At 73.2% G+C, this 57,671-nt stretch carries 43 protein-coding genes and 1 other RNA gene (1 of these 44 running past the window's edge); 25 read left to right on the forward strand and 19 right to left on the reverse strand.

All coding sequences use genetic code 11. The features are described from left to right. Window positions 1–243: 243 nt before the first annotated feature. The 5 genes from IF89_RS0123675 to IF89_RS0123695 form a co-directional block, all read right to left on the reverse strand. The gene (locus IF89_RS0123675) at window positions 244–1,554 is read right to left on the reverse strand and encodes a DUF58 domain-containing protein (RefSeq protein WP_030771565.1); all 1,311 of its coding nucleotides are present in this window, start codon (window positions 1,552–1,554) and stop codon (window positions 244–246) included. Beyond that, window positions 1,554–2,540, reverse strand: a complete 987-nt coding sequence (locus tag IF89_RS0123680; protein ID WP_030771568.1) for an AAA family ATPase — start codon at window positions 2,538–2,540, stop codon at window positions 1,554–1,556. The genes IF89_RS0123675 and IF89_RS0123680 overlap by 1 nt, the downstream gene beginning before the upstream one ends. Next, window positions 2,537–3,907, reverse strand: coding sequence for a DUF4350 domain-containing protein (locus IF89_RS0123685; protein WP_420706958.1), 1,371 nt, complete (start codon window positions 3,905–3,907; stop codon window positions 2,537–2,539). Before IF89_RS0123685 ends, IF89_RS0123680 begins: the two co-directional genes overlap by 4 nt. 224 nt (window positions 3,908–4,131) lie before the next feature. Continuing rightward, window positions 4,132–4,812, reverse strand: coding sequence for a DUF4129 domain-containing protein (locus IF89_RS0123690; protein WP_030771573.1), 681 nt, complete (start codon window positions 4,810–4,812; stop codon window positions 4,132–4,134). A 7-nt stretch (window positions 4,813–4,819) separates the two neighbouring features. After that, window positions 4,820–6,079, reverse strand: coding sequence for a glycerophosphoryl diester phosphodiesterase membrane domain-containing protein (locus tag IF89_RS0123695; RefSeq protein ID WP_030771576.1), 1,260 nt, complete (start codon window positions 6,077–6,079; stop codon window positions 4,820–4,822). A gap of 234 nt (window positions 6,080–6,313) precedes the next feature. On the opposite strand from IF89_RS0123695, the gene mtrA reads away from it, so the two are divergent. The 6 genes from mtrA (at window position 6,314) to IF89_RS0123725 (ending at window position 13,676) form a co-directional block, all read left to right on the forward strand. Next, a complete protein-coding gene (mtrA, locus tag IF89_RS0123700; RefSeq protein ID WP_199820549.1) occupies window positions 6,314–7,003 on the forward strand; it encodes a two-component system response regulator MtrA in 690 nt (229 codons plus the stop codon). 88 nt (window positions 7,004–7,091) lie between these two features. After that, entirely contained in the window at window positions 7,092–8,954 is a 1,863-nt protein-coding gene (mtrB, locus tag IF89_RS0123705; RefSeq protein WP_043194325.1) for an MtrAB system histidine kinase MtrB, read from the forward strand. Next, window positions 8,944–10,821, forward strand: a complete 1,878-nt coding sequence (locus IF89_RS0123710) for an LpqB family beta-propeller domain-containing protein (protein ID WP_051807491.1) — start codon at window positions 8,944–8,946, stop codon at window positions 10,819–10,821. Before mtrB ends, IF89_RS0123710 begins: the two co-directional genes overlap by 11 nt. Window positions 10,822–10,929: 108 nt before the next feature. Further along, window positions 10,930–11,706 carry a ComF family protein gene (locus IF89_RS0123715; RefSeq protein WP_030771587.1) on the forward strand — a complete coding sequence of 259 codons (777 nt, stop codon included), beginning with the start codon at window positions 10,930–10,932 and terminating at the stop codon, window positions 11,704–11,706. A 330-nt stretch (window positions 11,707–12,036) separates the two neighbouring features. Beyond that, window positions 12,037–12,732 carry a ribosome hibernation-promoting factor, HPF/YfiA family gene (gene hpf, locus IF89_RS0123720; RefSeq protein WP_030771590.1) on the forward strand — a complete coding sequence of 232 codons (696 nt, stop codon included), beginning with the start codon at window positions 12,037–12,039 and terminating at the stop codon, window positions 12,730–12,732. 191 nt (window positions 12,733–12,923) lie between these two features. Then, window positions 12,924–13,676 carry a response regulator gene (locus tag IF89_RS0123725; RefSeq protein WP_030771593.1) on the forward strand — a complete coding sequence of 251 codons (753 nt, stop codon included), beginning with the start codon at window positions 12,924–12,926 and terminating at the stop codon, window positions 13,674–13,676. Window positions 13,677–13,705: 29 nt separating this feature from the next. Here the strand turns inward: IF89_RS0123725 and IF89_RS0123730 are convergent, their stop codons facing one another. Together IF89_RS0123730 and IF89_RS0123735 are read right to left on the reverse strand one after the other, a co-directional pair. Next, window positions 13,706–14,887 carry a winged helix-turn-helix domain-containing protein gene (locus tag IF89_RS0123730; RefSeq protein WP_030771595.1) on the reverse strand — a complete coding sequence of 394 codons (1,182 nt, stop codon included), beginning with the start codon at window positions 14,885–14,887 and terminating at the stop codon, window positions 13,706–13,708. A 9-nt stretch (window positions 14,888–14,896) separates the two neighbouring features. Next, window positions 14,897–15,499 carry a GNAT family N-acetyltransferase gene (locus IF89_RS0123735; RefSeq protein ID WP_030771597.1) on the reverse strand — a complete coding sequence of 201 codons (603 nt, stop codon included), beginning with the start codon at window positions 15,497–15,499 and terminating at the stop codon, window positions 14,897–14,899. Between the two features lie 239 nt (window positions 15,500–15,738). On the opposite strand from IF89_RS0123735, the gene secA reads away from it, so the two are divergent. Then, the gene (gene secA, locus IF89_RS0123740; protein WP_030771599.1) at window positions 15,739–18,531 is read left to right on the forward strand and encodes a preprotein translocase subunit SecA; all 2,793 of its coding nucleotides are present in this window, start codon (window positions 15,739–15,741) and stop codon (window positions 18,529–18,531) included. A 219-nt stretch (window positions 18,532–18,750) separates the two neighbouring features. Here the strand turns inward: secA and IF89_RS0123745 are convergent, their stop codons facing one another. Then, a complete protein-coding gene (locus IF89_RS0123745) occupies window positions 18,751–19,227 on the reverse strand; it encodes an Rv3235 family protein (protein WP_234327850.1) in 477 nt (158 codons plus the stop codon). A 313-nt stretch (window positions 19,228–19,540) separates the two neighbouring features. On the opposite strand from IF89_RS0123745, the gene IF89_RS0123750 reads away from it, so the two are divergent. The 3 genes from IF89_RS0123750 to IF89_RS0123760 all read left to right on the forward strand — a co-directional run bounded on the left by IF89_RS0123750 (window position 19,541) and on the right by IF89_RS0123760 (window position 26,020). Then, window positions 19,541–20,041 (forward strand): DUF6912 family protein, encoded by a 501-nt coding sequence (locus tag IF89_RS0123750; protein WP_030771606.1) that lies wholly within the window; start codon window positions 19,541–19,543, stop codon window positions 20,039–20,041. Further along, on the forward strand, window positions 20,038–20,703 hold the full coding sequence (locus IF89_RS0123755; RefSeq protein WP_030771609.1) for an HAD family hydrolase: 666 nt from the start codon (window positions 20,038–20,040) through the stop codon (window positions 20,701–20,703). Before IF89_RS0123750 ends, IF89_RS0123755 begins: the two co-directional genes overlap by 4 nt. Before the next feature lie 367 nt (window positions 20,704–21,070). Further along, window positions 21,071–26,020 (forward strand): NAD-glutamate dehydrogenase, encoded by a 4,950-nt coding sequence (locus IF89_RS0123760; protein WP_030771612.1) that lies wholly within the window; start codon window positions 21,071–21,073, stop codon window positions 26,018–26,020. 152 nt (window positions 26,021–26,172) lie between these two features. Here IF89_RS0123760 and IF89_RS0123765 read toward each other — a convergent pair whose 3' ends face one another. After that, complete coding sequence (locus IF89_RS0123765) at window positions 26,173–26,988, reverse strand: ABC transporter ATP-binding protein (RefSeq protein ID WP_030771615.1); 816 nt, start codon at window positions 26,986–26,988, stop codon at window positions 26,173–26,175. Continuing rightward, complete coding sequence (locus IF89_RS0123770; protein ID WP_030771619.1) at window positions 26,981–27,901, reverse strand: ABC transporter permease; 921 nt, start codon at window positions 27,899–27,901, stop codon at window positions 26,981–26,983. The genes IF89_RS0123765 and IF89_RS0123770 overlap by 8 nt, the downstream gene beginning before the upstream one ends. Before the next feature lie 121 nt (window positions 27,902–28,022). Here IF89_RS0123770 and IF89_RS0123775 point away from each other — a divergent pair, with 121 nt between their 5' ends. Further along, a complete protein-coding gene (locus IF89_RS0123775; RefSeq protein ID WP_030771622.1) occupies window positions 28,023–28,658 on the forward strand; it encodes a TetR/AcrR family transcriptional regulator in 636 nt (211 codons plus the stop codon). Between the two features lie 16 nt (window positions 28,659–28,674). Here IF89_RS0123775 and IF89_RS0123780 read toward each other — a convergent pair whose 3' ends face one another. The 5 genes from IF89_RS0123780 to IF89_RS0123800 form a co-directional block, all read right to left on the reverse strand. Further along, entirely contained in the window at window positions 28,675–30,936 is a 2,262-nt protein-coding gene (locus IF89_RS0123780; protein ID WP_030771625.1) for a bifunctional glycosyltransferase/CDP-glycerol:glycerophosphate glycerophosphotransferase, read from the reverse strand. 127 nt (window positions 30,937–31,063) lie between these two features. Beyond that, the gene (locus IF89_RS0123785) at window positions 31,064–31,930 is read right to left on the reverse strand and encodes a carbohydrate ABC transporter permease (RefSeq protein WP_030771627.1); all 867 of its coding nucleotides are present in this window, start codon (window positions 31,928–31,930) and stop codon (window positions 31,064–31,066) included. Continuing rightward, window positions 31,927–33,291 (reverse strand): carbohydrate ABC transporter permease, encoded by a 1,365-nt coding sequence (locus IF89_RS0123790; protein WP_107047343.1) that lies wholly within the window; start codon window positions 33,289–33,291, stop codon window positions 31,927–31,929. The genes IF89_RS0123785 and IF89_RS0123790 overlap by 4 nt, the downstream gene beginning before the upstream one ends. Before the next feature lie 4 nt (window positions 33,292–33,295). Beyond that, window positions 33,296–34,654: an ABC transporter substrate-binding protein gene (locus IF89_RS0123795; protein WP_051807495.1), complete on the reverse strand. Its 1,359-nt coding sequence runs from the start codon at window positions 34,652–34,654 to the stop codon at window positions 33,296–33,298. A 96-nt stretch (window positions 34,655–34,750) separates the two neighbouring features. Continuing rightward, entirely contained in the window at window positions 34,751–37,858 is a 3,108-nt protein-coding gene (locus IF89_RS0123800) for an FHA domain-containing protein (protein WP_030771634.1), read from the reverse strand. A 435-nt stretch (window positions 37,859–38,293) separates the two neighbouring features. On the opposite strand from IF89_RS0123800, the gene IF89_RS0123810 reads away from it, so the two are divergent. Next, complete coding sequence (locus IF89_RS0123810; protein ID WP_030771637.1) at window positions 38,294–40,078, forward strand: serine/threonine-protein kinase; 1,785 nt, start codon at window positions 38,294–38,296, stop codon at window positions 40,076–40,078. Window positions 40,079–40,238: 160 nt separating this feature from the next. After that, the gene (locus IF89_RS0123815) at window positions 40,239–41,489 is read left to right on the forward strand and encodes a serine/threonine-protein kinase (protein ID WP_030771638.1); all 1,251 of its coding nucleotides are present in this window, start codon (window positions 40,239–40,241) and stop codon (window positions 41,487–41,489) included. 139 nt (window positions 41,490–41,628) lie between these two features. On the opposite strand, the gene IF89_RS0123820 is transcribed toward IF89_RS0123815, so the two are convergent. Next, a complete protein-coding gene (locus tag IF89_RS0123820; protein WP_030771641.1) occupies window positions 41,629–42,630 on the reverse strand; it encodes an isopenicillin N synthase family dioxygenase in 1,002 nt (333 codons plus the stop codon). A 315-nt stretch (window positions 42,631–42,945) separates the two neighbouring features. Here IF89_RS0123820 and prfB point away from each other — a divergent pair, with 315 nt between their 5' ends. Then, a complete protein-coding gene (gene prfB / locus IF89_RS0123830) occupies window positions 42,946–44,055 on the forward strand; it encodes a peptide chain release factor 2 (protein WP_030771644.1) in 1,110 nt (369 codons plus the stop codon). 132 nt (window positions 44,056–44,187) lie between these two features. Here the strand turns inward: prfB and IF89_RS0123835 are convergent, their stop codons facing one another. Further along, window positions 44,188–44,379 (reverse strand): hypothetical protein, encoded by a 192-nt coding sequence (locus tag IF89_RS0123835; RefSeq protein ID WP_030771646.1) that lies wholly within the window; start codon window positions 44,377–44,379, stop codon window positions 44,188–44,190. A 247-nt stretch (window positions 44,380–44,626) separates the two neighbouring features. Here IF89_RS0123835 and ftsE point away from each other — a divergent pair, with 247 nt between their 5' ends. The 5 genes from ftsE to ssrA all read left to right on the forward strand — a co-directional run bounded on the left by ftsE (window position 44,627) and on the right by ssrA (window position 48,515). Continuing rightward, window positions 44,627–45,316 carry a cell division ATP-binding protein FtsE gene (gene ftsE, locus IF89_RS0123840; RefSeq protein ID WP_030771648.1) on the forward strand — a complete coding sequence of 230 codons (690 nt, stop codon included), beginning with the start codon at window positions 44,627–44,629 and terminating at the stop codon, window positions 45,314–45,316. Between the two features lie 16 nt (window positions 45,317–45,332). Beyond that, on the forward strand, window positions 45,333–46,292 hold the full coding sequence (gene ftsX, locus IF89_RS0123845; RefSeq protein ID WP_030771651.1) for a permease-like cell division protein FtsX: 960 nt from the start codon (window positions 45,333–45,335) through the stop codon (window positions 46,290–46,292). A 67-nt stretch (window positions 46,293–46,359) separates the two neighbouring features. Further along, on the forward strand, window positions 46,360–47,538 hold the full coding sequence (locus tag IF89_RS0123850) for a S41 family peptidase (RefSeq protein ID WP_030771654.1): 1,179 nt from the start codon (window positions 46,360–46,362) through the stop codon (window positions 47,536–47,538). Window positions 47,539–47,556: 18 nt separating this feature from the next. Continuing rightward, complete coding sequence (gene smpB, locus IF89_RS0123855; protein ID WP_030771657.1) at window positions 47,557–48,042, forward strand: SsrA-binding protein SmpB; 486 nt, start codon at window positions 47,557–47,559, stop codon at window positions 48,040–48,042. 84 nt (window positions 48,043–48,126) lie between these two features. Continuing rightward, window positions 48,127–48,515: a transfer-messenger RNA gene (gene ssrA, locus IF89_RS41520) on the forward strand. 178 nt (window positions 48,516–48,693) lie between these two features. Here ssrA and IF89_RS49090 read toward each other — a convergent pair. Beyond that, complete coding sequence (locus IF89_RS49090; protein WP_158717910.1) at window positions 48,694–50,022, reverse strand: SH3 domain-containing protein; 1,329 nt, start codon at window positions 50,020–50,022, stop codon at window positions 48,694–48,696. A gap of 48 nt (window positions 50,023–50,070) precedes the next feature. Beyond that, the gene (locus tag IF89_RS0123865) at window positions 50,071–51,378 is read right to left on the reverse strand and encodes an MFS transporter (protein ID WP_051807508.1); all 1,308 of its coding nucleotides are present in this window, start codon (window positions 51,376–51,378) and stop codon (window positions 50,071–50,073) included. Between the two features lie 94 nt (window positions 51,379–51,472). Between IF89_RS0123865 and IF89_RS0123870 the strand changes: the two genes are divergently transcribed. The 6 genes from IF89_RS0123870 to IF89_RS0123895 form a co-directional block, all read left to right on the forward strand. Continuing rightward, window positions 51,473–52,459, forward strand: a complete 987-nt coding sequence (locus tag IF89_RS0123870; protein ID WP_030771669.1) for a LysR family transcriptional regulator — start codon at window positions 51,473–51,475, stop codon at window positions 52,457–52,459. 97 nt (window positions 52,460–52,556) lie between these two features. After that, the gene (locus IF89_RS0123875; protein ID WP_030771672.1) at window positions 52,557–53,927 is read left to right on the forward strand and encodes a nitrate/nitrite transporter; all 1,371 of its coding nucleotides are present in this window, start codon (window positions 52,557–52,559) and stop codon (window positions 53,925–53,927) included. 94 nt (window positions 53,928–54,021) lie between these two features. Next, window positions 54,022–55,200, forward strand: a complete 1,179-nt coding sequence (locus IF89_RS0123880) for a uroporphyrinogen-III synthase (RefSeq protein WP_043194318.1) — start codon at window positions 54,022–54,024, stop codon at window positions 55,198–55,200. 12 nt (window positions 55,201–55,212) lie between these two features. Beyond that, on the forward strand, window positions 55,213–55,761 hold the full coding sequence (locus IF89_RS0123885; protein WP_030771679.1) for a GNAT family N-acetyltransferase: 549 nt from the start codon (window positions 55,213–55,215) through the stop codon (window positions 55,759–55,761). A gap of 130 nt (window positions 55,762–55,891) precedes the next feature. Further along, window positions 55,892–56,452: a CGNR zinc finger domain-containing protein gene (locus IF89_RS0123890; protein WP_030771681.1), complete on the forward strand. Its 561-nt coding sequence runs from the start codon at window positions 55,892–55,894 to the stop codon at window positions 56,450–56,452. 102 nt (window positions 56,453–56,554) lie between these two features. Further along, on the forward strand, window positions 56,555–57,671 hold the beginning of the coding sequence (locus IF89_RS0123895) for a HelD family protein (RefSeq protein ID WP_030771684.1). 1,202 nt of this gene lie beyond the right edge of the window; only the first 1,117 of its 2,319 coding nucleotides appear in the window; the start codon lies at window positions 56,555–56,557; the stop codon falls past the right edge of the window.

A 57,671-nucleotide genomic window follows, 5' to 3' on the forward strand; every position in this document is an offset into this window, starting at 1 on the left:
CGATGGTACTGCAGGGGGGACCCTGTGGGAGAGTAGGACGCCGCCGAACAATCATTGTGGGAAAGCCCCGCACCTTCTGGTGCGGGGCTTTTCTGCGTTTCGGGGGCGGTTCCGCGCACGCTGATCGCTGCGGTCCTGGGCGTCATCAATCGGCGGGGTAACTCCTGAGGCTGCTCGTGTCGAATGTCCAGCGGCCGGCGCTCACGGTGTCCCCGAAGGAGTACCCGTCGGTCGTCTGCAACTTCAGAGGCGGCCCGCGGCTTTCAGGGACAGGTATGCGTCGGCCAGGGCGGGGGCCAGGGTGTCGGGGGTGGCGTCCACGACATGGACGCCGTGGCGGCTGAGCTGGTCGGCGGTGCGGCGGCGCTGGGCCTGGGTCTGGGTGGCGGCCGCAGCCTCGTAGACCGCGTCCGCATCGCCGCGGGCGGCGGCCATCGCCGCCACCCGGGGGTCGGCGACCGAGGCGAGCAGGACCGTGTGGCGCTGGGTGAGGCGCGGCAGGAGCGGGAGCAGGCCCTCTTCGACGGGGGCGGCGTCCAGGCTGGTCAGGAGGACGACCAAGGAGCTGCGCGGGGCGTTGCGGAGGACGGTCGAGACCAGGGTGCGGGAGTCCGTCTCGACCAGTTCCGGTTCGAGGGTGGCCATCGCGTTCACGAAGGACGGGAGGACGTCTGCCGCCGCTCGGCCCTGGACCTGGGCGCGTGGGCGGCGGTCGTGGGCCAGGAGGTCCACGCGGTCGCCGGCGCGGGTGGCCAGCGCTGCCAGAAGCAGGGCCGCGTCCATGGCGGAGTCCAGGCGCGGGGCGTCGCCGACCCGGCCGGCCGAGGTGCGGCCGGTGTCGAGGCAGATCAGGATGTGCCGGTCGCGTTCGGGACGCCACGTGCGGACGGCGACCCTGTGCTGGCGGGCCGTGGCGCGCCAGTCGATGGAACGGGTGTCGTCGCCGGGGACGTAGTCGCGCAGGCTGTCGAACTCGGTGCCCTCACCGCGCGTCAGCAGGCTGGTGCGGCCGTCCAGTTCGCGGAGGCGGGCCAACCGGGACGGCAGGTGCTTGCGGCTGGTGAACGGCGGCAGGACCCGTACCGTCCACGGCGCGAGGTGGGTGCCCTGACGGGCCCACAGGCCCAGTGGGCCGTACGAGCGGATCGTGACGCGGTCCGCGCGGCGGTCGCCGCGGCGGGTGGGACGCAGACGGGTGGTCAGGCGGCGGCGCTCGCCGGCCGGGACGGTCACCTCGTGGCGCGAGGCGGCCGCCTCCGTGCCCGGGGTCCAACTGCTCGGCGGCCAGGCGTCGCGGACGCGGGCACGCAGGGCGCGGCGGCCCGGGTTGGTGACGGCGAGGTGCACGTCGGCCGGCTCGCCGAGGCGGATGGAGGTGTCCCCGGAGCGGGCGAGTACGAGACTGCGTACCGGAGCAGCCAGGGCGTAGTCGACCGCGCAGGCCAGCGCGATCGGGCCGTTGACCGCGAGCATGCCCGCCCAGCTCGGCTCCAGGACCCCGACCGGGATGCTGCCGAGGGCCGCCAGCAGGGCGGCGCGTCCGGTGAGGGCCATCAGCGCGGCACGGGGACGTGGGAGAGGATCGCCGTGATGACGGCGTCGGCGGTGACGCCCTCCATCTCCGCCTCCGGACGCAGTTGCACGCGGTGGCGCAGCGTCGGCAGGGAGAGGGCCTTGACGTCGTCGGGGGTGACGTAGTCGCGGCCGGTGAGCCAGGCCCAGGCGCGGGCGGTCGCCAGGAGGGCGGTGGCGCCGCGCGGGGAGACGCCGAGGACCAGCGAGGGGGATTCGCGGGTGGCGCGGCAGATGTCGACGACGTAGCCGGCGATCTCGGGGGAGACCGAGACGCGGGCGACGGCCTCGCGGGCCGCGTCGAGCTGGGCCGGGCCGGCGACCGGGCGGATGCCGGCGGCCTTCAGGTCACGGGGGTCGAATCCGGCGGCGTGGCGGCTCAGGACGCCGATCTCGTCCTCGCGGGAGGGGAGGGGGACGGTCAGCTTGAGGAGGAAGCGGTCCAACTGCGCTTCGGGGAGCGGATAGGTGCCCTCGTACTCGACCGGGTTCATCGTGGCGGCGACCAGGAACGGCTCGGGCAGCTTGCGGGGCGTGCCGTCGACGGTGACCTGGCGCTCCTCCATCGCTTCGAGGAGCGAGGACTGCGTCTTGGGAGGCGTGCGGTTGATCTCGTCCGCGAGGAGGAGGTTGGTGAAGACCGGGCCGTCCTGGAAGGAGAACTCGGCGGTGCGGGCGTCGTAGACGAGCGAACCGGTGACGTCGCTGGGCATCAGGTCCGGGGTGAACTGGACGCGCTTGGTGTCGAGTTCGAGGGACGCGGCGAGGGCGCGCACGAGGAGGGTCTTGGCGACGCCGGGGACGCCTTCGAGAAGGACGTGGCCGCGGCACAGCAGCGCGACGACGAGACCGGTGACGGCGGAGTCCTGGCCCACCACGGCCTTGCCGATCTCGGTGCGGAGCGCTTCGAGGGAAGCGCGGGCGCTGTCCGCGGTCGCGGCCGTGGACTCGGTGGCCGGGTACGTCATGACGTGCGGACCTCTCTTTCGAGGGCGTCGAGGTGGTCGGCGAGCGCGACGAGGGCCGCGTCGTCGGAGGGGGCGGTGCCGAAGAGGAGGGCGGTCACGTCCGTGGGCCCGCCGGTCAGGCGGGCCGAGACGGCCGGGACCAGGGAAGCCGGTTCGTGGGCCCGGGTGGGCGGTACGCCGACCAGTGCGGCCAGGCGTTCGCGGGTGGCGGCGCGCAGTACGGTCGCTGCGCGGTCGCGGGCCCCGGCCTTGCGGTAGAGGCGGGCGCGGCCTTCCGTGGCCTCGGAGGCGCGGACGGCGACGGGGAGTCTCTCGGTGACGAGGGGGCCGAGCCGGCGGGCGCGCCAGAGGGCGGCGAGGACGGCCGCGACGCAGAGCTGGAGCAGGGCCCAGGACCAGCCGGCGGGGACGAGTTCGAGGAGGCTCTTGTCCGCGTCGCCGGTGCCGGTGTCGGGGTCGGAGTCCGCAAGGGACGGCAGGTACCAGACGAGGTCCGGGCGGGAGCCGAGGAGGTGCAGGGCGAGGGAGGCGTTTCCCTGCTCGGCGAGGCTCTCGTTGAGCAGGATCGTCTCGGAGCCGAGGAGGACGGTGTCGCCGCCGGTGGTGCCGGTCGGGAGGACGAGGAGGGTGGGGCGGCCGTCGCTGGGGTAGCAGGCGGTGGCTCCGGGGAGGGTGGTGGTGTAGCGGAGGTTGCCCCCCGTGCCGGCGCGGCCGGCGGAGGTGGCGGCGGGCAGGGTGCAGCGGGGGTCGAGGTCGTCGCGGCGGGAGTCGCCCTCGGTGCGGACTCCGGGGGACAAGTCGGGGAGGCTGACCTCGCCGGGGGCGAGGAGGACCGTGCGGCCGCCGGAGAGGTCGATGGCCGATCGGATGGCGCTGCGCTGGGTGGCTCCGAGCCGGTCGGGGTCGGTGACGAGGAGGGTGGTGCGGGGGCCCGTCGCGGCGGCGGCCTCGCGGGCGGTGGTGACCACGCGGGTCGTGACGCCGCGTTCCTTGAGCAGCTCGGCGACGGCGCGGCTGCCGGCGGGGTCGGCGGAGCGGGGGTCGAGGTGGCCGTGGCGGGTGCCCGAGTTCAGGGCGGCGAGGATGACGGCGCCTGCGGCGAGCACGGCGAGGAGGGCGGCGGCTCGGCGGACGGCGGGGCGGCGGCCCCTGGCGGGGGCAGGGCCGGGGGCTCCGCCGGCTCCGGGGACGGTTCCCTGGCCGGGGCCCGCGGCGGGGGTGTGCGGCGCGGGGGCTTCGGCCGGGGCCGGGGTGGTTCCGGTGGGGGCGGGCGCGCGCCGGGGCGTCTCCTCGGGCGCCGAACGGTGCTGGGGGTCGGGAGGCTCGGCGGCGGTGCGTTCGGCGCCCTGCGGGGAGCGCCCCGACACCCACCCGCCCCCACCGGAAGCGGCGGTGGCGGACGGTGCCTCGGCGGGCTGGGCGGAGTGTCCCGGCACCTGCCCGGCCCCGTCGGGGCCCTCGGCGGCCTGTGGGGGGTGGTACGGCTTCCACTCGTGCCCGTCGGAACCGGCGGTGGACCGTGCGTCCGGGGACTGCGAGGCGCGGTCCGGCTCGCCGGGGGTGGGAGCGGTGGGCTCGTGGGGGCCGGGGGTCATGCGGGGGGTCCCGTCAGGAGCGGCTTCGTGCGGTCCAGGGAGAGGTCGAGGGTGCGCAGGCGGGCGTAGGTGTCGGGGTCCGCGGTGCGGCCGCCGTACGTGACGTCGTCGAAGGTACGGGCGGCGGCGCGGAGGGCGGCGGCGTGGTCGGGCAGGGAGACCGCGGCCTCGGCGGCCGCCTCGTCGGCGGTGCGGCCCGGGCGGGGGTCCAGCAGGGTGCGTTCCTCCAGCGAGCGGAACACGGCGCGCATGCGTTCCTGGACGGCTTCCGTCCAGCGGCCGGCGGCGGCGTGGGCCTCGGCGGTGCTGCGGTGGTCGGCCGCGCTGCGGACGCCGTCGTCGAAGAGGACGGCCGCGGACGTGGCGGCACGCCGGGGGGAGCCCAGGCGCCACCACAGGGCGGCGACCGCGAGGACGACCAGGAGGAGGACGGCGACCAGGCCCACGGCGCCTCCGGGGGTCGCCCCGGAGGCGGCGTCGAACAGGTCGTCGAGCCACTCGAAGAACGCGCGCAGGGCGCGGTCCACCAGGCTCGGGTCGTTCTCGTGGTACATCGGCTTGGACAGTTCGCGTTCCGCCGCCTCCTGGGCGGGTGCGCGCGGTGTCGTCACCGGCGGTGTCTCCGCGCTCGGCAGGAGAGCCGCGGTGCGGGTGATGAGGCCCCCCGTGCTCATCATCGCTGGGTCAGCCTCCGGTCGTGCCGTAGTTCTCGATGCCGGCCGCCCGGGCGAGCTCCAGGTCGAGGCCCTCGCGGCGGATGCGCTGGTCGACGTAGAGGAGGACGGTGACGCCGGACTGGATGGGCATGATGATGGTCTGGGCGATGATCAGGCCGATTCCGGAGAAGATCAGCGGTCCCCAGGCGGTCTGGGCGCTGCCGTCCTCCAGGGAGTCCAGGCCGCCGCCGAAGGCGAACAGGCCGATCATCTGGAACGGCGCCACGACCATCAGCGCGACCATGAAGGCGATCAGGCTGGTGAGGACGGTGATGCCGAAGATGCGCCACCAGGAGCCGCCGACGAGCTTCGAGGAGCGCGCGAAGGCCTTGAGGACGGTGCTCTTCTCCAGCATCAGGGCGGGGGAGGCCAGGGTGAACTTGATCCCGAGCCAGATGACCAGCGGCAGCCAGGCGACCACGCCGACGACGGCGAGGCCCGCGTTGCCCGCGAGGGCTCCGGGCAGGACCAGGACGGCGCCGAGCAGGATGATGCCGAGGGCCAGCAGCAGGGTCAGGCCGAGGAGGCGCAGCAGCTGCGGGCGGGCGTCGCGCCAGGCGGCGGAGACCGAGGAGTGCTGTCCCAGGATGGCCTTGCTGAAGATCATCGTGAGCATGGCGGTGACGATGATGGTGCCGAGTACCTGGATGAACTGGTTGACCACCGATACGGCGAGGGTGCTGCCGAGGCTGTCGATGGCCTCCTCGGCGGTCATGTCCTCGGCCGAGCTGAGGGGCAGGTCGCTCAGCATGAACTTCTGCACGAGGACGCTGATGACCTGGATGACCGTGGCCACGACCAGGGTGATCGGGACGACGGAGCGCCAGTGCGTGCGCATGGTGGCGACCGAGCCGTCGAGGATCTCGCCGAGGCCCAGGGGGCGCAGCGGGATCACGCCGGGCTTGGCGGCGGGCGGGGGGCCGCCCCACTGGCCCGGGCCGCCCGGGTAGGAGTACTGGCCGCCGTACGGGGTGCCGGGCTGGTGTCCCCAGCCGGAGCCGGACGGCGCCGGGGGCTGCGGAGTCTGCGGGGGGTCGGCGGGCGGGGTCGCGCCGGGGCTCGACCACTGGCCGGGAGGGGGCTGCTCGGCGGACCACTTGGGGTCGCCGGCGGGCTGTGCGGGCTGCTGCGCGCCGCCGTCGCCTGCGGGTCGGCCGGCGTCGGTTCCCTGCCGGTCGCCGTCGGACGGGGAGGATCCGGGCGTAGCCCAGCCCGGAGAGTCGTTCATCGTCGCTCCTTCACATCCACCTGCTGCGGCGGGGGCGCTGGTCGCTGCCATCGTGCCACGTGAGGACCACGAACGGACCAGCCGTCCCCCCGGATGCCCGGCAGCCCGTACCTTCAATTGTCGCCCGGATCCGGGACAGACCGGTCGAGCCGATCGCCACGCAGGTCCGAGGGGCGATTTCCAGCCTTTCTGGCTGTGGGGCAGCTCACCGCCGGGTAACGATTGGCTAATGGGATGATGTCAAACATGAAGGGACGCGTCCTCGTCGTCGACGACGACACCGCGCTGGCCGAGATGCTCGGCATTGTGCTGCGGGGAGAAGGTTTTGAGCCGTCGTTCGTAGCGGACGGTGACAAGGCACTCGCTGCCTTCCGGGAGGCGAAGCCCGACCTTGTGCTGCTCGACCTCATGCTGCCCGGACGGGACGGCATAGAGGTGTGCAGGCTGATCCGGGCCGAGTCCGGCGTGCCGATCGTCATGCTCACCGCCAAGAGCGACACGGTGGACGTGGTCGTGGGCCTGGAGTCCGGGGCCGACGACTACATCGTCAAGCCGTTCAAGCCGAAGGAGCTGGTGGCCCGCATCCGGGCCCGTCTGCGCCGGTCGGAGGAGCCAGCGCCCGAGCAGCTGACCATCGGTGACCTGGTCATCGACGTGGCCGGACACTCGGTGAAGCGGGACGGCGTGTCCATCGCCCTGACGCCGCTGGAGTTCGACCTGCTGGTCGCGCTCGCCCGCAAGCCCTGGCAGGTGTTCACCCGCGAGGTGCTGCTGGAGCAGGTCTGGGGCTACCGGCACGCGGCGGACACCCGCCTGGTCAACGTGCACGTGCAGCGTCTGCGCTCGAAGGTCGAGAAGGACCCCGAGCGCCCCGAGATCGTCGTGACGGTACGCGGTGTCGGCTACAAGGCCGGACCCAGCTGACGTGCAGTCCGGCACCTCGGGCAGGGTCCGGGGCGGTTCCCGCCCGTGGGCCGGCAGACTGCTCCGGGACGGGGCGCCCGCGGGCCGCATGCTGCGGTTGTTCGTACGTCTCGTGCGCCGACCGCTGCTTCCGGCTGTCCGCCTGTGGCGGCGCAACATCCAGCTCCGGGTGGTCGCGGCCACCCTGCTGATCTCGCTGTCCGTGGTGCTCGCCCTGGGCTTCGTCGTCATCGCGCAGGTCAGCAAGGGCCTCCTCGACGCCAAGGAGGAGGCGGCGCAGAGCCAGGCCGCGGGCGGGTTCGCGGTGGCCCAGGAGAAGGCCAACACCCCCGCGACGGTCGACGGTCCCGACGCGACCGACAACAAGGTCGGGCGGGACGCCAGTACCTGGATGAACTCGCTGGTCAAGCAGCTGGCCAGTGGCGGGCAGACCGCCTTCGAGGTGGTCGCGCTCGGGGCAGGCACCGGGGAGCAGCAGCAGCCCGGCGCCCAGGGCGTGCGCGGAGCGCGCGCCTCGGGGAACGTCGATCCGACGGCCAGTGTGCCGCTCGGCCTGCGCCGGGCCGTCAACCACGCCACCGGCACCTTCCAGACCTTCTCCGAGATCCGCTACACCAGCGGGGCGGAGCAGAAGGAGCCCGAGCCGGCCCTGGTCGTCGGCAAGCGGCTGACGGACGTCAACGGCGACCCGTACGACCTGTACTACCTCTTCCCGCTGACGCAGGAGGAGGAGTCCCTCAACCTGGTCAAGAGCACCATCGCCACCGCCGGGCTGTTCGTCGTGGTCCTGCTCAGCGGTATCGCCTGGCTCGTGGTGCGCCAGGTCGTCAGCCCCGTACGCATGGCCGCCGGGATCGCCGAGCGGCTCTCGGCGGGCCGACTCCAGGAGCGGATGAAGGTCACCGGGGAGGACGACATCGCCCGCCTCGGTGAAGCCTTCAACAAGATGGCGCAGAACCTCCAGAACAAGATCCAGCAGCTGGAGGAGCTGTCCCGCATGCAGCGCCGGTTCGTCTCGGACGTCAGCCACGAGCTGCGGACCCCGCTGACGACGGTACGGATGGCCGCCGACGTCATCCACGACGCGCGCGTCGACTTCGATCCCGTGACGGCCCGCTCCGCCGAGCTGCTCGCCGGGCAGCTCGACCGCTTCGAGTCGCTCCTCGCCGACCTGCTGGAGATCAGCCGCTTCGACGCCGGGGCGGCGGCGCTGGAGGCCGAGCCCATCGACCTGCGCGAGGTGGTGCGCCGCGTCATCGACGGGGCGGAGCCGCTGGCCGAGCACAAGGGCACCCGGATACGGGTGCTCGGCGACTCCCAGCCGGTGATCGCCGAGGCCGACTCCCGGCGCGTGGAGCGGGTGCTGCGCAACCTCGTCGTCAACGCCGTCGAGCACGGCGAGGGCCGCGACGTGGTGGTGCGGCTGGCGTCCGCGGGCGGCGCCGTCGCCGTCGCCGTACGGGACTACGGTGTCGGGCTCAAGCCCGGCGAGGCCACCCGCGTCTTCAACCGCTTCTGGCGGGCCGACCCGGCGCGGGCGCGGACGACCGGCGGAACCGGCCTCGGTCTGTCGATCGCCGTCGAGGACGCCCGGCTGCACGGCGGCTGGCTGCAGGCGTGGGGCGAGCCGGGTGGTGGTTCGCAGTTCCGGCTGACGCTGCCGCGCACCGCCGACGAGCCGCTGCGGGGCTCGCCGATCCCGCTGGAGCCCGAGGACTCCCGGGCGAACCGGGCCAGGGCCGCGGCGGACGCCGCAGCCGCGGCCTCCGGCGGCCCGGCGGAGCGGCAGACGCCCGACGCGGGGGACCGGTCGCCGATACCGCCGCGGCCGCCGGTCGCGGGCGGGCTGTCGGTGCCCGCCGACCCGACGGCGCTGCCGGGCAACGGGGCGCGGGTGGTGGCCCGCCCGGCCGAGCAGGCACAACAGGAGGATCGAGCCGATGGACGATGAGCCCGTGGACGCGCGGAGGGGGAGCGCACGGGTGAGGGGCCGGCGCCGGCGCACGGTGCGGGCGTACGCCTTCGGGACGGCCGGGCTGCTCCTGGCCGGCTGTGCGTCGATGCCCGACAGCGGGGAGATCCGCGCGGTCCAGGCCTCGCAGGGCGTGGACTCGCAGGTGCGGGTCTTCGGGGTGCCGCCTGCGGACAAGGCCACTCCGGCGGAGATCGTCGACGGCTTCCTGGAGGCGATGACCAGCGATGATCCGCAGCTGGAGACCGCCCGCAAGTACCTGACGCCGGCCGCCGCGAAGTCCTGGAAGCCGAGCTCCGCCGTCACCGTGCTGTCCTCCGGCCTGACCCGGGTCGCGGTCCGCGGTGAGAAGGACCCGGAGGGGCCTCGCTGGAAGGTGACCGGCAAGAAGCTCGCGACCGTCGACGAGCACAGCGCGTACCAGCCGCAGACCGGGGACAGGCCCTACGAGGAGCAGCTGCAGCTCGTCCAGGACGAGGACAAGCAGTGGCGGATCTCGACCCCGCCGAGCGGCCTCGTGCTCAGCGAGTCGGACTTCCAGCGCATCTACATGCCGGTGAACAAGTACTACTTCGCGGGCGGCACGCTCGTCGCCGACCCGGTCTACGTGCGCCAGCGCACCGACCCCGACTCGCGGATGGACCCGACCACGCAGACCGTGCAGTCGCTGCTCGCCGGGCCGTCCCGGTGGCTCGCGCCGGTCGTGGAGTCCAGCTTCCCCACCGGTACGGAGCTGCGCACGGGCACCAAGTCCCTCTCCTACGACGGCCAGAACACGCTGCGCGTACCGCTCAACGACAAGGTGGGCAACGTCGCGCAGCCGCAGTGCAAGAAGATGGCCACGCAACTCCTCTACACGGTCAAGGACCTGACGGGGTCCCGGCTGGACCAGGTCGAACTGCTGCGCTCCTCCGACGACAAGACGTCCTCGCTGTGCTCCGTGACCTCGGTGAGCGCGGACGCCATCGCCAACCGGCCCAAGCTGCCCGAGTTCCAGTACTTCGTCGACAACGACAAGCGGCTGGTCCGGATGAAGCTCGACGTCAGCAGCGATGACCAGCAGACCCGCACCGAGCCGGTGCCGGGGCCGCTGACGACCCTCCCGCTGTTCAAGGTCAGCGCGGCGGCGGTCTCCCACGACGAGCGGCGTGCGGCGGTGGTCTCCGAGGACGGTCACGGGCTGTACGTGGTGTCCATGTCGGGGGGCGGGCCGATGCCGGCGCAGGTGCCGATCGGCAGGGGCGGCAAGGCGGAGACCCTGACGGCCCCGAGCTGGGACGCGTCGGGGGACCTGTGGGTCGCTGACAGGGACCCGCAGCAGCCGGGGCTGTGGCGGGTGCCGGGCGGCACCGGCACCCCGGAGCGGGTGCAGGTCGCGGGGCTCGACGGCCGGCGGATCGCGTCGCTGAAGGCGTCCGCCGACGGGGCGCGGATCGCACTGCTGCTGGAGGAGGGCGCCAAGAAGATGCTCTACATCGGTCGGATCGAGCGGCCCGACGCGAAGGGGGACGTCTCGGCGGTGTCGGTGCGCGAGCTGCGCCAGGCGGCCCCGCAGATGGCGGACGTGACGGCGATGAGCTGGGCGCCGCGGGGCCGGCTGCTGGTGGTGGGCCGGGAGCGGGGCGGGGTGCAGCAGGCCCGCTACATGCTGGCGGACGGCTCGATGGTCGCGGCGAGCCTGCCGGGTGCCACGGGGCTTTCCGAGGTCGCGGTCGCGGCGGCGGAGGACGAGTCGAAGCCGAAGCCGGTGGTGGCGTACTCGGAGGACGGGATCGTCTGGCTGCCGCCGGGGGCGCAGTGGCGCACGGTCGTCGCGGGCGGCCGCTCCCCGGTCTACCCGGGCTGAGGGAGCCCCCCGGGGGCGGGCGGCGTCCGCGCCCCGGGTCGCGGCGCCGTGGGCGCGGCGGCGTCCACAGGGGTGGCGGGCCCGGCGCCGGGGCATCAGGGTGGGGCCATGCGGGGGTGGTGGCGGGAGCTGGCCGGGCTGGTCCTGCCGGTCGACTGCGCCGGGTGCGGCGCTGCCCGCGTGCTGGTGTGCGCCGACTGTGCGGGCGGGCTCAGTGGGGCCGCGGCGGGGCTGGTGAGCCCGTACCCGCGTCCGCAGGGGCTGCCGGTGGTACGGGCCGCGGCCGCCTACGAGGGGGCCGTACGGGCCGTCCTGCTGGCCCACAAGGAGCGCGGGGTGCTCCCGCTGGCCGGGGTGCTGGGCGGTGCGCTGGCGGCGGCCGTCCTGGCGGGCGGGCCGGAGCGGGGGCGGGGCGAGGTGGCCCTGGTGCCGGTCCCTTCGGCGCGGCGGCAGGTCCGGGCGCGCGGGCACGACCCGGCGCGCAGGATCGCGCTGGCCGCGGCGGGGCGGCTGCGGCGGGCCGGGGTCGCCGCGCGCGTGGCGCCCGTACTGGAACTGCGGCGGGCGGTGGCCGACCAGGCGGGTCTGGGGGCCCGGCAGCGCCGGGAGAACCTGGCCGGGGCGCTGGCGGTGCGCCGCGACGGGGTGCGGCTGACGGCGGGGGCGCGGATCGTGCTCGTCGACGACGTGGTCACCACCGGGGCGACGCTGGCCGAGGCGGCCCGGGCGGTGCGGGAGGCGGCGGGCCCGGCGGGATACGGGGCCGGATCCTGGGCAGGAGTGGGGCACAGTCCCGGGGCGGGCCCGGAGGAGGTGCTGCGGGCAGCGGTGGTGGCCGCGCCGCCGGACTCCTTCGTGCGGGCTCCCGGGGCGGTGGCGCGCTGACCTGCAACGTCTCCGGGAGGAAAATCCCGTGAATAGATCTGGAACTGGAGGGGAAGGCCCATCGTTGCAGGTAGTACGAGGGAACGGCCACTGGACTGGAAGTACGTGCCAGTAGCGGGTGCCGTCAACCGTCATACAGGGATATGTTCGGTTGTAAGGAACTCAGGGGGCTGTTCTCTCGACTCCTAAGTCGGTGGGGTGCGCACCTCGCCGATGGCGGAGGAGGAGGTGAAAGTCGCCAAGTCCGAGGCTCCGGCCTTCACCGGAGTCTGGTGCAAAAGGGAGACGCTTCGCCCCGTCGGGCGGAGCTATCCGGGAACGGAGTTCTGCGTGGACATCGTCGTCAAGGGCCGCAAGACCGAAGTGCCCGAGCGGTTCCGCAAGCACGTGGCCGAGAAGCTGAATCCGGAGCGGATCCAGAAGCTCGACGCCAAGGTGATCAGCTTGGACGTCGAGGTGTCCAAGGAGCACAACCCGCGCCAGGCCGACCGTTCCGACCGCGTGGAGATCACCCTGCGTTCGCGGGGTCCGGTGATCCGGGCCGAGGCGGCCGCCGCCGACCCGTACGCGGCGCTGGACCTGGCTCAGGACAAGCTCGAGGCCCGGCTGCGCAAGCAGCACGACAAGCGCTTCACCCGCCGCGGCACCGGCCGGATCCCGGCGGCGGAGGTCGCCGACGTGGTGCCGGGTGTCGCGTCGCTGAACGGCAGTGGCCAGGTGGTCACCGAGGAGAAGGCGGACGGAGTCCCGGTCACCCGGATCGGCCCCATCGAAGTGCAGGGCGAAGGCCCGCTCATCGTCCGCGAGAAGACCCACTCGGCCTCGCCCATGTCGCTCGACCAGGCTCTGTACGAGATGGAGCTGGTCGGCCACGACTTCTACCTGTTCGTCGACTCCGAGACGAAGTTGCCCAGTGTCGTCTACCGGCGGCACGCCTATGACTACGGCGTCATCCACGTGAACCCCGACGGGGCCTCCAGCACGGAGGAGCCGCGGGGCGGCGCGGGAGGCGCGCTCGGCGGCTGAGCAGACCGTTCGCTGCCCCCGCGAGGCGCTCCGGCGTCCTTCGCGGGGGCACCTGCATGACGGGTATGCGCCAGAAGGTCCGCCGGCTTCCCCCGCGCCGTGGTGCCGGCATGGAATCATGGCGGGCAGTCAACCGGCTGCGGGACGTGTCCGGTTGGCCCGGCAACTCAGCACATGCAGGGGGAGGGACGATGGCGGACAGCTTCGGTCCGGCAGGCGCGGACGACGGCGAGGCCTGCCGCGGGGCGGACCCCTCGGGAGAGACCGCAGGCCCGCCGGCCGGGGAGCCCATCCGGGTGCTCGTGGTCGACGACCACGCGCTCTTCCGCCGGGGACTGGAGATCGTCCTCGCCCAGGAGGAGGACATCCAGGTCGTCGGCGAGGCCGGGGACGGCGCGGAAGCGGTGGACAAGGCGGCCGACCTGCTGCCGGACATCGTGCTCATGGACGTGCGGATGCCCCGGCGCGGCGGCATCGAGGCGTGCACCTCGATCAAGGAGGTGGCCCCCTCCGCGAAGATCATCATGTTGACGATCAGCGACGAGGAGGCCGACCTCTACGACGCGATCAAGGCGGGCGCGACCGGCTACCTCCTGAAGGAGATCTCCACGGACGAGGTGGCCACCGCCATCCGGGCGGTGGCCGACGGCCAGTCGCAGATCAGCCCGTCGATGGCGTCGAAGCTCCTCACCGAGTTCAAGTCGATGATCCAGCGGACCGACGAGCGGCGGCTGGTGCCGGCGCCGAGGCTGACCGACCGGGAGCTGGAAGTCCTCAAGCTGGTGGCCACCGGCATGAACAACCGCGACATCGCCAAGGAGTTGTTCATCTCCGAGAACACCGTGAAGAACCACGTCCGCAACATCCTGGAGAAGCTCCAGCTCCACTCCCGGATGGAGGCCGTGGTCTACGCGATGCGCGAGAAGATCCTGGAGATCCGCTAGCGCCGACCCGGACGGGCCCGGACCCGGCGTCAGGTGCCCAGTGCCGTCAGCTCGGCCGTCACCGCCGCCGCCTCGGCGGCGTTCTGCGCGCGCTCCACGCGGACCGCGTCGCAGCCCACCCACTCCGCCGCCTCCCGCAGGGCCCGGGCCATCGCCCCCGCGGCCGCGGGCGAGGTCAGCGAGAGCTGCCGGGCGACCAGCGTGCGGCCCTCGCGGGCCGGGTCGACGCGGCCCTGGAGCCGGCCGCCCGCCAGCAGCGGCATCGCGAAGTAGCCGTGTATCCGCTTCGCCTTGGGCACGTACGCCTCCAGGCGGTGCGTGAAGCCGAAGATCCGCTCCGTGCGGGGGCGGTCCCAGACCAGGGAGTCGAAGGGCGACAGCAGCGTCGTGCGGTGGCGGCCCCGGGGAGCCGTCGCCAGGGCCTGCGGATCCGCCCAGGCGGGTTTGGCCCAGCCCTCCACCTCGACCGGCACCAGCCCGGAGTCCGCGACCACCGCGTCGAACTGCTCGCCCTTGAGCCGGTGGTAGTCGGCGATGTCGGCGCGGGTGCCGACGCCGAGGGACCTGCCCGCCAGGGCCACCAGTCGGCGCAGGCACTCGCGGTCGTCCAGGTCGTCGTGGAGCAGTGCGTCGGGCACCGCCCGCTCGGGGAGGTCGTAGACCCGCTTCCAGCCGCGGCGCTCACTGCACACCACCTCGCCGGTGTCGAGGAGCCACTCCACCGCGATCTTCGTCTCGGACCATTCGAACCACTCGCCGCCGTTCTTGGCGCCGCCCAGCTCGGTGGAGGTCAGCGGGCCGTCCGCCCTCAGCCGGTCCAGGACCGCCCGCGTCGAGTGCTGCTTGTCCTGGAGGATGTGCCAGCGGTGGCCGCGCGCCCGGTTGGCCCGGCGGCGGAAGGCGAAATGCGGCCATTCCTCGATGGGCAGGATGCAGGCCGCGTGCGACCAGTACTCGAAGGCGTGCCGCTCGGTCCAGTAGGCCTTCTCCACGGTGTCCCGGCCGACCGCGCCCAGCCGGGCGTACGGGATCAGCTCGTGCGAGCGGGCCAGGACCGAGATGGTGTCGAGCTGGACCGCGCCCAGGTGGCGCAGGACCCCGCGGACCCCGCCGCGCCGGTCGGGGGCGCCGAGGAAGCCCTGTGCGCGCAGGGCGATCCGGCGGGCCTCGTCGGCGGACAGGGACACGGTCGGCGGCGGCAGGCTGATCATGCGCCGAGCCTAGGGGGTGCCACTGACAGCGGGCCCTGCGTCGGGCCTCGCCGGCAGGTAGGGCAGGTGCGGGGGCAGGTCCAGGTCCGAGGGGAGCAGGGCGCCGACCCGGCAGTCGCGCAGGGTGCCGCGGTGGCGGATGCCGGCGCGCAGGATCCCCTCCATCCGGAAGCCCGCCTTCTCCGCGACGGCCCGGGAGGCCGCGTTGTCCGGCTCGGCCCGCCACTCCAGCCGGCCCGCACCCAGCTCGGTGAAGGCCCAGCGGGCGGCGGCGCCCAGCGCCTCGGCGACGTACCCCCGGCCCCGGTGCTCCGCGACCGCCCAGAACCCGACCTCGAAGACGGACTCGCCGCGGGGGTGCACGCCGAGGGCGGCCACCAGCGGACCCTGCGGCCCGAGCCGGACCGCGAAGCTGTACGCGGTGTCCCCGCGCCAGCCGGCCGGCACGGTCTCGTGCACCCAGGTGTCCGCGTGGGCGCGTGTGTAGGGGGAGGGCACCTCGTTCCAGCGCTGGATCTCCGGGTCCTGGCAGGCGGCGTACACCTCGGCGGCGTCCTCGGGGACGAAGGGTCTGAGCACGAGGCGCTCGGTGGTCAGGGTGGTGGGCTCCATGCGCGGATTGTGCTGCGCCGGCGGCGCCGGGGCGAACACTTTTCGGGAAACCCGCCGGCCGGTGCGGCACCTTCGGCGTGCCCCGTACGTTCTCCATACGGGCACCCGTGCCCTCATGGGAACGGCGGACCTCCCGACGCGGCCGCGTCCTCGCTTACGATGGCCGTTGCGGTGGGGCCCACCTGCCGTGCCCGTGTACGTACAGTGCCCAGGCCCGACCGGCAAGGAGACAAACCTCGGTGTCCGTCTTCAACAAGCTCATGCGTGCAGGCGAAGGCAAGATCCTGCGCAAACTGCACCGCATCGCGGACCAGGTCAACTCCATCGAAGAGGACTTCGTCAACCTCTCCGACGCCGAGTTGCGGGCGCTCACGGACGAGTACAAGCAGCGCTACCAGGACGGTGAGAGCCTGGACGACCTGCTGCCCGAGGCCTTCGCGACCGTCCGCGAGGCGGCCAAGCGCGTCCTCGGCCAGCGGCACTACGACGTCCAGATCATGGGCGGCGCCGCCCTGCACCTCGGCTATGTCGCCGAGATGAAGACCGGTGAGGGCAAGACCCTCGTCGGCACGCTGCCCGCCTACCTGAACGCGCTGTCCGGCAAGGGCGTGCACCTGATCACGGTGAACGACTACCTGGCCGAGCGCGACTCGGAGATGATGGGCCGGGTCCACAAGTTCCTGGGCCTGAGCGTCGGCTGCATCCTGGCGAACATGTCGCCGGCGCAGCGGCGCGAGCAGTACAACTGCGACATCACCTACGGCACGAACAACGAGTTCGGCTTCGACTACCTGCGCGACAACATGGCGTGGTCGCAGGACGAGCTCGTCCAGCGCGGCCACAACTTCGCCGTGGTCGACGAGGTCGACTCGATCCTCGTCGACGAGGCCCGCACCCCGCTGATCATCTCCGGTCCGGCGGACCAGGCCACGAAGTGGTACGCCGACTTCGCCAAGCTCGTCACCCGCCTGACCAAGGGCGAGGCCGGCCAGCCGCTCAAGGGCATCGAGGAGACCGGCGACTACGAGGTCGACGAGAAGAAGCGCACCGTCGGCATCCACGAGGCCGGCGTCGCCAAGGTCGAGGACTGGCTCGGCATCGAGAACCTCTACGAGTCGGTGAACACCCCGCTCGTCGGCTACCTGAACAACGCCATCAAGGCGAAGGAACTGTTCAAGAAGGACAAGGACTACGTCGTCATCGACGGCGAAGTCATGATCGTCGACGAGCACACCGGCCGTATCCTCGCCGGCCGCCGCTACAACGAGGGCATGCACCAGGCCATCGAGGCGAAGGAAGGGGTGGACATCAAGGACGAGAACCAGACCCTCGCCACGATCACCCTGCAGAACTTCTTCCGCCTGTACTCCAAGCTGTCGGGCATGACCGGTACGGCCATGACCGAGGCCGCCGAGTTCCACCAGATCTACAAGCTGGGTGTCGTCCCGATCCCGACGAACCGGCCGATGCAGCGCGTGGACCAGCCCGACCTGATCTACCGGACCGAGGTCGCCAAGTTCGCCGCCGTCGTCGACGACATCGCGGAGAAGCACGAGAAGGGCCAGCCGATCCTCGTCGGTACGACGTCGGTCGAGAAGTCCGAGTACCTCTCCCAGCAGCTTTCCAAGCGCGGCATCCCGCACGAGGTCCTCAACGCCAAGCAGCACGATCGCGAGGCCGCGATCGTCGCCCAGGCCGGCCGCCGCGGCGCCGTCACCGTCGCCACGAACATGGCCGGCCGCGGTACCGACATCAAGCTCGGCGGCAACCCGGACGACCTCGCCGAGGCCGAGCTGCGCCAGCAGGGCCTGGACCCGGAGGAGCACATCGAGGAGTGGGCGCACGCCCTCCCCGCGGCGCTCACCCGGGCCGAGTCGGCCGTGAAGGCGGAGTTCGAGGAGGTCAAGAGTCTCGGCGGGCTGTACGTGCTGGGCACCGAGCGCCACGAGTCCCGCCGTATCGACAACCAGCTGCGCGGTCGTTCCGGCCGACAGGGCGACCCGGGCGAGTCCCGCTTCTACCTGTCGCTGGGTGACGACCTGATGCGCCTGTTCAAGGCGCAGATGGTCGAGCGCGTCATGGCGATGGCCAACGTGCCGGACGACGTGCCGATCGAGAACAAGATGGTGACGCGGGCGATCGCGTCGGCCCAGTCGCAGGTCGAGACCCAGAACTTCGAGACGCGCAAGAACGTCCTGAAGTACGACGAGGTCCTCAACAGCCAGCGCGAGGTCATCTACCGGGAGCGTCGCCGCGTCCTGGAGGGCGAGGACCTCCAGGAGCAGGTCCGCTTCATGATGGACGACACGATCGACGCGTACATCGCGGCCGAGACGGTCGAGGGCTTCGCCGAGGAGTGGGACCTGGAGCGCCTGTGGGGCGCCTTCCGGCAGCTCTACCCGGTGAAGGTCACCATCGAGGAGCTGGAGGAGGCAGCGGGCGACCGCGCCGGCATCACCGCCGAGTTCATCGCGGAGTCCGTCAAGGACGACATCCACGAGCAGTACGAGGCCCGCGAGAAGGCCCTGGGCTCCGAGATCATGCGTGAGCTGGAGCGGCGTGTGGTCCTGTCGGTGCTGGACCGCAAGTGGCGCGAGCACCTGTACGAGATGGACTACCTGCAGGAGGGCATCGGCCTGCGGGCGATGGCCCAGAAGGACCCGCTGGTCGAGTACCAGCGCGAGGGCTTCGACATGTTCAACGCCATGCAGGAGGGCATCAAGGAGGAGTCCGTCGGCTACCTGTTCAACCTGGAGGTCCAGGTCGAGCAGCAGGTCGAGGAGCTTCCGGTGCAGGACGCGGCGCCGTCGCTGACGAAGGAGCCGGTGCCGGCCGCGCGTCCGGAGATCCGGGCGAAGGGGCTGGAGGCGCCGCAGCGGCCGGACCGGCTGCACTTCTCCGCGCCGACGGTCGACGGTGAGGGCGGTGTCATCGAGGGTGACTTCGAGAGCGACGCCGCCGGTGACGGGATGACGCGGGCGGAGCGCCGCAAGGCGCAGAAGGCCGCGGGTGGGCGTCGCCGCAAGAAGTGACCCTGCCCTCCTCGGGGGGTGCGGGTCGTCGGCCGGGGCCGGACACCAAGGGGTGTTCGGCCCCGGCCGCGTTGTGGCTCCCGCCGGGGTGGCCGGTGGGTGGGGACCCGCGGCGCCGTCGCGGGGGCGCTGCCCCCGGGCCCCCGCGCCTCAAGCGCCGGCGGGGCTGGAGTAAGGCGGCGGAGCGGGGATGCGGCGGCTGGGCTTGACTGGTGGCGCCTAGGGGCGGGGGCCCTGGATTTCTACTGCTGCGCAGCGCCAGCGGAGGTCGGGGCCCTGTTCGAGGCGGAAGGCCATCGCCGTGACGCGGTCGCCCGTGGCGATGCGGGCGAAGGCTTCGATGACGCCCGGGCCGGGGATGAAGCGGCCGCACCGGCGGACCACCGGGGACCGCCGCTCGCGCGGTGCGGGCTCCGCGTGGGCCAGGTTGACCAGTTGCTGGTAGGCGGGGCCGACGGTGTGCCCGAGGAGCGAGTGGACGGGGCGCCGACCGCTGACCACGGCCAGGAGGCGTTCGGCGAACCAGTGGTGCGGGCCGAGCCGCAGGGCGCGCGGCGGGCCCGCGAGGGCCTGCCGCCCGGCGGGAGCCGCCGGGCGGCGCTGGTCGCGGCGCCCGGCCGGGCGGGTCCCGGAGGGGCCTGCGGGCCGGCGGCGGCCGCCGTTGCTGCCGATCGTGCCGCGCGTCGTCGTGTCCATCGCGATCTGCCCCCGAACGTCCGGGCCCGGAGCGGTACCGGGCGGTAACTTGATGGGGATCTTCTACGGTCGACGAACACGCTCCGCAACCACGGCCCGGCCGCCGCCCGCCGCCCGCGCGGTTCACCTATCCGAGTGCCCACCGGCCGCTGCCCACCGGGTCGGGCCCGGCTCCGGGGGCCGCGGGTGGACGGGCGCCCGGGGGCGTCCCGGCAGCCCGATGGGGTACGGCGGCCGTCACCCTGGCGTACCCCGGCCGCCCCTCTGCGAGTCGTATCCTGGGTGCGTTTCCGACGACCGAAAGCAGCCGGCCATGCGTGTGTACGTCCCCCTGACCCTCCCCGGGCTCGCCGAGGTGCACAAGGCCGGTGAGCTGGGCCCCGCACCGCTGAGGGCGTACGCCGTCACCCCCGGGCTGCGCGAGTGGTACGTCTCGGACGACATCGAGGAGCTGGAGTACGCGGCCCTGGGCCGGGCCGCCGCCGCTTCGCTGCGGCTGCTCGCCGCCGACCCCGGCGCACCCCGCCGACGCGTCGTCGTCGCCCTCGACGTGGACGACAGGGCCGCCACCGCCGCCCCCGGCGCCGACGAGGCCGCCGTCGGACGGGTCGGCCTCGCCGCTCCCGTGCGCCTCACCGTGGCCGCCGCCGTGCACGTGGACGCCGACGACGCCGAGGAGGACGTCGCCGCGGCCGCGGCGGCCCTGACCGCCGCCGACGGCGGGGACGAGGACGCGCAGGCCATCGTGGACGCGGCCGAGGACCACGAGCTGCTGTGGTTCGGCGTCCAGGAGATCCCGGGACTGCTGACATGACGTTCGCGCACCACATCGTGTGGGACTGGAACGGCACCCTCCTCCACGACATCGACGCCGTGATCATCGCGACGAACGCCTCCTTCGCGGAACTCGGCCTCGCGCCGATCACCCTGGAGACGTACCGCGAGCTGTATGTCGTCCCGGTGCCGAAGTTCTACGAGCGCCTCATGGGACGGCTGCCCACCGAGGAGGAGTGGCTCGTCATGGACGAGACCTTCCACCGCCACTACTGGGCCGCCGCCGCGGACGTCGGGCTCGCCGAGGGCGCTCGGGAGCTGCTCCGGGACTGGCAGCGCGACGGGCTCACCCAGTCCCTGCTCTCCCTCGCGCCCCATGACAGACTCGTTCCGCTCGTGCGGTCCCACGGCATCGAGGGGCACTTCCTGCGCGTCGACGGGCGCACCGGCCCCTCGCACACCTCCAAGGCGGGACATCTCGTACGCCACCTGCAGGCCCTGGACGCGACGGGCGTGAGCCCCGACCGTACGGTCCTCATCGGGGACGCGGTGGACGACGCCCTCGCCGCCGCCCACGTCGGCGCCCGCGCCGTCCTCTACACGGGCGGTTCGCACAGCCGCCGCAGTCTGGAATCAGCCGGAGTGCCCGTCGTGGACAGCCTGGCGGAAGCCGTTCTGGCTGCTCGCGAGCTGGCCGAATAGCGACTGGACGGGCCGCTGCACGGACCGCCTGCCGCGTCGCTGGCCAGACTGTCAAAGTTCCACCCCAAGATTTGTACAGATGCAGCGAATGACGACCTGGGGGTAGGTCGGGATAGCCTTGTACCCGTGATCAGCGCGATATGCCTCGGGGGCACTGGAGCCTCCGGCCTGCGCCCGGCGTACGACAGTGCCCGGGCCATCGCTGGTCCCCGCCACCGGGAGCGCCGGCCGATCTTGGCTCATTCCCTCCCGGTCGGCCTTCTCGACGGCATAGCGTCGATCCCGAACGGACACCCCGCCTCGCGGCGCTATGTCATTCCTTCCTTCACCTACGTCACGCAATGGCGCGCGACAGGAGCCAGAGGACATGCAGACCAAGCTGGACGAAGCAAAGGCCGAGCTGCTCGCACGGGCGGCCCGGGTAGCTGAGAACAGCCCGGCCGGGGGGCTACTTCCGACTGGGTCCGAGCAGGGAGAGCGTCCGGACCGGACGGCGGTCCTCTCCTACCTCCAGCGCTACTACCTGCACACCGCGCCCGAGGACCTCACGGACCGGGACCCGGTCGACGTGTTCGGAGCCGGGCTCTCCCACTACCGACTGGCGGAGAACCGGCCGCAGGGCACTGCGAACGTCCGCGTGCACACCCCCACGGTGGAGGAGAACGGCTGGACCTCCAGCCACTCCGTCGTCGAGGTCGTCACCGACGACATGCCCTTCCTCGTGGACTCCGTCACGAACGAGCTGTCCCGCCAGGGCCGCGGCATCCACGTCGTGATCCACCCGCAGGTCGTCGTGCGCCGTGACGTCACCGGCAAGCTGATCGAGATCCTCGGTCCCGACTGCGACGCGCACGGCCCCCGCACCGCGCGCCCCCACGACTCCCTCGTCGAGTCGTGGATCCACGTCGAGATCGACCGCGAGACCGACCGCGCCGACCTCAAGCAGATCACCGCCGACCTGCTGCGCGTCCTGTCCGACGTCCGCGAGTCCGTCGAGGACTGGGAGAAGATGCGCGACGCCGCGCTGCGCATCGCCGACGGCCTGCCCGACGAGCCCACCGCCCCCGACCTGCGCGAGTACGAGCTCGAAGAGGCCCGTGAGCTGCTGCGCTGGCTCGCCGACGACCACTTCACCTTCCTCGGCTACCGCGAGTACAACCTCGTCGACGGCGACTCCCTCGCCGCCGTCCCCGGTACCGGCCTCGGCATCCTGCGCTCCGACCCGCACCACAGCGGCAAGGACGACGGCCACCCGGTCTCGCCGTCCTTCAACCGGCTGCCGGCCGACGCCCGCGCCAAGGCCCGCGAGCACCGCCTGCTGGTGCTGACCAAGGCCAACAGCCGCTCCACCGTGCACCGCCCCTCGTACCTCGACTACGTGGGCGTCAAGAAGTTCGACGCCGACGGCAACGTGATCGGCGAGCGCCGCTTCCTCGGCCTGTTCTCCTCCGCCGCGTACACCGAGTCGGTGCGCCGCGTGCCGGTCATCCGCCGCAAGGTCGCCGAGGTCCTGGAACGGGCCGGCTTCTCGCCGTCCAGCCACGACGGCCGCGACCTGACGCAGATCCTGGAGACCTACCCGCGCGACGAGCTGTTCCAGACCCCGGTCGACCAGCTCCAGTCCATCGTCACCTCGGTCCTCTACCTCCAGGAACGCCGCCGGCTGCGGCTGTACCTGCGCCAGGACGAGTACGGGCGCTACTACTCCGCGCTGGTCTACCTGCCCCGCGACCGCTTCACCACCGGCGTGCGGCTGCGCCTGATGGACATCCTGCGCGAGGAGCTCGGCGGCATCAGCGTCGACTTCACCGCCTGGAACACCGAGTCGATCCTCTCCCGCATCCACTTCGTCGTCCGCGTCCCGCAGGGCACCGAGCTGCCCGTGCTGACCGACGGCGACGTCGAGCGCATCGAGGGCCGCCTCGTCGAGGCCGCCCGCTCCTGGGCCGACGGCTTCGACCAGGCGCTCAACGCCGAACTCGGCGAGGAGCGCGCGGCGGAGCTGCTGCGCCGCTACGGCACCGCCTTCTCCGAGGGCTACAAGGCCGATCACTCGCCGCGCGCCGCCGTCGCCGACCTCGTGCACCTGGAGAAGCTGCGCGGCAGCGACAAGGACTTCGCGCTGTCGCTGTACGAGCCCGTCGGCGCGGGCCCCGGCGAGCGCCGATTCAAGATCTACCGTGCCGGTGAGCAGGTCTCCCTGTCCGCCGTCCTGCCGGTCCTCCAGCGCCTCGGCGTCGAGGTGACCGACGAGCGCCCGTACGAGCTGCGCTGCGCCGACCGCACGAACGCGTGGATCTACGACTTCGGTCTGCGGCTGACGGCGGGCGACCTCGGCGACGACGCGCGCGAGCGCTTCCAGGACGCCTTCGCGGCCGTCTGGAACGGCCAGGCCGAGAACGACAACTTCAACGCGCTCGTGCTCAGCGCCGGCCTGACCTGGCGGCAGGCCGTCGTCCTGCGCGCGTACGCCAAGTACCTGCGCCAGGCCGGATCCACCTTCAGCCAGGACTACATGGAGGACACCCTCCGCAACAACGTCCACACCACCCGGCTGCTGGTCTCGCTCTTCGAGGCCCGGATGTCGCCCGTCCGCCAGGCCGCCGGCAGCGAGCTCGTGGACGCCATGCTGGAGGAGCTCGACGGGGCGCTGGACCAGGTCGCCTCGCTCGACGAGGACCGCATCCTGCGGGCCTTCCTCACCCTCATCAAGGCCACCCTGCGCACGAACTTCTTCCAGCTCGACTCGAAGGGCGAGCAGCACGCCTACGTGTCGATGAAGTTCGACCCGCAGGCCATCCCGGACCTGCCGGCGCCGCGCCCGGCGTACGAGATCTGGGTGTACTCCCCGCGCGTCGAGGGCGTCCACCTGCGCTTCGGCAAGGTCGCCCGAGGCGGCCTGCGCTGGTCCGACCGCCGCGAGGACTTCCGTACGGAGATCCTCGGCCTGGTCAAGGCGCAGATGGTCAAGAACACCGTCATCGTGCCGGTCGGCGCCAAGGGCGGCTTCGTCGCGAAGAACCTCCCCGACCCGTCGGTGGACCGCGACGCCTGGCTCGCCGAGGGCATCGCCTCGTACAAGATCTTCATCTCGGCGCTGCTCGACATCACCGACAACATGGTCGCCGGCGAGGTCGTGCCGCCGCGGAGCGTGGTCCGCCACGACGAGGACGACACCTACCTCGTCGTCGCCGCGGACAAGGGCACCGCGACCTTCTCCGACATCGCCAACGGTGTGGCGGAGGCCTACGGCTTCTGGCTCGGCGACGCCTTCGCGTCCGGCGGCTCGGCGGGCTACGACCACAAGGGCATGGGCATCACCGCCCGTGGCGCGTGGGAGTCCGTCAAGCGGCACTTCCGCGAGCTCGGGCACGACACCCAGACCCAGGACTTCACCGTCGTCGGCGTCGGCGACATGTCGGGCGACGTCTTCGGCAACGGCATGCTGCTCTCCGAGCACATCCGCCTGGTGGCCGCCTTCGACCACCGGCACATCTTCATCGACCCGACCCCGGACGCGGCGACCTCGTACGCCGAGCGGCGGCGCCTGTTCGAGCTGCCGCGCTCCTCGTGGGCGGACTACGACCCCTCGCTGATCTCGGCGGGCGGCGGCATCCACCCGCGTTCGGCCAAGGCCGTCCCGGTCACCGCGCAGATGCGCGCGGCCCTCGGCATCGAGGCCGGCGTCACCAAGATGACCCCGGCCGAGCTGATGCAGGCGATCCTCAAGGCCCCCGTGGACCTGGTGTGGAACGGCGGCATCGGTACGTACGTCAAGGCGACCTCCGAGACGCACGCCGACGTCGGCGACAAGGCCAACGACGCCATCCGCGTCAACGGCTGCGACGTGCGGGCGCGGGTCATCGGCGAGGGCGGCAACCTGGGCCTGACCCAGCTCGGCCGCATCGAGTTCGCCCGCAGCGGCGCCGGCGGCGAGGGCGGCAAGGTCAACACCGACGCCATCGACAACAGCGCGGGCGTGGACACCTCCGACCACGAGGTGAACATCAAGATCCTGCTCAACGCGGTGGTCGCCGACGGCGACATGACCGTCAAGCAGCGCAACAAGCTGCTCGCGCAGATGACCGACGAGGTCGGCCGCCTGGTGCTGCGCAACAACTACGCGCAGAACACCGCGCTGGCCAACGGCTCGGCGCAGGCCCCCAGCCTGCTGCACGCCCAGCAGCGCTTCATGCGCCGCCTGGAGGGTGCCGGACTGCTCAACCGCGAGCTGGAGTTCCTGCCCACCGACCGCCAGATCCGCGAGCTGCTGAACAACGGCAAGGGGCTGACCCAGCCCGAGCTGGCCGTGCTGTTCGCGTACACGAAGATCACGACGGCGGACGAGCTCATCGCGACCGGGCTGCCGGACGACCCCTACCTGCGGCGCCTGCTCTTCGCGTACTTCCCGGCGGCCCTCGGCGAGAAGTTCGCCGAGCAGATCGACGCGCACGCGCTGCGCCGCGAGATCATCACGACGATCCTGGTCAACGACACCGTCAACACTGGTGGTTCGACCTTCCTGCACCGCCTGCGCGAGGAGACCGGGGCCTCCACGGAGGAGATCGTCCGGGCGCAGCTCGCGGCCCGCGAGATCTTCGGCCTGGCCGATGTGTGGGACGCGGTGGAGGCGCTCGACAACAAGGTGGCCGCGGACGTGCAGACCCGGGTGCGGCTGCACTCGCGGCGCCTGGTCGAGCGCGGCACCCGCTGGCTGCTCAACAACCGGCCGCAGCCGCTCCAGATCACCGAGACCATCGCCTTCTTCGGGGAGCGGGTCGCCGGGGTGTGGGCCGAGCTGCCGAAGCTGGTGCGCGGTGCGGACCTGGAGTGGTACCAGCTGGTCATGGACGAGCTGACCGGCGAGGGCGTGCCGGAGGAACTGGCGGCGAAGGTCGCCGGGTTCTCGTCGGCCTTCCCGACGCTGGACATCGTCGCGATCGCGGACCGGACGGGCGTGGAAGCGCTGGACGTCGCCGAGGTGTACTACGACCTCGCCGACCGTCTGCACATCACGCAGCTGATGGACCGCATCATCGAGCTGCCGCGGGCCGACCGCTGGCAGTCCATGGCCCGCGCGTCCATCCGCGAGGACCTGTTCGCGGCGCACGCGGCGCTGACGGCGGACGTGCTGTCGGTGGGCAACGGTGCCTCGACTCCCGAGGAGCGCTTCACGGCGTGGGAGGAGAAGAACGCGGCGATCATCGGGCGGGCCCGGACGACCCTGGAGGAGATCCGGGGCTCGGACGCCTTCGACCTGGCGAACCTGTCGGTGGCGATGCGGACGATGCGGAGTCTGCTGCGCACGCACAGCTGATGCTCTCGATGTAGCGGAACGGGCCGGGGCCCGGGACCCTTGTGGTTCCCGGGCCCCGGTCCGTTCCGTGTGCCGCGGGTGCGGCGCCGTTGCCGGAGGCGCTGCCCCGGAACCCCCGCGCCTCGAACGCCGGCGGGGCCGAATGAGGCGCCTCAGGCGTCGGTGGGCGCGGAGTGGGTGGAGGCTTCGTAGGCGGTGCAGACCTCGGCCGCCGGGCCGTCCATGCGCAGGACGCCCGAGTCCAGCCAGATCGCCCGGTCGCAGGTCTCGCGGACGGTGTTGATGGCGTGGCTGACCAGGAAGACGGTTCCGGCGTGCTCGCGGAGTTCCTCGATGCGGGCCTGGCTGCGCCGCTGGAAGGCCGCGTCGCCCGTGGCCAGCGCCTCGTCGATCATCAGGACGTCGTGGTCCTTGGCGGCGGCGATGGAGAAGCGCAGGCGGGCGCCCATGCCGGAGGAGTACGTCCGCATCGGCAGGGAGATGAAGTCGCCCTTCTCGTTGATGCCGGAGAAGTCGACGATGCCCGCGTAGCGGTCGCGGATCTGCCGGCGGGACATGCCCATGGCGAGGCCGCCGAGGACGACGTTGCGTTCCCCGGTGAGGTCGTTCATCAGGGCGGCGTTGACGCCCAGCAGGGAGGGCTGCCCGTGCGAGTAGATCCGTCCCCGGGCCACCGGTTGGAGGCCTGCGATGGCTTTGAGCAGGGTGGACTTGCCCGAGCCGTTGGAGCCGATCAGGCCGATGGCCTCGCCCCTGTGGGCGGTGAAGGAGACGCCCTTGACCGCGTGCACCTCGCGCGGGCCGGAGGCGCTCCCGCGCGAGAAGATCCGGCCGAGTGCGGCCGCGGCGCCGCCCCTGCGGGCGGCGGAGCCGTGGACGACTCGGTAGGTGACGTGGACCCCGTCCACGATCACGGTGGGTACCCGGGTGTCGGTCCCGGCCGTACCGGCCTCGGTCGCGTCAGCCACGTCCGTACGCCTCCTCCGCCTTCCAGAAGTAGATGAATCCGCCGACTCCCGCGAGGAGCGCCCAGCCGACGGCCAGCAGCCACACGTGGTGCGGCAGCGCGTGCACGGGGAAGCTGTCGATCAGCGCGCAGCGCATCAGGTCGATGTAGACGGCCGGCGGGTTGGCCTTGAGGGCCACCAGGACCCAGTGCGGCAGGTGGTCCGTGCTGAGCACCGTGTCGATGGACCACATCACGCCCGAGGCGTACATCCACGTCCGCAGGACGAACGGCATCAGCTGGCTGACGTCGGGGCTCTTGCTGCCGATGCGGGCCATGACCATGGCGCAGCCGGCGGCGAAGACGGCCGTCAGCAGGAGCGCCGGCAGGGCCAGGAGCCAGGCCGGGCCGGGCCGCTGGCCGAAGGCGAGCAGCAGGACCACCAGGGCGGCCATGGAGATGAGGAGCTGCTGGAAGAGCTGTACGACGGTGGAGAGGGGCAGGCTCGCACGGGGGAAGTGCAGGGCGCGGACCAGGCCGAGGTTGCCGTGGACGGCGCGGGTGCCGGCGTTGACGGAGCTGCTGATGAAGTCCCAGACGAAGATGCCGGTGATCAGGAAGGGGACGTAGTCGGGCACGCCGTGACTGGCCTTCAGCACGATCCCGAAGATGACGTAGTAGACGCCCGCGTTGAGCAGCGGGGTCGCCAGGTGCCAGACGTGGCCGAGGCGCGTCGTGCTGTACGTGGCCTGCATGCGGGCGGTCGCGTGGGCGGAGACGAAGTGGCGGCGCTGCCAGAGCCGGGCGATGTAGCGGGGCAGGGGCGGGCGCGCGCCGCTGAGCGTGAGGCCGTGGGCGGCGGCCAGCTGCGCGAGCTCCGCGGAGGTGGGGGGAGCCGGCGCGGGTGCGGGAGGTGAGGCGGTCGCGGTGGTCACTGGTTCGCTTCGCTTTCGACGGAGGTCGGGACGGGTCCGTATCGTCGCTACGGCGAGGTTAGGTCCATGGGCGATGGAACGCAACCGTATCGTCGTCACGGGTCGCGGCTATGCTCGGTGCATGACCACGAATCCCGCCGCCCCTTCCGCCGCCTCCGCCCGCCGCGCCCCTGCCGGTGCCGCCGTTCTGCGCGAGGACGTCACGGAGGCGATCCGCGAGGCGGTCCTGGCGGAGCTGGCCGCGGTGGGGTTCTCCCGGATGTCCATCGAGGGCATCGCGCGGCGGGCCGGAGTCGGCAAGACCGCCGTGTACCGGCGCTGGAAGTCCAAGCTGCACCTGGTGCTCGACCTGGTCGGGGCCTTCGCGGTGGACGGCCTGCCGGTCCCGGCGACCGGCACGCTGTACGGCGACGTGCGCGCCCTGCTGGAGGTCATGTCCCACGTGCTGCGGCACCCGGTGGCCTCGGCGGTCATCCCCGACCTGCTGGTCGAGGCCTCCCGCAACCCCGAGATCGCCGACGCGGTCCGCGGCGCCCTCCTGGACGGCCAGCACCGCATGGCGCAGGGCATCGTCTCCGACGCGGTCGCGCGCGGCGAACTCCCCGCGCACCTCAGCGCCGACCACGCGTTGGACCTGCTGATCGGCCCGCTGTACTGGCGCCAGGTGGTCGTCCGCGACGCAGTGACGTCCGCCCACCTGGACACCCTGGCCCACCAGGTGGTGGCGGGCCTGAAGTCGGCGTCCGCGACCGCCTGACGGCCCGGCGGCCCGCCTACGGCCGGACGGGCGCCAGGCTCGGTTGCGGTGCGTACGCCGGGGTCGGGGCCGGCGGGGTCGGGCGGCGGTCCGCGAGGGGGACGACCGCCGGAGTGGGGGTCGCCTGGCCCAGGAAGACCCGGCGGACCACCCGTTCCGCCGCGTGGCCGTCGTCGTACGAGCAGAAGCGGGCCCGGAAGGCGGAGCGGAGCTGCGCGGAGCGGGAGCCCTGCCAGTGCCCCGTGGTGAAGATGTCCACCAGTTCGTCCTGGGTGCGGGCGATCGCGCCCGGCGGGCACGACCGCAGGTCGAAGTAGGTGCCGCGGGCCGCCTCGTACGCCTCCCAGTCGTCGGCGTGGATCACGATCGGCCGGTCCAGCACCGCGTAGTCGAACATCAGGGACGAGTAGTCCGTGACCAGCGCGTCGGAGGCGAGGCACAGCTCCTCCACCGACGGGTACGAGGAGACGTCCACCAGCCGCGGATGCGGCTCCCAGGTGCGGTCGGCGTCCGCGTACATCAGGTGCGTGCGGACCAGCACCGTGAAGCGGGGGCCCAGGTCCCGCAGGAGCCGCTCGAAGTCCAGGTGGTCCGGCCGGCTGCGGCGGTAGTCGCGGTGGGTGGGGGCGTACAGGATCGCCGTCGAGCCCGCCGGGATCCCCAGCCGCTCGCGCAGCTCCAGCACGTCCGTCCGGGTCGCCCGGTGGAAGACGTCATTGCGCGGAGAGCCGTATTCGAGGGTCGTGTACGAGGCCGGGACCGCCCTCTCCCAGACCAGCGTGGAGTGCCGGTTGGCGGACAGCAGGTAGTCCCACTGGTCGGCGCCGCGCAGCAGGCCGGCGAAGTCCGTGGTCGGGTTCGCCGCCGGGCGGTCCCGAAGGTCCAGGCCGACCCGCTTGAGCGGGGTGCCGTGCTGCGTCTGGAGGAGGACCTGGCCGCGCCGCTTGACCAGCGCCCGGTCGACGTTGACGTTCGTGACCAGGTATGCGGCCCGCGCCAGGGCACTGAAGTACGCCGCCGAGCCGGGCCGCAGCGCCACCGTCTCGCGGGGCAGGGTCGCGGCGTGCGCCGGGTCGCAGATCCACACCGTCCGCATGCGCGGCGCCAGTTCCCGCAGCTTGGCCTCGATCGCCGCCGGATTGCAGGCGTAGCCGCCGTGCCAGTACGCCGAGAAGACCGCGAGCTCCGGGCGCAGCGGCAGCAGCCGCTGGACCCGGTAGTGCAGCCGCAGCGCCGCCTCCCGCAGGCCCCGGCCCAGCGCCCACCCGGCCCGGCCCAGTGCCGACCCCGCCGCGCGCAGCACCGACAGCAGCCGGTAGCAGCGCCGGGCGCCCAGCCGCATCAGGGCGTGCCGGATCCGGTCGGTCCGCGACAGGGACAGCGGCAGCGAACTCCGGCCGCCCGGGGCGCGGTAGCGGCGCAGCAGGGCGGAGGCCCGGGCGAAGAACTCGGCCCGCCCGGCGCGCGGGAGGCGGTGCCTGTCGGCGTAGACGGTGCAGAAGTGCTCGGCCATCCGGCGGTGCACGGTCGAGCGCCAGCGCTCCAGTTCGGGCCGGCCGGCGAGGTAGCCGAACACCCGGTCGTACTGGTCGAAGATCTCCAGGTGGCGGGTGGTGCGGGTGGTCAGGATCGACCCCGTGCGCCGTTGGCGGTAGTGCACGCACACCCGGTCCAGGACCGCCACCGACTCCGCGGCCAGCAGCGCGGGGTAGGTCCAGGGGGTGTCCTCGTACAGGCCGGGCGGGAAGGCGAGGCCCTCGCGCTCCACGTATTCGCGGCGGTACGCCTTGTTCCACACCACCATCGGCATGGCGAGGAGGGCCGGCCGGTCGGCCAGGCGGAAACTGGCCGGGCCGTCCTCGGAGAGCCGGTGCGCGAGCCGGTTGCGCACGAGCTCCCCGGACCAGTGGGCGCGCGCGTAGTCGTAGACCAGCACGTCGGGGGAGCCGGTGTCCTTCAGCCGGTCGGTGATGGCCTGCAGGGCGCCGGGTGCGAGCGTGTCGTCGCCGTCGAGGAAGACCAGGTAGTCGCCGGTGGCCCGGGCCAGGCCGGCGTTGCGCGCCGGGCCCGGCCCGAGGTGGTGCGCCAGGTGCACCGCGGTCACGCGGGGGTCGCGGGCCGCGTACTCGTCGATGATCGCACCGCAGGCGTCGGGGGAGGCGTCGTCGACGGCGATCAGTTCCAGGTCCGGGTAGGACTGCGTCAGGACCGAGTCCAGACTGTCCCCGAGATAGGCCTGGACCTTGTACGCGGGCACGATGACGCTGAACCGGGGCACGGCACATCCAGGGGTCGGCGCGGGCATTTTCGCCCAGGAACCCCCGGCGTGGCGATCGGGTTACGCCGTGTGTGGCATTCGGGTCACACCGCCTCGACACCCCACGCCGGCCGCGCGGTCGATGCGGTCACTTCACCGCTCCGGCCATCACCCCCGTCACGAACTGCCGCTGGAACGCGAAGAACACGACGAGGGGGACCACCATCGACAGGAACGCGCCGGGCGCGAGCACGTCGATGTTGTTCCCGAACTGCCGTACCTGCTGCTGGAGCGCGACCGTGATCGGAGGATCGGCCGAGTCGGCGAAGACCAGCGCCACGAGCATGTCGTTCCACACCCACAGGAACTGGAAGATGCCCAGCGAGGCGATCGCCGGGCCGCCCAGCGGCAGCACCACCCGCGTGAACAGCCGCAGTTCACCCGCCCCGTCCAGGCGTGCCGCCTCCAGCAGCTCGCGCGGGATCTCGGCGAAGAAGTTGCGCAGCAGGAACACGGCGAAGGGCAGCCCGAAGGCGGTGTGGAAGAGCACCACGCCCGCCGTGGTCTCGAACAGGCCGATGGTCCCGAAGAGTTCCGACACCGGGATCAGAGCCACCTGCACAGGCACGACGAGCAGTCCGACGACGACGAGGAACAGCCAGTCCCGGCCGGGGAACTCCAGCCAGGCGAAGGCGTAGCCGGCGAACGCGCCCAGGGCCAGCACCAGAAGCGTCGCCGGTAGCGCGATCGCGAACGTGTTCAGGATCGAGCCGGTGATCGCGTCGTTGGCCAGCAACCGCTCGTAGTTGTCGGCGGTCAGCCGCGAGGGAGCGGTGAACACCTGCCACCAGCCGCCGTCGTTCAGGTCGGTCGGGGAGAAGAGGGAGGACAGCAGCAGCCCCAGGGTGGGCAGCAGCCAGAAGAGCGCCGCGGCGACGAGGAAGACGCGCACGGCCCCGCCGGCCAGGCCGCCGGCGGCGCGCCCGGCCCACGTCCTCGCGCCGGAACGGCTCATCGGGCCCCCTCCTTCCGCAGGCGGCGGATGTTCACGAGCATCACCGGAACCACCAGCACCAGCAGCAGTACGGCGATGGCGCTGCCCAGACCCGGATCGGCGTCGGTGCCGAAGGAAGTCCGGTAGAGCTGGAGCGCGAGCACGTTCGCGTCGTCCTGGACCGCGCCCGGCGCGATCACGAAGACCAGGTCGAAGATCTTCATGACGTTGATGACGAGGGTGACGAGCACGACCACCAGCAGGGGCGCCAGCAGCGGGACGGTGATCCGCCGGAACACCTGCCACTCGTTCGCCCCGTCCACCCGCGCCGCCTCCAGCAGCTCGCGCGGTACGGCCGCCAGCCCGGCCCCGATCAGCACCATCGCGAAACCGGCCCACATCCACACGTACGCCCCGATCACCGCGGGGGTGACGAGCGCCGGGCCGAGCCACTCCACCCCGCCGTAGGCCTCCCGGAAGTTGGCCGCCGGCAGCCGCAGCAGCGCCCCGTCGGCCTTCGCGGACAGGGTGAAGGTGCCGTCGGCGCGGGCCGTCGCCGTGTCGACCACCCGGCCGTCCCTGACCGCCTCGATCCGCATCCCGGCGAAGCCCTGTTCGCTCGGGTCGACCACGTTCGTGGTGCCGCCTCCGCCGCGGGTGAAGTCCTGCCAGACGGTGCCGGTGACCTTCCCCGGCACGGCCTGCGCGGCGCCCGCCGGGCGGGTCCCCTCCGGCAGGGCCTGCGGGGCCACCCCGACCAGCGGGAGCAGCACCGGGCTGCCCGCGCGGACCGGCTCGCGGGTCGTGAAGGCGCCGCCGCCCGCGTCCGCCAGCGGGGAGTCGCGGCCCGGCCGGGCCTTGGGGAAGGCCGAGGACGGCGCGAAGGTGTCGTGGACGCCGACCCAGACCGCGTTGGCGACGCCCCGGTCGGGGTCGTGGTCGTAGACGAGCCGGAAGATGATGCCGGCCGCCAGCATCGAGATCGCCATCGGCATGAACACCAGCAGCTTGAACGCCGTTCCCCAGCGCACCCGTTCGGTGAGCACCGCGAAGATCAGCCCGAGCGCCGTGGCGGTGGCCGGGGCCAGCACCACCCACACCGCCGTGTTCTGCAGGGCGGTGCGGATGCCGTCGTCGGTGAGGATCTCCCGGTAGTTGCCGCCGCCGACGAACACCTCGCCGGAGCGGTCGAAGAAGCTGCGGTAGACCGAGTAGCCGATCGGATGCACGACGAGCGCGCCGAGCAGGACGAGCGCCGGCAGCAGGAACGCGGCAGCCACCAGACGGCGGCGCCGTGCCTCGGCGGACGGACCGGGTGCGGCGCCGTGTGCGCGGGAGGGTCCGGGCGCGGGGGAGCGGCCGTGCGCGGCGGGGGCCGTCACGGGATCAATTCCCGTAGGCCTTGGCCGCGTCCGCCTCCAGTTTCGCCTGGGTGCCCGCCACGTCCGACGGGTTCGCCAGGAAGTCCTGCAGCGCCTTCCACTCACCCGCACCAGGGGTCCCGCCGAAGGCCGCCGGGGCCTGGTCGGACATGTCGAAGCGGAAGTCGTCGCCCGCCGCGATCAGGGCCTTGGCGATGCCCCGCTGGATGTCGTTCGGGTAGGACGCCGGGTCGACCGACTTGTTCGGCGAGAGGAAGCCGCCCTCGCGGGCCTGGATCTGCGGTGCGTCCGCCGACGCCAGGAAGGTCAGCAGCGCCTGCGCGCCCTTGGAGGGCTTCAGCGCGACGGCCACGTCACCGCCGGACACCACGGGCGCCTTCGCGCCGACCGCCGGGAAGGGGAAGACCAGCGCGTCCTCGCCGATCTTCGCCTGCGTCTGCGCGATGTTCACCGCCACGAAGTCACCCTCGAAGACCATCGCGGCCGCCGGCCGGTCGCCGCCGGTGAAGGTCTGCGTCACCGACTTGGGGAACTCGGTGGCCAGCGCGCCGCTCGTACCGCCCGCCAGGAAGTCCTTGCGTCCGAACAGCTCGGCGAGCGTGGTCAGGGCCTGCTTGACGCTGTCGTCCGTCCACTTGATCTCGTGCTTGGCCAACCGGTCGTACTTCTCCGGACCCGACTGGGAGAGGTAGACGTTCTCGAACCAGTCCGTGAGGGTCCAGCCGTCCGCGCCCGCGACCGAGACCGCAGGCGTGCCCGACGCCGACAGGGTGTCCGCCGCGGCGATCAGTTCCTTCCAGGTCGTGGGCGGCTTCACTCCGGCCGCCTCGAACGCCTTCGCGTTGTACCAGATCAGCGACTTGTTGGCGGCCTTGTAGTAGACGCCGTACTGGGTGCCGCCGACCGCGCCCAGCGACTTCCAGCCCGCCGAGTAGTTCTTGTCGAGCTGCGCCTGCGCCTCGGGGCCCACCGGCTGCGCCCACTTGTTCTGCACGGCCGAGACGAGCGCGCCCACCTGCGGCAGCAGCGCGACGTCCGGCGGGGCGCCCCCGGCGATCTTCGTGCCGAGGAACGTGACGATCGGGTCCTGCGCCGGGACGAAGGTGACGGTCGCTCCCGTCCGCTTCTCGAACTCCCTGAGGACCTTGGTGAAGTTCTCCTGCTCGGGGCCCGTCCAGACCGCCGCGACCTGGAGCTTCTCCCCGTCCAGCCGCGGTAACTCCACCCCGGGCGCGGCCGTGCCGCCCTGCGGTGGCGACGCCGGCCCGCCGCCGTCGCCGCCGCACGCGGTGAGCGCCAGCGCGCCCGCGGCGGCCAGCGCCGCCCACTGCAGATACGTACGGCCCGTTCCGTGCTTGCGCATGGCTCTGCCCCCGATACCCGTGGTGTGTCCCGGACCACAAGGTCTACGCCGACGCGCGCGGAGCCGCAATACCGCGTCACCGGGACGGGCAGGGCCTCAGCGGGCGTCCTGGGGTGCCGGCGGGAACAGCACCGGTATCGCCGAGACCAGGTGCGCGGCCCGGTCCAGGGCGCTGGCCAGCAGCGCGAGGTCGGTCGGGCCGTTGCCGAGTTCGCGCACGGGGCGGCGGGCCGGCGGATCACCCATCCGCTCCCATTCCACCGGAACCACCGTCGGCCGCAGGGTCGCCGTCCGCGGGATCCGCCCGGTCACCCGGCCCGCCTGGAACGGCACCGTACGGCCGTCCGCGAAACGCAGCACGCCGCGGCCGGGACCCGGCTGGTCCGGGGCCTCCAGCTCCACCCGCAGGGCCGCCAACCGGGCCGGGCCCGTGTCGGCCGTGCGGTCCGGGCGGGAGGTGCTCGCCACCAGGTGCACGCCGAGCCGGGCGCCGTCCCGGGCCACCGCCTCCAGCGCCCGCACCACCGAGCCGGCCGCGGGGCGGCCCGCACTGCCCAGGCCGGGCGCCACCAAGGCGTCGAGGTCGTCCACCAGCACCACCAGGCGGGGCAGCGGGCTCGGCCCGACCGGATCGGTACGGGTGGCCGCGGCGCGCAGGCGCAGTGTCCCCGTCCGTACGGGCTCGTCGTGGCCCGGCGGGCCGCCTGCCGGGCCGTCGCCGCGGACCTCGCCCGGGGCGGGCCGGCGGGGCGCGACCATCCGGCCGGACACCTCGCGCTGCGCGTGCCACTCGGCGAAGGGGACGCCGTCCAGCAGCTCGGCGCGCCGCTTGAGCTCCGCGCCCAGTGCCTGCGCGAACTCCCGCATGCGCAGCGGATCCGAGGCGACCAGGTGGGCGGAGACGTGCGGGAGCTCGGTGCAGGGCAGCAGCCCCTCCCCGCGCTCCCCGCCGGCGCCGTCGAGGAGGACCAGCCCGAGCCGGTCCGGGCGGGCGCCCGCGGCCAGCGACGCGGCCACCGAGCGCAGCAGCTCGGTCCGGCCGCTGCCCGCGGGCCCCTCCACGATCAGGTGCGGGCCGTCGTGGACCAGTTCCGTGCCGACGGGACCGCGCCGTCCGGCGCCCAGCACGACCTCCGCCAGGCCGCCCCGGCCCTGCCCCTGGTCGGTGGCGGCCGCCCAACGGGCCATCAGGGACGCCGGGGTGGCCCGGGCCAGCCCGAGCTCGTCCAGCAGCCGTGCCGTTGCGGGCAGTGCGGCGGCCGTGGGACGGCTCGTCCCCCCGGCGCCGCCGTCGGTGGGCCGCAGCGGAGCCAGGGCCCGGGCGAACCGCTCCGCCCAGGCGGCGGAGACGGCGTCGGACACGGCGGTGCCGCCGGTCGGGACCGGCCGGCCACCGCGGACCGCGAAGGTGCGTACGGCCGTGGCCACGTCCCCGCTGAGCAGGGCGACCGCACCGCAGTCCCGGAAGGCGGGGGTGGCTGCGCAAGCCGCCTCGTACGTCTCGGCGACCGGGGAGGCGGGGGTGGCGGCCGGGGCCTCGGCCAGGGCCAGGACGTGGATCCCGGCGGCCGGGCCGTGCGAGGCGAGCCGGCCGGTGAGGTCGCGCAGCGCACCGGTCCCCGGGTCGCCGTCGAGGACCAGGAGCGTGTAGGGGCCCGGGTGGGCTTCCGCGGCCTCGCGGACCTGTTCGGCGGACGCGCTCGCCCAGTGCGCGCCGAGCGGGCCGTCGTCGAGGCGCCGGGTCAGCTCCGCCGTACGGGCGGTGGCCTGGTCGCGGTCGTACGCGAGGAGCAGCCGGCAGTCCTGGCCGTGCCCGGGCCGCACGTGGGGCAGCCAGCCCAGCCAGCCCCAGTCGCGCCGCCGGTCGGCGAGCGGCCGGGCCCGGTCGGCGCACACGAGCACGATCTCCAGCTGCCCGGGCGCGTGCAGCCCCGCGAGCTGCGCCACCACCCACCGGGCGGCCCCCGACAGCCGGGCCCGCGGGCCGGCGAGGCCCAGGGCGCCGACGGCGGGCAGCGACACCCGGCTCCCCGCGCCCAGCCCGATCTCCAGCAGCGCGGCCCGGTCGGCCCGCGGGGACGTACGGGACCACAGGCGGCCGGTCGGCCCGATCGCGGCCAGCAGCAGCGCGGCCGGGTCGTCGGGGTGGGGTGCGGCGGCGGTGGTGACGGCCTCCGGCGCGGCCTGTTCGACGTCCTCGCCGCGCACCCACTTGCGGGCCCACGCGCCGAGGCCGCCCCGGCGGCGGCCGGATCCGGGCGGGGCGCCCGCCTCCGGGCCGGCCGGGCCGGAGGCACCGGGGAAGCCGGTGACGCCCGGGGCGGCCGCTCCGGCCGGCCCGTACGGCTCGGCGGCCGGGGCGGCAGCGGGGTCGGCGGACGGCAGGTGCGGGGCCGGCCCGCCGCCGTACGGACCGGTGCCGCTGCCGGCCGGGCCGCGGGCGCCCGCCGCCGTGCCCGGGCCGACGCCGAAGGCGCCCGCGGGGCCGGGGGCGCCGGAGCCGGGCGGGACGGGCGCACCGGGCACGGCCGGTGCCACCGGCGCTGCGGCTGCTGCGGGCGCGGGAAGGGCCAGGTGGCCCTCCTGGTCCGGGACCACCGGCAGTACCGGCGGGTGCGCGGGCGCCAGCCGCAGGGTGGACTCGCCGACCCGCAGCAGGGCCCCCGCGGGCAGGGCGACCGGCTGGTCGCCGACCGGGGCGCCGTCGAGGGTGGTGCCGTTGGTGGAGCCCAGGTCGGCGACGGCCACCCGCCCCTCGTGGATTACGGTCACGGCGCAGTGCATCCGCGACACGTCCGGGTCGTCCAGCGGGACGTCGGCGTCGCCGGACCGGCCGATCCTGATCCGCCCGTCGTGCAGCAGGTGCACCCCGCCGGCATCCGGCCCGGCCACGACGTGCAGCTGGGGTGCGCCGAGGCCGTCCTCGGGGAGTACGTCCGGCAGTGGGGCGTTCAGCGCCAGCACGGCACCGTCCACGAGCGGCGGCTCGCCCAGTACCCGGCGCTGCAGGTCCAGGCGTTCCGATCCGGCGTAGAGCACCACCGTGCCGCCCGTGTCGGGGCCGCCGACGGTGGCCGCGAGTCCGGAGGCGACCGCGGCCAGCGCGGTGCCGGCGGGCGCGGTGACGAGCACGTCACAGCTCGCGGGGGCGGTGGCGGCCGGGTGGCCGCCGCGCGACCCGAGGACGGTCAGCCGGATCTGCATCGCCGTCAGCGGTCCCTTCTGCGCGGTGCGCGGTGTGTGCGCCCGGCAGGGGTCCCGTGACACGGCTGTCCGCTCGCCCCCCGCCCGGCACGGACGCGTCGTCCGGTCAGGTCTGCCCGGAAGGCGGGGCTCCCGTCCCGTGCCGTTCCGTACGGGTGCATCCTCGCACCTGTCGCGGCCAACACGCCCGGCACCCGGCAAAGAATGATCTTGATCTGTCGCGGGCCGGGCCGGGGTCCGGCCGGATCCGGACACCGACTGGGGGAAAGTACGGGAAAATCGCCTCCGGCATACCCCGAAAACGTCACCCTCCGTACATATGTGCGGCAACCAACCTCGGCGGACCGGCGTCTTCCGGGGGGACACCCCCTAGAGTGGGCCGGAAAACCCACTCGACGGACGACCACAGCAGACGACAGCAGGGGAGCGCGAGACGTGCGGCCAGTCGGCAGTAAATACCTGCTCGAGGAGCCGCTCGGGCGCGGCGCCACGGGCACCGTCTGGCGTGCCCGCCAGAGGGAGACCGCCGGCGCCGAGGCGGCCGTCGCGGGGCAGCCCGGCGAAACCGTGGCCATCAAGGTCCTCAAGGAGGAGCTGGCCCAGGACGCCGACATCGTCATGCGCTTCCTGCGGGAGCGCTCGGTCCTGCTGCGCCTGACGCACCCCAACATCGTGCGCACCCGCGACCTCGTCGTCGAGGGCGACCTCCTCGCCCTCGTCATGGACCTGGTCGACGGCCCCGACCTGCACCGGTACCTGCGCGAGAACGGCCCCTTCACGCCGGTCGCCGCCAGCCTGCTGACCGCCCAGATCGCCGACGCGCTCGCCTCCAGCCACGCCGACGGCGTGGTGCACCGCGACCTGAAGCCGGCCAACGTGCTGCTCGACGAGCGCGGCGGCCGGATGACGCCGATGCTCACCGACTTCGGCATCGCCCGCCTCGCCGACTCCCCGGGCCTGACCCGCACGCACGAGTTCGTGGGCACTCCGGCCTACGTCGCACCCGAGTCCGCCGAGGGCCGCCCGCAGACCTCCGCCGTCGACATCTACGGCGCCGGCATCCTGCTCTACGAGCTGCTCACAGGCCGCCCGCCGTTCGCCGGGGGAACCGCCCTCGAAGTGCTCCACCGCCACCTCAGCGAGGAGCCGCAGCGCCCCTCGACCGTGCCCGAGCCGCTGTGGACGGTCATCGAACGCTGCCTGCGCAAGGAGCCGAACGAGCGCCCCAGCGCCGCGAACCTGGCCCGCGGCCTGCGCGTGGTCGCCGCCGGCATCGGCGTGCACTCCACGTCCGCCGAGGTGGAGGCCGCGCTCGGCGTGGGCGCCCTCCTCGCCCCCGACCCGTCGCCGGCCCCCGTGCCCGAGACCCCCGGGGCCGCGGACCCCACCCAGGTACTGCCGTCGGGCGCCGGCTCCCCGTCGGGCGCCTATGACCCGAACGCCATGACCAGCGTCATGCCGCCGGTCGGCGCCGCCGACGCCACCTCCGTGCTGCCCATGGGGTCTCCCCGGCCCGGAGGTCAGGGGCAAACCGCGGGCTCCGACGCCGACCCGACCTCCGTCATGCCGCCCGTGCAGCAGCCGGACGCCCCGCACCCGTGGCAGACGCAGATGCGGGCCGCCCGCGACCGCAACGAGCAGACGCAAGTCCAGTACCTCGGCCCCGAGGACGACCCGCTGCGCCGCCGCCCGCAGCGCCAGGCGCCTCCGCCGCCGCAGCACCGGCCCCAGCAGCCCCAGCAGTACCGGCAGGGACCGCCGCAGCAGTACCAGCAGTCGCAACAGCCGCAGCAGCCCCAGTACCGCCGGCCGCAGCCGCCGCCGCAGTACGCGCCGCCGCCCCCGCAGCACTACCAGCCGCAGCAGCGCCAGCCGCAGCAGTACCAGCAGCCCCCGCAGCAGCAGCCGCAGTACCGGCAGCCCCAGCAGCCGCAGCAGGCCCCGCCGCAGCCCCCGGCTCCCCGTGAGCCGCGCGAGCCGCGCCGCCGCAGCGCCAACCCGGTGCGGATCCCCGGCCTCGGCTGCCTCAAGGGCTGCCTGGTGCTGATCCTGGTGTTCTTCGTGGCCGGGTGGCTCGTCTGGGAGCTGACCCCCCTCCAGGAGTGGATCGGCACCGGCCGCGGCTGGTGGGACCAGGTGTGGACCTGGGGCAGCGACGCCGTCGACTGGGTCACCTCCGTCGGCGACTCGGCGGGCTCCTCCGGTTCCTCCGCGCCCTGACGCAGGCCCGCGTAGCGCCGACTTCGTGGATTTGTCGACATCCGGGGCGTGATTTCGCCCGCAGAAGTGAAGGTCGTCGCGAATCGGGCCCCCTGCCGGCCTCGTAAGCCCCCGCGGCCGCGTAGCTTTGGGGCGTACGCCAGCCACTGAGGGAGCAGTCGTGGCACGGAAAATCGGCAGCCGGTACACCGCGCACCAGATCCTGGGGCGCGGCAGCGCGGGCACGGTGTGGCTGGGCGAGGGGCCTGACGGGCCCGTCGCCGTCAAACTGCTGCGCGAGGACCTCGCGTCCGACCAGGAGCTGGTCGGACGCTTCGTGCAGGAGCGCAGCGCCCTGCTCGGCCTGGAGCACCCGCACGTCGTCTCCGTCCGCGACCTCGTCGTGGACGGCAACGACCTCGCCCTCGTGATGGACCTCGTACGCGGCACCGACCTGCGCACGCGGCTGGACCGCGAGCGTCGGCTGGCCCCCGAGGCCGCCGTCGCGATCGTCGCGGACGTCGCCGACGCGCTGGCCGCGGCGCACGCGGCCGGCGTCGTCCACCGGGACGTCAAACCCGAGAACGTCCTGCTGGACATGCAGGGCCCGCTCGGCCCGGGCGGTTCGCACCCCGCCCTGTTGACCGACTTCGGCGTCGCCAAGCTGATCGACTCGCCGCGGCGGGCCGCCGCCGGCCGGGCCACGGCCCCGACGACCCGCATCATCGGCACCCCGGACTACCTGGCGCCGGAGATCGTGGAGGGCCTGCCCCCGCGGGCGGCCGTGGACATATACGCCCTGGCCACCGTCCTGTACGAGCTCCTGGCCGGCTTCACCCCCTTCGGCGGCGGCCACCCGGGCGCGGTGCTGCGCAGGCACGTGACGGAGACGGTCGTACCGCTGCCAGGGATCCCCGACGAGCTGTGGCAGCTGATGGTGCAGTGCCTGGCCAAGGCGCCGGCCTCACGGCTGCGGGCCTCGGAGCTGTCGGTCCGGCTGCGGGACCTGCTGCCGATGCTGGCCGGGATGCCGCCGCTGGACGTGGACGAGCCGGACGACGCGGAGCCGGAGCCGGCAGCCGCGGAGGAACAGTCCGCCGACCCGGTGCGGCGGCGGGGCGTGGTGCCGCTGGTGCCGGGGTCGGCGACCGACTCCAACCGGGACACCCACACCTCGATGCGGGTGCCGGGTCCGGACGAGCTGGCCGGCGGGGCGCTGGGCACGGCCCGCGTACCGAGGCCCGCCGGCGGCCACCGGCCCGGCTCGGCCCGGCACCGGGCCGAAGCCGCCCGCAAGCGGCGCCTGACCTTGTCCGCGGCCGCCGTCGCCCTGGCGGCCGCGGTCGGCCTGGGCAGCTGGCTGGCCCTCTCCGGGGGCGACGAGCCGGAACCCCGGCAGGACAACAAGCAGTCGGGCACCCGCCACCCGTAGCCGTCGGTGCGCCGCCGGGGTTCGAGGGCTCCGCCCCCGAACCCCGTTCCTCGACCGCCGGACGGGCCGGACGATCAGGGCGGAGCCCGGGAAGCCCCGCGCAGCGGACGCGCCACCCGGCCCGGGAGGAAACAGGTCCCTAGGCCGCGACCAGTTCGGGGTGCCAGCGCCGTGCCACGGCCGGGTGGGCGCGGACCCAGCCCTTCAGCTCGTTGCGGCCGTATTCGGCGTGCAGCGGGTTCGACGCGTCGTGCGCGACCCCGGGCGCCGAGCGCAGGTAGTCGCCCGGCACGGTCTCCACCACCGCGTCCAGCCGCGGGTTGTAGAAGAACGGCACCGAGAACCGCTCCACCGCCCCCGGCGGGCTGACCACCCGGTGGTCGGTCGCCGTCAGGTAGCCCTCGGTCGCGATCTCCAGCAGCTCGCCCAGGTTGACGACGAACGCCCCCGGCATCGGCGGCACGTCGACGTAGCCGCCGTGGCGGACGACCTGGAGGCCGCCCACCGAGTCCTGCAGCAGCAGGGTGAGGAAGCCGTAGTCCTTGTGCGCGCCGACGCCCTGGTCGGCGCCGGACGGGGCCGACCCCGGGTAGCGGATCAGCTTGGTGTGAAGGTGCGGGCGGTCGGCGAAGGCCGCGTCGAAGAAGTCGGCCGGCGCGCCGATCGACACCAGGATCTCCCGGAGCAGGCGGTGCGCCACCGCCGCCAGGCGCGACTGCCAGTCGAGGACCACCGTACGGAGCTCCGGGAGCGCGGCGGGCCACTGGTTGGGCCCTTCCAGCCACAGGTACGCCGGGTCGTCCGGGCCCACCTCCGGAGCCGGCCGCTCGGCGCCGACGTCGAGCTGGTCGCGCCAGTCGGAGGCGCCGCCGGTCAGCTCGTGGCCGATCCGGGTGTAGCCGCGGAAGTGCGGGGAGTTCAGATTGCTCACGGCCAGCCGGTCGGCTTCCGGCAGGGCGAAGAAGGCCCTGGTCAGCTCCAGGATCCGGGCGCTCTCGGCGGCTGTCACACCATGCCCGGTCAGGTGGAGGAAGCCGGTGTCCCGGGCGGCTGCGTGCAGGTTCTTGAGGAAGTCGGCCCGCTGGGCCGGGTCGTCGGCCTGCGAGAGGTCCAGGACGGGGAGAGGGTGCGCGGACGGCATGACGGCTCCGTTTCGGATGTCACGGGGTCCTGTTCCCCAGAGGTGGCGGGGGCCGCGGGTGGGGTGGGGCCGCCGGCAGGGTTGGCGCCGGAGCCGCTCGGGCCGCGTACAGGACCAAGTCGGATCGGGGTGGATCAGGCTTGGGTGAGGTCCGGCGGCAGACAGCTCGTCGTCGTGACGCGCATGTAGTCCACATGGCGGCGCTTGACGAGGAGAAGGGTCATACGGTGAGCGTACGCCCGTCCGAGCCGTCATCAGAACGGGTGATCCGGCCTGCCCGGACGGGCTTGCCCGAGGACCGGCTACGCTGGACCCGTGGCAGTCGTCGATGTTTCCGAAGAGCTGAAGTCCCTCTCCTCGACCATGGGGTCGATCGAGGCCGTCCTGGACCTCGACAAGCTGAGGGCAGATATCGCCGTGCTCGAGGAGCAGGCCGCCGCGCCGTCCCTGTGGGATGACCCGGAAGCCGCCCAGAAGATCACGAGCAAGCTTTCCCACCTCCAGGCGGAGGTCCGCAAGGCCGAGACCCTGCGCGGACGCATCGACGACCTCGGGGTGCTGTTCGAGCTCGCCCAGGAGATGGACGACGCGGACACCCTCGCCGAGGCGGAGGCCGAGCTGGCCTCCGTCCGCAAGGCGCTGGACGAGATGGAGGTCCGGACCCTGCTCTCCGGCGAGTACGCCGAGCGCGAGGCCCTGGTCAACATCCGTGCCGAGGCCGGCGGCGTCGACGCCTCCGACTTCGCCGAGCGCCTCCAGCGCATGTACCTGCGCTGGGCCGAGCGCCACGGCTACTCCACCGAGATCTACGAGACCTCGTACGCGGAAGAGGCCGGCATCAAGTCGACCACCTTCGTCGTCAAGGCCCCGTACGCCTACGGCACCCTCTCCGTCGAGCAGGGCACCCACCGCCTCGTGCGCATCTCGCCCTTCGACAACCAGGGCCGGCGCCAGACCTCCTTCGCGGGTGTCGAGGTGCTCCCGGTCGTCGAGACCAGCGACCACGTCGAGATCGACGAGTCCGAGCTGCGCGTCGACGTCTACCGCGCCTCCGGCCCCGGCGGCCAGGGCGTCAACACCACCGACTCGGCCGTGCGCATCACGCACATCCCGACCGGCATCGTCGTCTCCTGCCAGAACGAGCGCTCGCAGATCCAGAACAAGGCCAGCGCCATGAACGTCCTCCAGGCCAAGCTGCTGGAGCGGCGCCGCCAGGAGGAGCAGGCCAGGATGGACGCCCTGAAGGACGGCGGCAGCTCCTGGGGCAACCAGATGCGCTCCTACGTCCTGCACCCGTACCAGATGGTCAAGGACCTGCGCACGGAGTTCGAGGTCGGCAACCCGCAGGCGGTCCTCGACGGTGAGATCGACGGCTTCCTGGAGGCCGGAATCCGCTGGCGCAAGCAGCAGGAGCAGAGCGCGTAGCACGCTCCTGCCCGAGATCGCGGAAAGGGCCCGGACACCTGAGGTGTCCGGGCCCTTTCGCTGCATGTGATCGGTACGCGGCGCGGGCACCGACGAGCACCGGCACCGCGAGCCCGTCCGGGCACGGCTCCGCTAGGCGGTCTGCTGTGCCACCAGCACCAGTGCTGCCACAAGGACCACCATGAGCACGATGAGGGCCATGGGGTTCAGGCCGGAGAAGGGGCCCTCCTGCTGGAGGCGCTCCCGGTTCGCCCGGCACACCGGGCAGCGGCCCTGGCTGACGGGAGCGGCGCAGTTCGCGCACACGAGCCGGTCATATGTCATGCGCTCCTCCTCTCGTCCCCTCGGTCTTCCTGCCGCCTACTACTGCCTACAACGGCGCGGGGAACCGGACCGTTCCCCCTACCACTGTGCCAGCTCCGCCGACATTCGGCGCGGCCCGTCCGGGCAATCGCGGTCCGGACCCTCCAGCACGACGGGATAAAGCGGACAACTCCGGATGCCGGGTCCCCACCTCGCGCCCGTTCGCGTATGGTCACGCACACCTACTCCCGGCGACCGTGGTGCACCCGTGATCCGATTCGACAGCGTCTCCAAGTCCTACCCGAAGCAGAGCCGTCCCGCACTCAGAGAAGTCTCCCTCGACATCGCGAAGGGCGAGTTCGTCTTCCTCGTCGGCTCCTCCGGTTCCGGCAAGTCCACGTTCCTGCGGCTCATCCTGCGCGAGGAGCGGGCGAGCCACGGCCAGGTGCACGTCCTGGGCAAGGACCTCGCCAAACTCTCCAACTGGAAGGTCCCGCAGATGCGGCGCCAGTTGGGGACGGTGTTCCAGGACTTCCGCCTGCTGCCCAACAAGACGGTGGCCGAGAACGTGGCCTTCGCCCAGGAGGTCATCGGCAAGCCCCGGGGCGAGATCCGCAAGGCCGTCCCGCAGGTCCTGGAGCTCGTCGGCCTCGGCGGCAAGGAGGACCGCATGCCCGGCGAACTCTCCGGCGGTGAGCAGCAGCGCGTGGCCATCGCCCGCGCCTTCGTCAACCGCCCCGCCCTGCTGATCGCGGACGAGCCCACCGGCAACCTCGACCCGCAGACCTCCGTCGGGATCATGAAACTGCTGGACCGGATCAACCGGACCGGCACCACCGTGATCATGGCGACGCACGACCAGCAGATCGTCGACCAGATGCGCAAGCGCGTCATCGAACTCGAACAGGGCCGACTCGTACGCGACCAGTCGCGCGGCGTCTACGGCTACCAGCACTGAAAGGCCCTTGAGAGTCATGCGCGCCCAGTTCGTCATGTCCGAGATCGGCGTCGGCCTCCGCCGCAATCTCACCATGACCTTCGCGGTCATCATCTCCGTGGCCCTGTCCCTGGCCCTGTTCGGCGGCTCCCTGCTCATGAGCGAGCAGGTCGGCAGGATGAAGGGCTACTGGTACGACAAGGCCAACGTCTCGATCTACCTCTGCAACAAGCAGGACGCCCAGGAGGCCGGCGAGGCCGCCGCCAACACCGCGGGAGGCGGCGGAGGCGTCGCCACCTGCCGCAAGGGCGCCGTGACCGACGAGCAGAAGAAGCAAATCGAGTCCGAGCTCAAGGCGATGTCCCTGGTCAAGTCGGTGGCCTACGAGTCGGCCGACGAGGCGTACAAGCACTACCAGGAGCAGTACGGCCACACCGCGCTGGCCTCCTCCATCACCCCCGACCAGATGCAGGAATCCTTCCGGGTGAAGCTCAAGAACCCGGAGAAGTACAAGGTGGTCACCTCCGCCTTCGCGGGCCGGGACGGCATCCACACCGTCGACGACCAGCGCCAGGCGATCGACGACCTCTTCCGGATCCTCAACTACCTCAACATGGCGGCCATCGCCATCATGCTGATCATGCTGATCGTGGCGCTGCTCCTGATCGTCAACACGGTGCGCGTCTCCGCCTTCAGCCGCAGGCGTGAGACGGGGATCATGCGGCTGGTGGGTGCCTCCAGCTTCTACATCCAGGTCCCCTTCATCATGGAGGCCGCCGTCGCCGGGCTCATCGGCGCGCTCTTCGCCTGCGTCATGCTCGTCTCCGGCCAGTACTTCGTGATCGACCACGGTGTCGGCCTGCGCGACAAGATCCAGCTCATCGACTTCATGGGCTGGGGATCGGTGCTGGCCAAGCTCCCGTACGTGCTGTTCATCGGCCTCCTGATGCCCTCCATGGCCGCCTTCATCGCTCTGCGCAAGTACCTGAAGGTGTGACGAGCGCCCCGCACGCGGTACGGCCAACCACCCGTACCGGCGCGGGGCTTGTCCTAGACTCGGCGCCATGCCGGGTCTGCCCGCCTTCTGTCTCCGGCCCCGCGACCCACGTCGCGGGGCCGTTCTGACGTTGACGTTCGCCGCCGTCGTCGCCGTCGGTGCGTTCACCGGCTGCTGGGTGCCCGAGGACGGCGCCGCGGCCACCGGCCGTCCGGACGCCCCCGCGTCCGGGGCCCCGCGGGCCGAGGGCACGGCCGACCGCGAGGCGGTCGCCCGCGCCGCCGCCGAGGCGGTCGCCGAGGGCAAGTCCGGCAAGAAGGCCGCCCAGGAAGTGGTCAGCCGCAGCGGCGACCGCTGGGGCACGGTCTACGACCGCGGCGAGTACGCCGCCTTCGCAGAGGGCCTCGACGGGCACTGGACCGGGGTCGGGGTCTGGGCCGCGCGCGCCCACGACGGCGTGATCACCCTCGACGAGGTCCAGCCCGGCAGCCCCGCCGCCCGCGCCGGCCTGCGCGCCGGGGACCGCCTGCTCAGCGTCGACGGGCACCCCGTCACCGGGCTGGCCGTCGCCGACGTGGTCGCGCTGCTCCGCGGCACCGCCGGCACCCCCGTCGTGCTGAACCTCAGCCGGGGCGGCGCCGACCTCACCGAGACCGTCCTGCGCCAGCAGCTGCGCACCGAGCCGGTCACGGTGCGGCAGCTCGCGGGCGACGTCACCGTCATCAAGGTCAGCTCCTTCACCCGGGGCTCCGGCGAACGGGTGAAGGCGGCCGTCCGCGCGGCCCCGCCCGGCGGCGGGGTCATGCTCGACCTGCGCGGCAACCGGGGCGGGCTGGTCGACGAGGCCGTCACGGCCGCCTCCGCCTTCCTGGACGGGGGGCTCGTGGCGACCTACGACGTACGGGGCGAGCAGCGCGTGCTGAACGCGGCCCCGGGCGGGGACACCACCCGGCCGCTGGTGGCCCTCGTCGACGGCGGCACGATGAGCGCCGCCGAGCTGGTGACCGGCGCGCTGCAGGACCGGGGCCGCGCGGTGGCGGTGGGCAGCAGGACCTTCGGCAAGGGCTCGGTGCAGATGCCCACCGAGCTCCCGGACGGCTCGGTGGCCGAGCTGACCGTGGGCACCTACCGCACACCGGCGGGCCGCAGCCTCGACGGCGCGGGCATCACCCCGGACGTACCGGCGGGCGACCGGGCCGAGGACCGGGCCGTCACGGTATTGGGTGGCCTCGGGGTGGGTCGGTAGTGCGAAAATGACCGCACTATGGCTAAGGAAAAAGGGCGCAAGCTGATCGCCCAGAACAAGAAGGCGCGGCACGACTACGCGATCCTCGACACCTACGAGTGCGGTCTCGTGCTCACGGGCACCGAGGTCAAGTCCCTGCGCCAGGGCCGGGCCTCGCTGGTGGACGGCTTCGTGTCGGTGGAGAGCCGGGAGGCCTGGCTCTACAACGTGCACGTGCCGGAGTACAGCCAGGGCACCTGGACGAACCACAGCGCCCGGCGCAAGCGCAAGCTCCTCATGCACCGCGAGGAGATCGACAAGCTGGAGCGCAAGGCCGACGAGTCGGGTCACACGATCGTGCCCCTGTCGCTGTACTTCAAGGACGGCCGGGCGAAGGTCGAGATCGCGCTGGCGAGGGGCAAGAAGGAGTACGACAAGCGGCAGACGATGCGGGAGAAGCAGGACACCCGCGAGACGAACCGGGTGATCTCGGCCATCCGCCGCAAACAGCGCGGCACGGTTTAATCACCTGGCACGCGGTGGTCCACTTCGCGTACCATGGCGTCAGCACCCGCCGCTCGCGGTGGGGGCAGCTTGAAAACACAACATGGGGATGATCGGTTTCGACAGCGGATGTCGATGCAGGGGAAGCGAGCCGAGGAAGCGGCAATGATCTCGCTAACCACATGTCGCAAAAAATAATCGCCAACTCCAAGAGCGATAACTCCCGCTTCACCCTCGCTGCCTAATAACAGTGAGCTGAAGCCTCTGTGAGGAGCGTCAGCCCGGAAGTGGTCCCGGTCCGGATCCTGGCGTCAACAAGGGATCTAAACCTCTAGCCCCGGTCACGGGGGTTGGAGGGAAATCAAACAGTGACTGAGCCCGTCGGAGACTTGTCCGTGTGATCTCCGGGGCCGAGAAAAGCGCAGCGGACTGCGCTCGGAGAAGCCCTGCTTCTGCACCGTTGGACGCGGGTTCGATTCCCGCCATCTCCACTCATCCCATGTGGGCGAGGGCCCCGCAGCCGAGAGGCTGCGGGGCCCTCGGCTTTTCCGCCCCACTCCGCACGGGTCGAGGGGTGGCGAGCCGTCAGTCCGCCTACGGGTAGCGCACCTTGAGAGTGGTGGGAGGCCCCCGGCCGCGCGGCCGGGGGCCCGGGTCATGCCGGAGCGGGGCTCAGCAGAACGGGACCTTGTTGAGGTTCAGGGCGTAGCGGGCGGAGATCCAGCCGGTGCCGTCGGCGAGCTTGTACCAGATCGCATTGCCGTCGACCTTCTGGCCGTTGACCTTGCACTGGAGGGCGACGACCTGGCCGGTCTTGAGCTTGCCCTTCTGCGCGTGCTGGGTGCCGGGGCCGGAGCGGACGCCGAGTCCCTTGCCGGGGCTGACGATCTTGGCCTTGGGCTTCGCCTTCGGCTGCTCGTGGTGGTGGTCCTTGCCGCCGCACTTGCAGTCGCCGGGCTTCCCGGTGTCGCCCTTCGGGCCCTTGGGGCCCTGCGGCCCCGCGGGGCCCGGCCTGCCGGGGTGCCCCTTCGGGCCCTGCGGACCCTGCGGCCCGGGCTTGCCGTGCGGGCCCTTGGGGCCGGCCTCTCCCTTGGGGCCCTGCGGCCCGGGGCGGCCCTGGGGGCCCTGTGGCCCCGGCTCGCCGCGGTCGCCCTTCGGGCCCTGCGGGCCACCGGCCGGGCCCTGGGGTCCGGGCTCGCCGCGGTCGCCCTTGCGGCCGGCCGGGCCGGGGTGGCCCTGCGGGCCGCGATCGCCCTTCGGGCCTGCGGGGCCGCGGTCGCCGGGCTCACCCTTTTCGCCCCGCGGTCCCTGGGGACCGCCGGCCGAGCCCTGCGGACCGGGCTCACCCTGGGGGCCACGGGGCCCCTGGGGACCGCGGGGCCCCTGGGGACCGCGGTCGCCCTTCTCGCCCTTGTCCCCCTTGTCCCCCTTGTCGCCCTTCTCGCCCTTGGGGCCGGGCTTGCCGTGGTGACCCGGCTTGCCGTCGTCGCCCTTGTCGCCCTTGTCGCCCGGGGGGCCGCTCAGCGGGGTGGCGACGGCGAAGAGCGCGGGCGCCTGCGCCCCGGCCGACCACTCGCCGCCGTGCAGGGTGGTGCCCTCCGGTGCGTCCGCGTCCACCCGCAGGGCGACGCCCAGCCGGGTCTGCTCGTTCGACGGGAAGACGAAACCGGCCCGGTCGCCGGCCTCGCACGTCAGCCGGCGGGCGTCGGCGGACCGCGTGCACGGGACGGAGGAGCGCTGCCCGTTCCAGTAGAAGCGGGCCTCGGGGAAGGTCGTACGGTCCGGCGCGACGATCCGGAAGGTGCTGCTGACGGCCTGGTCGGCGCCGTTGGCGGCCGCGATGACGACGCGGCCCGTCCCGCCGGGGGTGATCGAGGGCACGTACGGCTGGAAGAACCGGAGGGTCGACGAGTCGGCGGCCGCCGGCAGGGCCGGCGACAAGCAGGCGGCGGTGACGGCAGCGACGAACAGGGCCGCGGGCACGGAACGGGAAGCAGGCACGGGTAGTTCCTCCGCAAAGGGAAGTGCGCTGGGGGAAGGCACCCCCAGTTATTGCGGATCGGGACCGGCGGCGGTGCGTACCACGCGGGAACGATCACTCGGCCGCCGCATCGGTCGCCCTGCCAGGGCGACCGCGAGCACGACCAGCGCGGCCGTCGCCGGCACCGCGTACGCGCAGACCGGCCCCGCGGCCTCGACGACCCAGCCCCCGCTCGCCGAGCCGACCGCGATGCCCGCGAAGATGGCGGTGACGGCCAGGGTCATGCCCTCGTTGAGCCGGCCCTCCGGGGTGCGGGCGTGGACCTGCGCCATCGCCGTGACCATCGTCGGAGCCGTGGCCATGCCGGCCAGCAGCAGCGCGCAGGACAGGGCCGCCACGGACCCGCCGGCCGCCGCGGCCCAGGGAAGGGTCATCAGGGCGGCCAGCGCGCACACGCAGGCCGCCAGCGAGCGGGCGCGCACGGTGCCGTACAGCAGGCCGGCCGCGCAGGAGCCCGCTGCCTGGAGGCCCAGGACCAGTCCGGCGGCTGCGCCCAGGCCCGCGAGGTCGAGGAAGGCGATGGAGGCGACCTCCATCGAGCCGAAGACCACGCCCATGGCGAGGAACAGCGGCAGCAGCGGCCCCAGGGCCCGCAGCGGGGAGCCGCGGCGCGGCTGCGCCGTCACCGGGGGCTGGGTGGCCCGGCAGGAGGTGAAGACCAGCATGCCGGTAAGCAGCAGGGCCGCGCCCACGAGGGTGCCCGCCTCGGGGAACAGCACGCCGCACAGGAAGGCCGCGAGGACCGGTCCGAGCATGAAGCACAGCTCGTCCGCGGCCTGTTCGAAGGACATCGCCGTATGGTGCGCGGCGGGGGAGTCGCGCAGCAGGTGAGTCCAGCGCGCGCGGGACATGCCGCCGATGTTGGGGGTGGTGGCGGTCGCCGCGTAGGAGGCGAAGAGAGTCCAGGCGGGGGCGCCGGTACGGACGCACACGATCAGGGACAGCGAGCCGAGGACCGCGATCACGGTGGCCGGCACGGCGATCCGCGCCTGGCCGTGGCGGTCGACGAGGCGGGCGGTCCAGGGCCCGACCACCGCCGTGGCCGCCACCCCGGTCGCCGTGACCGCGCCGGCGAGGGCGTACGAGCCGCGCTGGCCCGCGATCATCATGACCGCGCTGACCCCGAACATGCCCATCGGCAGGCGTGCGACGAGGTTCCCGGCGGTGAACCCGCGGGTGCCGGGCAGTGCGAACAGCCGGCGGTAGGGGCCGGGTGCCCGCCCGGCGGCACGGGCGGTCGAGGGGGCGGCGGGAGCGGTGCGGGCGGGAGGCGTGCCGGTGGCGGTGAGGACGAGGGTGCTGCCGGTGACGGTCATGAGGGGCATGGCAACCACCCTCGGCCGCAGCGGCTGCCGCCGTCCAACACCTGTTCCGAGCCCATTCACCCGATCCTGTTGTTAGTCTCCGGGGGTGAATCCCCGTGATGTGGAACCCCGGCTGCTGCGCGGGTTCGTCGCCGTTGCCGAGGAACTGCACTTCACTCGTGCCGCCGCCCGGTTGTACGTCGCCCAGCAGGCGCTCAGCCGCGATGTCCGCCGACTCGAACAGGCCCTTGCGGCGACGCTGTTCGTCCGCACGACCCGGGCCGTGGAACTGACCGCCGACGGGCGGCGCCTGCTGCCGCTGGCCCGGCGCGTGCTGGCCGCCCACCAGGAGCTGGCGGCCGCCTTCGGCGCCGGGGCGCCGGCCGGCGCCGCACCCCGGCCGCTCCTCGTCGATGTGAACACCGACGGGCCCGGCACCGCGCGCACCGTGCTGGAACGCGCCCGTGAACTCGCCCCCGACTGCGAGCTGATGGCCCGGTTCGAGAGCGGGCTCACGCACGCCGCCGCCGAGGTCGCCGCCGGCCGGCTCGACGTCGCCTTCGGCTACGCCGACGGCCTCGACCCCGCGCTGCGGGCACCGCTCGCGCAGCGGCCCGTACGGTACGAGCCGCTCGCCGTGCTGCTGCCCGAGGGGCACGCCCTGGCCGCCCGGGCGTCGGTACCGCTGGACTCCCTGGCCGGGGAGACCGTGTACGCGGGCGCCGGCAACCCGCGGACGCTGGAGTGGACCGGACTCGCACGCGAACTGTTCGCCGGCCGCGGGATCCTCATGGCGCCGCCCGCGCCCGTCGCGATGGGCAAGGAGGAGTTCCGCCGGGTCATGGTCAAGACCGGCAACCCGGTCCTGGCGACCGTGGGCTTCCTGGACATGCCGGGCTGCGTCAAGCTGCCGCTGACCGACCCCGTGCCGCTGTCCCCGCTGTCGATGGTGTGGCGCAGGGGCTTCGCCCACCCCGGCCTGGACGCCCTGCACGCCGCGGCCGCCGGGCTGGCGGCCGAGCGGGGCTGGCTCGACCCGCCGGCCGGCAGCTGGCTGCCGGCACCGCTCACACAGGTCCCCGGCGGCGGGTGAGAGCAAGGTTTCCCGGCGGTCATCCGGCGGGGACCGGGGCCGAAACGAGCCCTTCCTACGGTCGTCACCACGGATGCGACAGCTGTGGAGGCGTGAGATGACCGGTACGACCGCACCGCGCAGGCGGGGCCGTTGGATCGAGCGGTGGGATCCCGAGGACGAGGCCTTCTGGAAGGAGAGCGGGGAGCGGATCGCCCGCCGCAACCTGGTGTACTCGGTGCTTTCCGAGCACATCGGGTTCTCCATCTGGTCCCTGTGGTCGGTGATGGTCCTCTTCATGGGACCCGAGTACGGCATCGACCCGGCCGGGAAGTTCTTCCTCATCGCCACGGCGACGTGCGTCGGCGCCTTCGTGCGCGTGCCGTACACCTTCGCCGTCGCCCGCTTCGGCGGCCGGAACTGGACGGTGGTCAGCGCACTGATGCTGCTCGCCCCGACGGTCGCCGCGATCGTCGTCATGGAGCCGGGGACCTCGTACGGGACCTTCCTGCTCGTCGCCGCCCTCACCGGTGTCGGCGGCGGCAACTTCGCCTCCTCGATGACCAACATCAACGCCTTCTTCCCGCTGCGCAAGAAGGGCTGGGCGCTCGGCCTGAACGCCGGCGGCGGCAACATCGGCGTCCCCGTCGTCCAGCTGGCCGGACTGCTGGTCATCGCCACCGCCGGAGCCGGCCACCCGCGGCTGCTGCTCGGCGCCTACATCCCGCTGATCGTGATCGCGGCCGTTCTGGCCGCCGCACGGATGGACAACCTGGCCCCCGTGCGCAACGACACCGGCGCGGTCCGCGAGGCCCTCAAGGACGCGCACACCTGGATCATGGCGTTCCTGTACGTCGGGACGTTCGGGTCCTTCATCGGCTACAGCTTCGCCTTCGGCCTGGTCCTCCAGACGCAGTTCGGGCGCACCCCGCTCCAGGCCGCCTCGCTGACCTTCGTCGGACCGCTGCTCGGCTCGCTGATCCGGCCCGTGGGCGGGGCACTGGCGGACCGGTACGGCGGGGCGCGGATCACGCTGGGCACGTTCGTGGCGATGGCCGCGGCCACCGGGGTCGTCGTGTTCGCCTCGCAGCGGGCCTCCCTGCCGGTCTTCCTCGTCGGATTCGTGGCCCTGTTCGTCCTCAGCGGCCTGGGCAACGGATCGACGTACAAGATGATCCCGGGCATCTTCCAGGCGAAGGCACTGGCCCGCGGCATGGGCGGCGAGAGCGCCGCGGCGTACGGGCGGCGGCTCTCCGGGGCCTCCATGGGGCTGATCGGAGCGGTCGGCGCGCTCGGCGGGCTGGGCATCAACCTGGTCTTCCGGGAGGCGTTCCGCACCTCCGGATCCGGCACGACGGCCTTCGTCACCTTCCTGGGCTTCTACGCGCTGTGCTGCGCGGTGACGTGGGCGGTATACCTTCGCCGCCCGGTCGCGGTGACCGCCGAAGCCGCCGAGGCCCTGCCGAAACCCCAGCTCACGTCGGTGTAACCGGGGCGAAATACGGGTGAACCGAGTCCGACACGCCGAGTTGGCAGGCTCGGTGCACCCGTACCGCCCCCCATGCGTCAGTAGGCAGGTCACGATGGACGACAGGAACACCGGCCCGCTCGCGGGCTTCACCGTCGGGGTCACCGCCGCCCGGCGCGCGGACGAGCTCATCGCGCTGCTGCGGCGGCGCGGAGCGGCGGTGCTGCACGCGCCGGCCCTGCGGATCGTGCCGCTCGCCGACGATAGCGAACTGCTCGCCGCCACCAAGGACCTGATCGGCTGCCCGCCGGACGTCGTCGTCGCCACCACGGCGATCGGATTCCGCGGATGGGTCGAGGCCGCCGACGGGTGGGGCGTCGGCGAGGCACTCCTGGAGACCCTGCGCGCCACCGAACTCCTCGCGCGCGGACCGAAGGTGAAGGGTGCCATCCGGGCCGCGGGCCTCGTGGAGGAGTGGTCCCCGGAATCGGAGTCGCTGGCCGAGGTACTGGAGCGCCTGCTGGCCGCGGGCGTCGCGGGCCGGCGGATCGCCCTCCAGCTCCACGGGGAACCGCTGCCCGGCTTCGTCGAGGCGCTGCGGGCCGGCGGGGCCGAGGTGGTGGTGGTGCCGGTGTACCGGTGGATGGCACCCGAGGACCTCGCGCCGCTGGACCGGCTGCTGGACGCGGTCGCCGTCGGCGGCGTCGACGCCGTCAGCTTCACCTCCGCCCCGGCGGTGGCGTCGCTGCTGTCCCGCGCCGAGGAGCGGGGCATGCGGGAGGCCGTGCTCGACGCGTTGCGCGGCCGCGTGCTGTCGGCGTGCGTCGGACCGGTGACCGCGGTGCCGCTGCAGGCGTGCGGCGTGGACACGGTGCAGCCGGAGCGGTTCCGGCTGGGCCCGCTGGTGCAGCTGCTGTGCCGGGAGCTGCCCGGCCGGGCGCGGGTGCTGCCGGTGGCCGGGCACCGGGTGGAGATCCGCGGGCACGCCGTCCTCGTCGACGACGCACTGCGGGCGGTGCCGCCCGCCGGGATGGCCCTGCTGCGGGCCCTGGCCCGGCGGCCCGGCTGGGTGGTGGCCCGCGCGGACCTGCTGCGGGTGCTGCCGGGCGCGGGGCGCGACGAGCACGCGGTCGAGACGGCGATGGCCCGGCTGCGGGCGGCGCTGGGAGCGCCCAACCTCATCCAGACGGTGGTCAAGCGCGGCTACCGGCTGTCCCTGGACGCGGGCGGGGAGGACAAGTACGGGGAGGTCCCGCGCGACGCAGCGGTGACGGCCAGGGGCGCCCTGGGCTAGCGTGCCGGAATGATGATCATCGACGGGGTGGAGATGCGGGGCGTCACGCCCGACGACGCCGCCGCGCTGGCCGACGCGTTCGCACGCAACCGGGCGTACATGGCTCCGTACGAGCCGGTCCGGCCGGACGCCTTCTACACCGAGCAGGGGCAACGGGAGCGGATCACGCAGCAGATGGAGTCCCGGGAGGCCGGGCGGTTGCTGCCGTTCGTGTTCGTCGACGCCGCCGACGGCACACCGCTGGGCACCATCAACCTCGGCAACATCCAGCACGGGCCGCTGTGCAGCGGCGGCCTCGGGTACTGGGTGGACGAGACCTGCCGGGGCAGGGGCCTGGCCACGGCCGGCGCCCGGGAGGTCTGCCGGATCGCCCGCGAGGAGATGGGGCTGCACCGGGTGGAGGCCGGCACCCTGGTCGACAACCTGGCCTCCCAGCGGGTGCTGGCGAAGGCGGGCTTCGAGCAGTACGGACTCGCGCCGCGCTACCTGCACATCAACGGCGCCTGGCGCGACCACCGCCTCTTCCAGCGCATCCTGCACGACGACCCTCCGGCGGCGTAGCAGATCCAGCCCCGGCGAGGCCGAACCGGCCGGCGGGGCCGGGGGTGGAGGTACCGGTTCGGGGGCTTCCCCCGCGGGCAACGGACCGGCACTCTGGGGAGGCGCCCCACGACGCGAGGCGGTGACGGGCATGCGGTTCGATTCCGGGCGGGTCTGCCTGGACCTGGTGGCCACCTTCGCCCCCCGCGAGGGCATCCCGGACGGCGACGAGCTGCGGCTCTGGCTCGCCGGGGCGGGGCTCGTGCCCGACCGGACGCCGCTGACCCGCGTGGGAGCCGACTGGGCCGAGGCCTTCCGCGCCCTGCGCGCCGACGTGGAGAGGCTCGTACGGGCGGAGCTGGCCGGCACCGAGCCGGACGACAGCGCCCTGGCCCGGGTCAACGCGCTGGCCGCCGGACCACCCCCCGGGCTGTGTGCCGTACGCGACCAGGAAGGGCACCTCGTCAGGGAGTTGTGCGGCGGTGTGGAATGCGGTGCGCTGCTCGCGGCCGTCGCCCGCGACGCCGTGGAGCTGCTGACCGACCCCGGCGACCGCGCCCTGCTGCGGGCCTGCGCGGGAGACGGCTGCACCCGCGTCTACCTGGACACCTCCCGCGGCCACCGGCGGCGCTGGTGCTCCAGCGAGCTCTGCGGGAACCGGGAGCGGGTCGCCCGGCACCGCCGCCGGGCCCTTGCGTCCGGATCCCGGTAGTCGGAGTACCACTGAGCGAGACGCGTCGCGGAACGGGCGTGCGTACAGGGGGTCGGTCGCGTACGGTTGACGGTCGCCCATGCACGTCAGAAGGGGGCCTTGGTGGCCGCGCAGGATGCCGCTGTCGACAGCACGGCGGACTCCGTCCGCGATCGGGAGATCGCGGTCGAGCAGACGCATCTCGACCAGGTGTACCGACGCCTCGAGGAGAAGATCCACGAGGCCGAGTTCCTCATGAACGACGCCGCCCAGCGCGGCCAGGTCGGCACGCCCGGCGCCCTCGCCGAGCGCGACGCGCAGGTCTTCCGGGCGGGCATCCACCTGAACCGGCTCAACAACGAGTTCGAGGACTTCCTCTTCGGCCGGATCGACCTGCTGCTCGGCAAGGACGGGGAGCGCGGCCCGGACGGCGCGTACACCTCCGTCGAGCCCGCCGACGCGGCGATCCGCGAGGACCTCACGGCCGACATCGCCGAGACGCTGCACATCGGCCGCATAGGAGTCCTGGACTCCGACTACGCTCCGCTGGTCATCGACTGGCGCGCACCGGCCGCCGCACCCTTCTACCGCTCCACCCCGAAGGAGCCGGGCCGCGTCGTGCGCCGCCGCGTCATCCGCTCCAAGGGCCGCAGGGTGCTCGGGGTCGAGGACGACCTGATGCGCCCCGAGGTCACCGCCTTCCTCGACGGCCGCGAGCTCCCCGCCATCGGCGACGGGGCGCTCATGGCCGCGCTCGGGCGGGCCCGTACGCACTCCATGCGCGACATCGTGTCCTCCATCCAGGCCGAGCAGGACCTCGTCATCCGGGCCCCCGCCGCCTCCGTCGCCGAGGTCGCGGGCGGCCCCGGCACCGGCAAGACCGCCGTCGCCCTGCACCGCGCCGCCTACCTGCTCTACCAGGACCGCCGCCGCTACTCCGGCGGCATCCTGATCGTCTCCCCGACCCCGCTGCTCGTCGCGTACACCGAGGGCGTGCTGCCCTCCCTCGGCGAGGAGGGCCAGGTCGCCATCCGGGCGCTCGGCTCGCTGGTCGACGGCGCCGAGGCGACCACGTACGACGACCCGGTCGTGGCCCGCATCAAGGGCTCCTCCCGGATGCGGTCGGTCCTGCGCAAGGCCGTGCGCGGCACGCTGGAGCTCGGAGACGAGCACGGCCCGGCGCCCGAGCGGCTGCGTGTGGTGGCCTTCGGCCGCCGCGAGGAGCTGGAGGCCGACGAGC

Source organism: Streptomyces sp. NRRL F-2664 (genome assembly GCF_000719345.1).
GTDB lineage: Bacteria > Actinomycetota > Actinomycetes > Streptomycetales > Streptomycetaceae > Streptomyces.

Excerpts from the sequence above, each read along its gene's own strand:
- IF89_RS0123675 (WP_030771565.1), bottom strand. The coding sequence starts at position 1,554 with ATGGCCCTCACCGGACGCGCCGCCCTGCTGGCGGCCCTCGGCAGCATC.
- IF89_RS0123680 (WP_030771568.1), bottom strand. The coding sequence starts at position 2,540 with ATGACGTACCCGGCCACCGAGTCCACGGCCGCGACCGCGGACAGCGCC.
- IF89_RS0123690 (WP_030771573.1), bottom strand. The coding sequence starts at position 4,812 with ATGATGAGCACGGGGGGCCTCATCACCCGCACCGCGGCTCTCCTGCCG.
- IF89_RS0123695 (WP_030771576.1), bottom strand. The coding sequence starts at position 6,079 with ATGAACGACTCTCCGGGCTGGGCTACGCCCGGATCCTCCCCGTCCGAC.
- mtrA (WP_199820549.1), top strand. The coding sequence starts at position 6,314 with ATGATGTCAAACATGAAGGGACGCGTCCTCGTCGTCGACGACGACACC.
- mtrB (WP_043194325.1), top strand. The coding sequence starts at position 7,092 with ATGCTGCGGTTGTTCGTACGTCTCGTGCGCCGACCGCTGCTTCCGGCT.
- IF89_RS0123710 (WP_051807491.1), top strand. The coding sequence starts at position 8,944 with ATGGACGATGAGCCCGTGGACGCGCGGAGGGGGAGCGCACGGGTGAGG.
- IF89_RS0123715 (WP_030771587.1), top strand. The coding sequence starts at position 10,930 with ATGCGGGGGTGGTGGCGGGAGCTGGCCGGGCTGGTCCTGCCGGTCGAC.
- IF89_RS0123725 (WP_030771593.1), top strand. The coding sequence starts at position 12,924 with ATGGCGGACAGCTTCGGTCCGGCAGGCGCGGACGACGGCGAGGCCTGC.
- IF89_RS0123730 (WP_030771595.1), bottom strand. The coding sequence starts at position 14,887 with ATGATCAGCCTGCCGCCGCCGACCGTGTCCCTGTCCGCCGACGAGGCC.
- IF89_RS0123735 (WP_030771597.1), bottom strand. The coding sequence starts at position 15,499 with ATGGAGCCCACCACCCTGACCACCGAGCGCCTCGTGCTCAGACCCTTC.
- IF89_RS0123745 (WP_234327850.1), bottom strand. The coding sequence starts at position 19,227 with ATGGACACGACGACGCGCGGCACGATCGGCAGCAACGGCGGCCGCCGC.
- IF89_RS0123750 (WP_030771606.1), top strand. The coding sequence starts at position 19,541 with ATGCGTGTGTACGTCCCCCTGACCCTCCCCGGGCTCGCCGAGGTGCAC.
- IF89_RS0123755 (WP_030771609.1), top strand. The coding sequence starts at position 20,038 with ATGACGTTCGCGCACCACATCGTGTGGGACTGGAACGGCACCCTCCTC.
- IF89_RS0123760 (WP_030771612.1), top strand. The coding sequence starts at position 21,071 with ATGCAGACCAAGCTGGACGAAGCAAAGGCCGAGCTGCTCGCACGGGCG.
- IF89_RS0123775 (WP_030771622.1), top strand. The coding sequence starts at position 28,023 with ATGACCACGAATCCCGCCGCCCCTTCCGCCGCCTCCGCCCGCCGCGCC.
- IF89_RS0123785 (WP_030771627.1), bottom strand. The coding sequence starts at position 31,930 with ATGAGCCGTTCCGGCGCGAGGACGTGGGCCGGGCGCGCCGCCGGCGGC.
- IF89_RS0123795 (WP_051807495.1), bottom strand. The coding sequence starts at position 34,654 with ATGCGCAAGCACGGAACGGGCCGTACGTATCTGCAGTGGGCGGCGCTG.
- IF89_RS0123800 (WP_030771634.1), bottom strand. The coding sequence starts at position 37,858 with ATGCAGATCCGGCTGACCGTCCTCGGGTCGCGCGGCGGCCACCCGGCC.
- IF89_RS0123820 (WP_030771641.1), bottom strand. The coding sequence starts at position 42,630 with ATGCCGTCCGCGCACCCTCTCCCCGTCCTGGACCTCTCGCAGGCCGAC.
- IF89_RS0123835 (WP_030771646.1), bottom strand. The coding sequence starts at position 44,379 with ATGACATATGACCGGCTCGTGTGCGCGAACTGCGCCGCTCCCGTCAGC.
- ftsX (WP_030771651.1), top strand. The coding sequence starts at position 45,333 with ATGCGCGCCCAGTTCGTCATGTCCGAGATCGGCGTCGGCCTCCGCCGC.
- IF89_RS0123850 (WP_030771654.1), top strand. The coding sequence starts at position 46,360 with ATGCCGGGTCTGCCCGCCTTCTGTCTCCGGCCCCGCGACCCACGTCGC.
- smpB (WP_030771657.1), top strand. The coding sequence starts at position 47,557 with ATGGCTAAGGAAAAAGGGCGCAAGCTGATCGCCCAGAACAAGAAGGCG.
- IF89_RS0123865 (WP_051807508.1), bottom strand. The coding sequence starts at position 51,378 with ATGACCGTCACCGGCAGCACCCTCGTCCTCACCGCCACCGGCACGCCT.
- IF89_RS0123875 (WP_030771672.1), top strand. The coding sequence starts at position 52,557 with ATGACCGGTACGACCGCACCGCGCAGGCGGGGCCGTTGGATCGAGCGG.
- IF89_RS0123880 (WP_043194318.1), top strand. The coding sequence starts at position 54,022 with ATGGACGACAGGAACACCGGCCCGCTCGCGGGCTTCACCGTCGGGGTC.
- IF89_RS0123885 (WP_030771679.1), top strand. The coding sequence starts at position 55,213 with ATGATCATCGACGGGGTGGAGATGCGGGGCGTCACGCCCGACGACGCC.
- IF89_RS0123890 (WP_030771681.1), top strand. The coding sequence starts at position 55,892 with ATGCGGTTCGATTCCGGGCGGGTCTGCCTGGACCTGGTGGCCACCTTC.